This window comes from Bacillota bacterium, assembly GCA_036504675.1.
GTDB lineage: Bacteria > Bacillota > Sulfobacillia > JAJYWN01 > JAJZPE01 > DASXUT01.
Genome location: DASXUT010000067.1, coordinates 1 through 57,671, shown reverse-complemented (window position 1 = coordinate 57,671; position 57,671 = coordinate 1). Strand labels below are relative to the sequence as shown.

Here is a 57,671-nt window from a genome sequence, read left to right as displayed (position 1 = left end):
GGGTCCGCCCGCCGTAACCGCTGAAGACCCAGAGCGAGTCATAGGTCTCCGGCCCGGCCGTACCGGTCACCGGGACCCCGGGGTTCAGCCCCTGGATGGCCTCCTGATAGGCCAGCAGGGCCTGGGTGGTGCGGAGATCGAACTCCCCGTCCGGGGAACGCCCGAGGATACGGGCGAAGCTTGACCCGCTGGCCACCAGCCGGTTCTGGAGGATCCGGACGTCGTTGCCGGTGTCCCCCTCGGCCAGCGGGCGGCTCCCGAATTCCGGCCCGTTGACGAGGTATCCCCCGGTCAGGTGACCCAGGGCGTAGTAGGTCTTCGGTCCGGCAAACCCATCGCCGTCCACCTCGAACAGGGCCTGCAGGCGCTGGACCGCCCTGGCCGTCTCCGACCCATAGAGGCCGTCGGTGGGGACCTCCCCATGGACCGTTGGGCTGGCGTTGCACAGGTGCTGCAGGATCTTCACGTCGGTCCCATGAAGGCGGGGGACGGTCAACCGAAGGATGCGGCTGCCGAACGGGAAATAGGTGAGGGCGTCGTCGAGGGCTGCCACCGGACTCCTCCCCCTGGCGCGATACCTGTCCATCGGCCCGTGGGTGGCCCGCGGGGCGCGGCCGGCCGCGGACGCCTGGTCTGCCCCATCCTATTCCCGCTGCGTGACAAGGGTGAGGTTGCATAACAAGGTGGCGAGCGGTTACGAGAAGGCCCGCCGGCAATCCGGCGGGCCTTTGTGTCTGGGTCGCGGAGCAGGAACGCGTTCCGCGGCGTCACCCGATCCTAGGTCCTCAGGAGCCCCCTCGACAGCCACGGCCGATGGACCTCGACAGCTTTCTGTGGGCATAGCTCCTGACAGCAGAAGCAGCGGATGCACCGGCCCAGGTCGACATGGGGGCGGGCGGCGCCCTTCTGATCGCCCCGGCCATCCGCGGCCACCTTCCGCATCTCGATGGCCTTGGGCGGGCAACTCGTGAAGCAGTCGGCACAGCCGGTGCATAGGTCGTGGTGAAAGACGGGTCGGGGGCTGATGGCGGTGCGAATGGCCCGATTCAGGGGCCCCGGCAGGCGGTTCTGGACCGACTGAATACCGCCCGTCCCGGGCAGGACGAAGTCGTGCAGGCGGACCTCATCGAGCGGCGCGCCGAGTATATTGACATCTTCGATGCGGGCCGGGAGCCCCCGCCGGCCGGCCGCGGCGATGGTCGGGATCCTTCCGGGGTCGTGGCCCACGGCGGACACGGCGGCGACATCGAGGGCGAATGGGTCCGGACTGGCGATGATCAAGCCGACCGGTCTGATCCGCCCGGCCGACGGCCCCGGCCCGTCCATGCCGACGACGGCGTCCATCACCGTCAGGGCCGGCCTGACGCAGAGGGCCAGGTCGACCAGCATCCCGGCGAAGTCCTCCAGCCTTGGCAGGCGGACGTGGTATTCAACCTTTCCCATCCCGGGGATGCAGCCGAAGAGGATCTTCACCGCCCCGGTATAGGCGGTCAGGCCGTGGGTCTTCAACTTCGGCATGGCGATGACCACGTCGGCGTCCAGGACGGACCGGGTGAGGCTGAAGCTCTTGAACAAAGCCCCGCCGGCGAAAGACCGGGTGGCTTCGCCGAAGTCATCGTTGAGGGCGGCCCCCGTTCGTCGGGCGACCTCTTCCATCCCCGTGACCCGGTACATCTGGGTCATCCGATGTCCGGTGTACGGCCCGGCCGGGCTGTCGCCGATGACCGGTCTGCCCCCCGCCGCCTGGACCAGCTTGACAACGGCCTCAACGACGGCGGGGTGGGTGGTCACCGCTTCTTCCGGCTTCTTCCGGGACAGCAGGTTGACCTTGATGAGGACCCTCTGCCCCGGTTGGACATAGCGCCCCATCCCGCCGACGAGCCGAATGCTCTCGGCCACGGCGGCGTCGACGGCCGCCTGGTCATAGGTGCCGCACCTGACAATCGATACTGGCGGGTGGGTCATCAGCTTTCATCTCCAGGTGGCGGGTGTCTCGCGGGTGGCCGACGAGGACTATGCCCCGCTCGGCGCGTTTCTACCCTTTGGCCACGGTGTAGCCTTCCCGGACCCGCTCGGCTGCGTCGTCCGAGACCAGCAGGTCAAGGGCGGTCATGGCGATGGCCTTGGCCGCCGCGACGACGACGTCGGCGGCCGCCGCGGAACCCGCCGCTCGGCAGAACGCCTCGGTGTGGTAGGCGACCTCGGGCGGGACGAGAGCGAAGTTGCCTTCCTCCATCGGCACGACGTGGCTGACGTTGCCCAGGTCGCTGGAGGCCGGGGTGACCGTGCCGGTGAGGTCGCGAACAGTCAGGCCCAGCCTCTCCATGTTCGCCCTCATCAGGTCGGAGAGCGGCGGGCAGGGCAGGATGTCGGCGTATTCCAGCCCCTGTTTGACCTCCAGGGTGGCACCGGTGGCCAGGGCCCCGGCCCGGGCGCAGTTGACCACCTTCTCCGCCACCTCGGCCAGGTAGTCGACCTTGGCCGCACGGACGGCGAAGCGGGCCTCGGCCAGTTCGGGGATGATGTTCGGCGCCGTGCCGCCCTTGGTGATGATCCCGTGGATCCGGACGTCCGGCTTGACTTGCTGCCGCAAGGCGTTGACCCCGTTGAAGGTGGCGATGACCGCGTCGAGGGCGTTAATCCCGTCGTGGGGCGAGGCCGCCGCGTGGGCCGGTCGACCACGGAAACGAAAGGTGAAGGGACGGACGGCCAGGCATGAGCCGCCGACCGCGTTCTGCTGGCTCGGGTGCATGGCCAGGGCCGCGGTCAGCCCGTCGAAGAGACCGGCGCCGGCCATGAGCACCTTCCCCCCGCCGCCTTCCTCGGCCGGGGTCCCGAAGACCTTCACCGTCCCGGTCACCTTCCCCGCTTCCAGGGCGCGCCTGACGGCCAAGCCGGCCCCGACCGCCGAGGCGGCGATGAGGTTGTGCCCGCAAGCGTGACCCATCTCCGGCAGGGCGTCGTATTCGGCCAGGATGCCGACCGTCCGGCCGGCACGGTCGGATACCGCGCCGGCGCCATCGCCCCCGCCCCCTTCGGCCGCGGCTTCGGCGACGAAGGCTGTCTCCAGGCCGGCCGCCTCCCGGGAAACCTTGAACCCGTTAGCCTCGAGGATCCGGGTGATCAGTCCGACCGCCCGCCTTTCCTCGAAGCCCAGCTCCGGGTGGGCGTGAATGGCCATGGCTAACTCTGCCAGGGTCGCCCTGGTCTCGTCCACCGCCCGGCAGGCCAATTCTTTCAAGGCCGCCAGATCATCGTTGGCCGTCTTTATCAGGGTAGGCACCTCCCAGTGCAAGGCCGCGGCCCCTCTCGGGACCGCGGCCGTTCGTTCATTCCCAGCCCCAGGCCTCGCCGAGGGCCCACTCAAAGCCCTCGGGGTAGTACGCCCCGTGGAAGGGCTCGAGCCGGTAGCGGCCTCGGTAGGACCGCCCGCTGATGAGTCTGAGGGCATCGACCAGCCGGTCGACGTCGCCCCGGTCGTTGTATATTCCGAAGCTGGCCCGGACCATCCCCGGCAGGTTCGTGCGGTCGTGGCGAAGGATCTCGTCGCGGCGCCGCTTGGCTTCGTCTTCCGGCACCGCCAGCAGCTTCAGCAGGTACGGGTGGGCGCAGAAGCAACCGTTGCGGACGCCGACCCCGGCCTCATAGGCGAGGACCGCGGCGACGAGGGCGTGCGGGGTGTCCCCCAGGTTGAAGGAAATGACCCCGAGCCTGCCGCCGACCTCATCCGGGTCGGCCGAGCCGTAGACCCGCAGCCCGGGGATGTCGGCCATCCTCTCCAGAGCATAGCGGGTCAAGCTCTTCTCGTGCTCGGCCACCTGGTCCATCCCGATGTCCTTGAGGACCAGCATGGCCTTGGCCATGGTGACGGCCCCGGCGACGTTGGGCGAGCCGGCTTCCTCTTTATCCGGCAGGCCGGTCCAAGCGACGCTGTCGACGGTGACGATGTCCACCGTTCCCCCGCCGACCAGGTCCGGGTCGCCGCTGAGGAAGGTCGACTTCGGCCCGATGAGGGCCCCCGTCCCATAGGGGGCGTAAATCTTGTGCCCCGAGAGGACCAGATAGTCCAGGTGGGTCGGGTCGTCGTCGGGCCGCATGTCGACCCGGCGGTGGGGCGCCAATTGAGCCACGTCGACGAGGATCTTGGCCCCGTATCGGTGAGCCAGCGCGGCCAGTTCGTGAATCGGGTTGGTGAAGCCGGTCACGTTCGAGGCCCCGGTGACGGCAACCAGCTTGACCCGCCCTTGGTGGCGCTTCAACTTCTCTTCGAGGTCCTCGGGGATGAGGGCTCCACGCCTGTCGACCTCGACGTAGTCCATCGGCCCGGTCCGCCGCCAGGGGAGGTCGTTCGAATGATGCTCCATCCCGGTGGCGATGACCAGCCCGTCTATCCTCGCCATCCGGTGGGCCAGCTTGTTCACTGCCTCGGTGGCGTTCTTGACAAAGATGACCGTGTTGTAACGGAGGTCGGCGCCGAGGAAGTCGGCGACGATCTCGTGGGCCTCGTCATAGGCCTTGGTGGCCACCCGCGATTTGTAGCCGGCCCCCCGGTGGACGCTGGAGTACCACTCCATGAACTGGTTCAGCTTGTCGAGGACGGGTCGGAGCGGCGGCGTACTGGCGGCGTTATCGAGGTTGACGTAGGGGACGGCCCGCCCGTCCAGGAGCGGCACGGGCCGGCCCACCCCGACCACCAGCGAGCGGGCGTCCTCGATCCGGTAGCGCAGCGTAGTCGCGGCCATTGAGTATCGTATCCCCCCGCTGCATTATTCGGCCCGTGAAGCGGTCAACCCTGCTTCTCCCCGATGGCGAAGAGGCATTGGCCGTCTCCGTCGAGGAGGTTCTTCCGATGGACGCAGGACAGCCCGCCGTAGCTCTCGTACTTGGCCTGATCGACGCCGCAGTAGAGGCGGCCCAGTTCGGCGGAGCCCTTCTCGAGCCAGACGGCGGCCAGGGGGCAGTGGGTCACCCGGGGGCGGGCCACGCCTTTCTCGTCGAAGGCCCATTCCGTCTCCCAACCATACTTGGGGAGGTCGGGGACCTTCTCGAAGTTCTCGGCCGTCAGGGGCAGGCCCATGGCCAGGACCCTCTGGCGGACCATCTCGCCGCACTCGTTTCCGTAGCGCTTGATCGACTCGCGGAGGATCTCCTTGGCCTGGTCCTGGCCCAGTCTCTCGACGAGGACTTGGCCGATGTGGTGGTACATCATGGCCATCCGCCGGGCCATCAACTTGACCTGTTCGGTGGCCTCTTCGACGGTGACCGTCCCTTCCGCGGGGGGACGCTTCTCATCCATCGTTGTCAGTCCCCTTTCGGCAGTTCCTCAGCCAGGTGGCAGGCGACCAAGTGGCCGCCGCCGAGGTCTCTCAAGGCCGGCTCGTCAGTCTTGCACCGCGCCATGGCATAGCGGCAGCGAACGTGGAAGCGGCAGCCCGCTGGGGGATCGGCGGGACTCGGCACGTCGCCTTCGAGGATGATCCGCTTCGACTTGGCTTCCGGGTCCGGCCTGGGGATCGCCGAGATGAGGGCCCGCGAATAGGGGTGGGCGGGACGACGGTAGAGGTCGGCCTTGTCGGCCAGCTCGATCAACTTGCCGAGGTACATCACCCCGACCCGGGTGGAGATGTGCTTGACCACGGAGAGGTCGTGGGAGATGAACAGGTAGGTCAGGCCGAACCGAGCCTGCAGTCGCTCAAGCAGGTTGAGGACCTGCGAGCGGACGGATACGTCGAGGGCCGAGACGGGCTCGTCGCAGACCACGAACTTCGGGTTCAGGGCCAGGGCCCGGGCGATCCCGACCCGCTGGCGCTGCCCGCCGCTGAGTTCGTGGGGGAAGCGCCGCAGGTAGTTCTGGTCCAGGCCGACCACGGCCAGGAGTCCTTCGACCCGCTCGACCCGCTCGTGCCCACGGGCGGCCCGATGGACGAGAAGGGGCTCAGCGACGATCTCGCCGACCGACATCCGCGGGTTGAGCGAGGCGTAAGGGTCCTGGAAGACGACCTGGGTGTCGTGGCGGAACCGGCGCAGGGCGGCCCCGCCGAGCTTGAAGACGGGCTGCCCCTCGAAGAGGACCTCGCCGGAGGTCGGCGGAATGAGCCCGAGGATCATCCGGCCGGTGGTCGTCTTGCCGCAGCCGCTCTCCCCGACCAGTCCGAGGGTCTCCCCGGCGGTGACCGTGAAACTGACCCCGTCGACGGCCTTGATCGCCCCGACGGTCCGGGCGACGACCCCGTCTCTGACCGGGAACCACTTCTTGAGCTCCCTGACCTCGACCAGCGGCACCGCGCTCACGAGGCTGCGCCCCCCTTCGCCTGCAGCCAGCAGCGGACAGACCGCCCCGACTCACCCGCGGCCGCCGGCTGAAGCCCGGTTGAGACGGCCGGCTGAAGCCTGGTGAGGGCCGGCGGCTTGGTCCGGCAGATCTCCATGACCTTCGGGCAGCGGTCGGCGAACCGGCAACCGGGGGGCAGGTCGAGCAGGCTCGGCACGGTACCCTCGATCGCATAGAGCGGCCCGGCGGCCGCTTCGAGCCCGGGGATGCTGGCCAGAAGTCCTTGGGTATAGGGGTGAAGCGGCTCCTTGAAGAGTGACCGGACGTCGGCCTCTTCGACCACCTGACCGGCGTACATGACCGCCACTCGCTGGGCCATCTCGGCGACGACGCCGAGGTCGTGGGTGATGAAAAGGATCGACATCCCGAGGCGTTCCTTGAGCTCCTTCATCAGCTCGAGGATCTGGGCCTGGATGGTCACGTCGAGGGCCGTCGTCGGCTCGTCGGCGATCAGCAGCCGGGGCTCACAAGCCAGGGCCATAGCGATCATCACCCGCTGGCGCATGCCGCCGGACATCTGGTGCGGGTAATCGTCGACCCGCCGCTCGGGCATGGGGATGCCGACCAGGTGGAGCATATCGACGGCCCTCGCCCGGGCCCGGGCCTTGTCCATCCCCTGGTGGAGACGGAGCGATTCGGCGACCTGGAAGCCGACGGTGTAGACCGGATTCAGCGAGGTCATCGGTTCCTGGAAGATCATCGAGATCTGGTTGCCGCGGATCTTGCGCATCTCCTCGGCGCTGGCCGAGAGGAGGTCGCGGCCGTCGAAGAGGATCCGCCCGCCGGTGATCCGTCCGGGCGGGTCGGGGATGAGGCGCAGAACGGACAGCGAGGTGACGCTCTTCCCGCAGCCGCTCTCGCCGACGAGGCCGAGGGTCTCGCCGCGGCCGAGGCGCAGGGAGACGCAGTCGACCGCCTTGACCACACCGTCACCAGTGAAGAAGGACGTCTCGAGGTCCCTGACCTCGAGCAACGGTGCTTCGCTCATGCTCTCACCAACCTTCAAAGGGCATCGGGCCTTTGGGCCCGGTCGGTCGTCAGGTGATTCCCTTCACCGGCCGGAAGTCGACCTCCCGAGCCGGGTCGTAGCGGAGGGTGGAGCGGTCAAGGGGGACACCGCCCTGGATGACCAGGTCGATCCGGCGCGAGTCGCCGATGCGCTCGGCCGGGTCGCCGTCGACGACGATGACGTCGGCGGCCAGCCCGGGGGCCAGGGTTCCCCACTTCGACTCGGCCCGAACGAACCTGGCGGCGTTGCCGGTGGCGCAGGCGATCGCCTCCACCGGCTCGAGTCCCGCCTCGACCAGCAGCTCAAGCTCACGATGGAGCCCCTCCCCCTGGAAGTCGCCGGGGTAGGGGGCGTCGGTCCCGGCCACCAGGAGGACCCCCGCGTCGTGAAGGGCCTTGGCGTTCTTCAGCCCGACCTCGAGGCGGCCGACGGCGGCCGATTGCCCGGCCGAGGGGTCGGCGATGGCCCTGGCCGCGTAGGCCCGGAGCTCCTCGAAGACATACGGTGGCGTCGTGTCGGCGATGATCGGCTCCTTCAGGAAGGCCAGGTCGCGCAGGCGACGCCGGGAGAAGGCCTCGAAGACAGTCAGCGTGGTCAGCTGGCCGATCTTCATGGTGCGCATGTACTCGATCTCCCGCTCGGTCATGGGTTCGAAGGAATCAAGGTGGCCCCAGGCGGCGATGCCGGTGCTCTTCATCAAGTCATAGGAGCCGTTGGAGTACCAGGCGTCGAGGATAACCGGAAGGCCGTGCGACGCGCCCTCACGGACGAGGGCCTGCAGGTGGACCGGGGACAGCTGGGAGTACGCCTTGAGGGCGTCGACGCCGGCCGCCTTGAGCTGGGCGACGACCGACGGGATCTGGGCGACCGAGGTGATCACCCGGGAGAGCGGGAACCAGAAGGGGTCGGGGCCGTCGAGGAGCGGTCCGACGGTGTGGACCCGCGGGCCCGGGATGCGCCCGGCCTCGATCTCCCGGCGGACCTGGATGATGAACGGGAAGACGTTGCCCACGTCGAAGACGGTGGTCACGCCGGCGTAGAGGAAGGCGTTGAGGTAGCGCTGGAAGCCCAGCATCTCGCTGGACTCGCCGTCCCAGCCGCCGCACAGGTGGACGTGCATGTCGGCCAGGCCCGGCAGGACGCCCTTCCGAGCACAGTCGACGACCCGGTAGCCGGCCGGCAGGCCGACCCGGGCCCGCGGGCCGGCGGCCTCGATCAGGCCGTCGCTGATCAAGACGACCCCGTCCGGCACCGGCGGGGCGCCGGTGCCGTCGATGAGCTTTCCGCCGACGAGGGCGATTCGCTCGGGCTTCCGCCCGCTGGCCTCGTTTCCGAGCAGCCCGTTCATGGTCATCCCTCCCACCTCAGATCGACTTGACCCAGAGGTCGCGGATGACCTCTCCGACCTTGACCGGCTCGACCCGGGTGTCCCCGTCGACCACGGTCAGGCAGGCCAGTTGGGGCTTGCCGTTGATCCTCATCGTGCAGCGGCCGCACGTGCCCCGCTTGCAGTTGACGAAGAAGGCCAAAGTCGGGTCAAGGTTCTCACGGATGTATTCGAGGCAGTCGCTGACCCGCATCTCTCCGTCGAGGAGCACCTCGTAGGTCTGGAAACGGGGGGCCTCGTCGCGCTCCGGGTCGAAGCGGAAGCACTCGAGCTTGATCGTCCTGACGGTCCTGGCCTCGGCGTGGTCGGCGGTCGCCGATTGGTTGGTGGTCTTCATCGTCGGCACCTCACTCATCCCTCTTCTGGCCGGGTTCTTCGGCGACGATGGACAGCGAAGCCGTGGCCACTCGCTTGGCTTGTTCGTAGGTCATCCGACCCTTGGGCGGCTCGATGGTGGTCACCACGACCGGGGTCTCCTTGAGGACGGCGCGGTCGCCGGACCGGCTGATGACGATGTTGCAGAGCCAACGATCGTTGTCCATGACCACCGCGTCCCGCCGGTAGTGGGAACCCCGGCTCTCCTCACGGTGTCGCGCACCGGCCGCGCTCAGTTTGAGGACCTCGACCAGGTTTCGCAACTGGAGAGCTTCCGCCCATTCGGTGTTGACCAGCCGCGACTTGGCGCCGGTCAGGGTCAGACGCGGCAAGTCTTCCCGCTCGATCTCGGTCAGCTCGGTCAGCGCCTGGTCCAGTTCATTGCCGTCCTTGACGATCCCGATGCCGCGGGCGGCGATGTCCTGGATCTTCCGCTTGACCTCATAAGGGGCCGGTCCCCCCTCGCTCGCCAGCGGCGCGAGGACCCGGGTCTTGACCGCGGCCACCTGGTCGCGGTCGACGGCGGCCAGGCCGGCGGTCTTGGCGAAGCGCCCGGCCGTCCGGCCGGCGATGCGCCCGTGGATGACCGCCTCGCTGACCGCCGAGGAGACCCGGCTGGCGCCCCACAATCCGCCGGTGCACTCGCCGGCGGCGAAGAGACCGGGGACGTTCGCCCGGCCGTCCTCATCGGTCCGGATGCCGCCCATCATGTAGTGCATCAGGTTGCCGACCTCGAAGGCGCGGCCCTCGAAGGCCTCCCTGGCGACCTTCGGGAAGCCCTCCTTGAACTGGATGCTCCCCTGGGCGTACTGGGCGACGGCCTCGACGGCGGCCTCGTACTCCTCGCGGGTCGTCCCCTCGAGGGTGTAGTAGACCCCGCCGTGGGGGGTCCCGCGGCCGGCCCGGACCTCGAGGGCGGTGGCCACGGAGACGATCTCCTTGGTGCTCCGCTCGAGCATCCGCGGGTCATAGCGCTGCATGAAGCGCTCCCCGTTGGCATTGAGGAGCCTACCCACGCCGCACTCGGCCAGGACGTAGGTGAGGTAGCTGTTCCGCAGCGACGGCGGCCAGATCAGGCACACCGGCATGGCCTGGACCATCTCCATGTCGATCAACTCGGCGCCGGCGCGATAGGCCATCGCCTGGCCGTCCCCGGTCAGGTCAGTCGAGGCCGAGTTGATGGACCAACCGTTCTGCCAACCGCCGGTGGCGATGACCACGGCCCTGCAACTGATCACGGTGATCCCGCCATAGCGCTGGTCGACGGCGACGGCCCCGCAGACCACCCCGTCGTTGGTCAGGAGGTCGACGACCATGTGGTCCTCGAGCCATTCAGGCGGGTTCGCGGCCAGACCACGTCCGAGGGCCTTGAGCAACTCCTTGCCGGAGGTGTTGATTCCCCGTACGTACTTCTGGGAGTGGGCCTCCTCGAAGGAGTAGACCTTCATCCCCCAGTCGATCAGGTCGCGGGTGGCCGGCGGGTTCTCGCGGACGTAGGCCTCGACCATCTTCTGGTTGTTGAGGTAGAGGCCGTCGGCGACGATGTCCCGGAAGAACTGCTCGGGGCTGTCGCGGCGGTCGCCGGGAAGGCCGATCTCGGCCGCGCTCAGCCCGTCGATGGTCAGGTCGGCGGCGTTGGCCGTCGGGGTCGCTCCGCCCTTGGCGAAGCGGCTCTTAGTGACGACCAGCGTCCTGACCCCCTCGGCCATGGCCGAGATGGCCGCCCGGGCCCCGGCCGCGGCGGCCCCGACGATCAGGACGTCGGTCTCGATATAGCGATCAGTGGCGTCGTTGCGCACGGTTGGTGTGACTCCTCTCACTGTTTAGCCACGGATGTCCATCTTCGGGTCGAAGGCGTCCCGGAGAGCGTCGCCGATCAGGTTGAAGGACATCACGCAGAGGAAGACGACGAGCCCCGGCATGAGCGTGACCCAGGGGGCCTCGCGCAGGTACGAGCGACCATCGGCGACCATGTTGCCGAGGCTGGCCGTGGGCGGCTGGACCCCGAGGCCGATGAAGGACAGGCCGGCCTCGGCCAGGATGGCCCAGGCCACCTGGAGGGTGGCGATGACCAGCACCGAGCCCATCACGTTGGGCAGGATGTGGCGGAAGAGGATGCGGGTGCGGCTGGTCCCGGTGGCCCGGGCGGCCAGGACAAACTCGCGCTCCTTCCACGACAGGTACTCGCTACGAACGATGCGGGCCGTCGTCGGCCAGGAGGTCAACCCGATGACCAGGATGAGCACGGGGATGGAGCGCCCGAAGAGGGCGACGATCCCGAGCATCAGGAAGAAGGTCGGAAAGGCCAGGATGACGTCGGTCAAGCGCATCAAAATCGTGTCGACGAGGCCGCCGGCGTAACCGGCCACCGCCCCGACGAAGACACCCAACGAGATGACGATGAGCACGGCCACCGTGGCCACGCTGAGCGAGACCCTCCCGGCGTAAAGGACCCGCGAGAAGACGTCCCGACCAAGCTGATCCGTGCCGAAGAGGTGCTGCGGCGACGGATGGACCAGGCGGGCCTTGAGGTTCGGCTGGTCGGGCTGGTAGGGCGCGATGGCCCCGGCGAAGACCGCCCCGAGGACGAGGGCGAGGATGATGCCAAGGCCGACGACGGCCGCCCGCGACCGTCGGAAGCGCCGCCAGAGCGAGCGCCGCCGGCCTCGGACCTTCTTTGCGTTTTCCTTTGCCATATCCCACTCCTCCAGCGTCGGCGGCTAGTGCAGCTTGACCCGCGGGTCGGCGACGCCGTAAAGGATGTCGGTCAGGAGGTTCGAGCCGATCACCAGGACGGCGGCGATGAGGTTGGTCGTGATGATCAGCGGGTAGTCACGGGCCATGGCGGCGGTGATGGCCAGGCGCCCCATCCCGGGGATGGCGAAGACGCTCTCGAGGACCACCGAACCGCCCAGGACGTATGGGATGTTCAGCCCGAACATCGTAAGGACCGGGAGGAGTCCGTTGCGCAGGGCGTGGACCAGGAAGACCGTCCTTTCGGCGAGCCCCTTGGCCCGAGCCGTCCGCACGTAGTCCTCGCTGAGGACCTCGAACATCGAGGACCGGGTGAAACGGTAGAACTCGGGCAAGAGCCCGAAGGACATGGTCAGGACGGGCATCACCATGTGCGGCAGGATGCCCCCCAGGGACCAGGCCTGGACGCCCGGAGGCAGAATTCCCGAAGCCGGCAAGAGGCGAAGCTTCTCGGTGAGGAAGTAGATCAGGATGAGGGCGCTGACGAAGGTCGGCATCGACAGCCCGCCCAGCGACAGGACGGAGAAGGTCTGGTCGGCCGGGCCGAAGGGCCGTCGGGAGACGAAGGCCCCCAGGGCTACCCCGAGAATCAGCGAGATGATCAACGAGGTCACCCCGAGAAGGGCCGTCACCGGGAGGGTCCGGGCGATCATCGTCATCGCCGGGACGCGCTGGCTGAAGGAGACCAGGCTGCCGGTAAAGATGCCCTTCATCATGAACAGGTACTGCTCGAGGAAGGGCTTGTCCAACCCGTATTGATGGCGGATGGCGGCGAGGTCCACCAGAGACTGCTTCTCCGGAGGGACGATGGCGTTGATGGGGTCGCCCGGAACCAGCTTGACCATCAAGAAGACCAGCAGCGAGATGCCGATCAGGATGGGGATGGCCTGGAGGACTCGTCTGGTGATGAACTTGGCCAACTGGCCTCACTCCCTCAGAAAAGAGACGGCCGGGTCTGTCGGAGGCTGCCCGAGGAGGTCGCCCCGCGGGCGACGTTGCGCGCCGCCCACGGGGCACCTTGGTACCGGGCTACTTGAGGTCGCTCCAACCGGCGCCGCGGCTCAACTTGAGCCACATCATGTCCCAGATCGGCTGGCTGGCGTCGACGTTGAGCTTGGCGTTGTAGACAATGTAGGCATCTTCGCGGAAGGCGTGAATCCGGTAGACGTTGTCATAGATGGTCTTCTGAATGTCGTCCCAGATCGGCTTGGCCTTGGCCTGGTCGGGGGTGCGCATGACCTCGTCGATCTTGGCCGCCAGGGCCTTGTCGTCCCAACCTTCCCGCTTGTGCTGGGTGGTCCCGACGCCGCCGAAGTTGAACTCCACGGCCCGCGAGGAGGGCCAGGCGCCGACAAAGGAGTTGCCCCACTGCATCATGATCAGGTCCCACTTGGTGCCGCCCTTGGTGTAGACGTCGGCGTAGAAGGCGCTGGCCTCATAGTTCTGGACGGTGGCCGAAATGCCGATCTTGGCCAACTGATCCTTGAGGACCAGGGAGATGTCCTCCTGCAACTTCTTGGTCACCGGGAAGACCACCGTCAGCTTCTGGCCGTCCTTGACCCCCTTGACCCCGTGGGCCTCGACGACGCCGTCATTGTTGGTGTCCTTCCAGCCGGCCTCGGCCAGGAGCTGCTTGGCCTTATCCGGGTTGTACTCGTAAGGCTGGAGGTTCTTGTTGTACTCCCAGTTGTCGGGATGGAACAGGCTGGTGGAAAGGGTGCCCTTGCCCTTGTAGAGTCCGTCGAGGACGCCCTTCCAGTCGAAGGCGTAGGTCAGGGCCTGGCGAACCTTGAGGTCCTTCCACTCCGGCTTGTTCTGGTTGATCATCAGGTGGCGCCCATAGGGTCCCTTGGTCTGGACGCCCTTGAAGTTCGCGTCGGCGGTGAGGCCGGCGTAGTCGTCGACGGGGACGTTCATGACCACGTCGACCTTGCCCGCCTTCAACTCGGCGATGGCCGTCGCCGGCTCGGGGATGATCCGGTAGATGATCTTGTCGAAGGCCGGTTTCGGCCCGAAGAAGTCGGCGAACCGCTCAAAGACGATCTCGCTGCCCTTGGTCCAGCTGGTCAGCTTGTAAGGGCCGCAGTAGATGGGCTTGGTGTTGAAGGGGTCGTCGACCATCTTGTTCGACGCGACGTTGCCCAGGAGGTGATACGGGAGGATGGCGTCGGCGGCGAGGATGGCCAGGACCTGGCCGGACTTCTCGGCGAAGGTCAGCTTGATGGTCTGGTCGTTGACGATCTCGACGCCCGAGACCGACTTGGCCTTGCCCGTGGCGAACTCATCGGCACCCTTCAGCAGGAGGCTGGGGCCGCCGCCCGACGGCGTATCGGGCAGGATGGTCTGCTCGATGGTGAAGGCGACGTCCTTGGCCGTGACCGGCTGGCCGTCCTGCCATTTCGCCTTGGGGTTGAGATGGAAGGTGTAGACCATCCCGTCGGTGGACATCTCGTAGCTATCGGCCAGGGCCGGCTGAACCGTGCCATCCGGCTGCACGTAGACGAGAGGCTCACCCATGATCGTCAGGAGCTGGTCGATGAGGAACAGACCGGACTGGGTCCAGAGGGCGGTATCAAGGTCGGTGTCGCCGGCGATGACCAGGACGTTCTCGCGCTTGGCCGTCTTGGCCCCGCTGCATCCGCTGAGAACCAGGGTCAGGAGAAGGATGCAGGCGATCAGGACGGACAGCGTCCTGGCCCAGCCCTTGCCGCGGAGGCGGCTGTGGATAGCGGTCAACTTGTTCTCCCCTTTCTTCTGCCTCAGCCTTTAGGCTCGGCCTTCATTGCGGTTCGAATCAACCTCGGCCGGGGCCGGGGGCGCCCCTAGTCGATGTCTTCTTCCTTCAACCCGCTGATGATCATCGGCTTGACCCGGTCGAGGTGGGTCTTCATCGCCACGGCGGCCCGGTCGGGGTCGCCGGCGACGACGGCCTGAGCGATGTGATTGAAGTCGGACACGGCTTCTTCGATCTGCTCCTCCCCGGTCTCGTGATTGACGACCGACCGGTAGAAGACGTGGCTGATCTTGAGCAAGATGCCCTGCAGGTCGTCGAGCAACTGACAAAGGACCTCGTTGTGGGTCATTCGGGCCACGGCCAGGTGCAAGGACGTGTCGCCATCCTCCGGGACCCGACCGCCCAGATAGGCGGCGGCCAGTCGGTCGTAAATCCGCCCCATCTCGGCCCGGTCCTCGGCCGTGGCGCGCTCGGCCGCGAGGCGGGCCGCCTCGATCTCGAGCACCTGACGGACCTCGTACGATTCGAGGATCCGCCGCCTGGTCCGGTCGAGCGAGAGGGCCATCGGGCTGAGCAAGGAAGCCGGCAGCCGCTTGGCGACGTAGGACCCATCGCCGGCGCGGATCTCGATCACGCCCAACGTCTCGAGGATGCTGAAGGCCTCCCGCATCGACGGCCTCGAGACCCCAAGCCGCTGAGCCAGCTCTCGCTCGGGAGGCAGTTGCTGCCCCGGCTTCAGGTCGCCGGCGGTGATCAGGGCCTCGATCTGCTCGATGATCTCTTCATAGACCTTCTTAGTGCGAATCGCCGCGAACGGAGTCACAGGTTCTCACCCCCCTTCAAACGACCAACGATGGCCGAGATTGTCCGACGGGTGCGTCCAAACGAACTGTGTCCGATCACTCCGGACGCCGCATCGGACTCCGCTGCTGTACCAAAGCCCGCGGCCTCATTGGCTCGGCGGGCTTTGACCAGGCGGTCGGTATTCGGCCTCCGGGTTCTGGTGCTCCCACCAGCGTGCGTTCGGTTTTGGCGTTCGGTTTTGGCGTTCGATCTTGGCACTCACGTGGATGGCTCGGTCGGCCAGGCCCGGTCAGGTGGCCAGGGTATCCAGCTGGTCAGATGTCTTGACCAATTCGACGGTGTCCACGGACATCCCTGCTAACTAGGCAAAAAACTCAATGGAATGGTCTGGGCTGACAAAAAAAGGGACCCAGGGTTTCCCGGGTCCTTGGGTCGACTCAAGTGAATCCGGCGAATCGGTGGCTCAGATCGCTCCAACGTCCTTCCCCGCCTTTTCGATGGCCGCCAGCGTATCGTCAAGGTCCTTCCGGGTGTGGGTGGCCATCAGCGAGAGGCGGATCCGCGAAAGCTTTCGGGCCACGGCCGGGTAGAAGACCGGGTTGACGTAGATGCCCATGGCGTCGAGGCGGCTACCCATCTCCTTGACTTTGCGGTCGTCCCCGATGATCAGCGGGAAGATGGCCGTCTCGGCGTTGCCGAGGTCCCAGCCCAAGGCCCGGAGGTGCTCCCGCATGTAGACGATGTTCCTCCAGAGAGCCGTCCGCAGCTCCGGCTCCTCCTCGATGACGTCGAGGGCGGCGTTGAGGGAGGCCGACACGGCCGGCGGCAGGGCCGTCGAAAACATGTAGGACCGGGCATAGAACCGAAGGTAGTTGACGACTTCCTTGTTCGAAGCGACGAACCCGCCAATCCCGCCGAGGCCCTTGGAGAGGGTCCCGGCGACGATGTCGACCTGCCCGTCGACCCCCCAGTGCTCAGGGGTCCCGTGGCCGTTCTGGCCGATGACTCCGGTGGCGTGGGCCTCGTCGATCATCAGCCTCGCCCCGTGTTTGCGGCACACGTTGATCAGATCGGGCAGCGGGGCGATGTCCCCGTCCATGGAGAAGACGCCGTCGACGATGACCAGGATGCCCCGGGCCTCGCCCGAGCGGCGGAGCCGGCCGAGGAGCTTGTCAAGTACGTCCGTCTTGTTGTGCGGGAAGACCTTGATGGTCGCCCCGGAGAGCCTGGAGCCGTCGACGATGCTGGCGTGGTTGAGGATGTCGTTGACGATGACGTCACCCTGGCGGGCGAGGGCCGCGACGCAGCCGACGTTGGAGGAGTAACCGGCCGGGAAGACGATGGCCTCCTCGCACCCCTTGAACCTGGCCAGTTTTCGCTCGAGCTCGGTGTGCAAGTCGATGGTCCCGGCTAGGAGGGGGACGCTGCCGGCCCCTCCGCCGTATTTTTCGTAGGCCTTGATCCCTGCCTCGATGACCCGTGGGTGGGTGGTCAGCCCGAGGTAGTTGTTGGAGGCCATCATGACCATCTCGCGGACTTGGCCGGTGACCTCGTCACGGACCTTGACCCGATGGGCCGAGGGACCCAGCAGCGTCCGCTGGTACATGTAGTAGCCACTCTGCTTGTTGAGGGAGGTGAAACGCCAGAATGGCTTGCTCTTGGCGAAGATATCTTCGTCGGGCAGGTCGTAGAAGTCGGCCAGGCTATCCTGGAAGAGGTCGACTTCCCCGCGGAGCAGTCGTTCCCGCTTCTCGAGTTGGCGGCCCCCCCCGTTCGAGGGGCGGGCCGGGGCGGTCGCGCCGACGGTTCCCGCCACTTCGCGAACGTCTTCGGTCGAAACCTCAGGATTCATCTCTTGAGACCTCCCGATAGGAGCTGGTCAGTGCTGCATTTCCCAAGCTATAAAGGTGTTTGGATGGTTGTGCTGAGGGTTGGATGGGCAGGCTTCTGGTTCCATCCTAACATTGTGCACAATGTTGTGCAAGTCGATTCGCGGTCGAGGGGTTGTCCGTCTTGAGGGGACGGTTGACCGACAAATGACCCGAGGTCGTTGGCCGACCGCTCGAGGGAAGGCTGGGCGGGGAGGCCAAGACGACGCCGAGGCCAAGTCGGCCTCGGCGGTTTGGCACCTATTGGCGGGCTCATCGCCCGGTGCGACTCAGCGCGCCCGGCGGTCGGCCAACGGGGAGGTTGACCTCATCTGCCTGTGGAATCTTTGAATCCTCTGCTCTTGCGCAATGGCCACCTGTTGGCCCCCGCCGACCTCGGCCGGATGGACCTCCTGGTAATGGTCGGCACGGGGTCCTGGCCTTCGACGACCGGCCCGACCATTACCCGCTCGACCTATGAGGATGCCGAACCTGCCGGCTCGCAGCCGGACGTTGGGGGCCGCGACCCCGCCTCTACGGCTGATACTCCCGCAGGCTTTTCGCCCGCCACCGCGGCGCGGTCGGGTCCCGCGGCAGGTCCTTCGGGTCCAGGTGGGCCAGCCGTTCGGCGGTAACGCTGACCCCCTTCCCCCGCCGTTCGATCTGGCCCCAGACGATCAGCGGCGGACAGGGATCGCAGAAGATGTACTGCCCGTATTTCTGGTAAACGGATTCGAAGACGGTCACGTCGGCCAGCCCGAACTCGTCCTCGAGGGACAGGAAGACCACGGTCCTTCCGCTCTTGGTCGGCGGACGATGAGGCCGGACCAACAATCCAGCGATCTTCACCGGACGGCCGCGGCTCATCGCCGCCAGGGAACGACTGGCGCAAAAGCCGGCGGCCCTTAGTCTTTCCCGGAGCAGGCTCATATAGTGCCGCCTGACCTGGATCTCCAGGAGTTGATGCTCGAAGGCGATCTTCTCGAACTCGGTGAAGTCATCGATGGCCGGGCTTGGCGGGGCCGGCTCGGCCACCTCCAGCAGTCCGCCCACGCTTCCCCGGGCCAGGGCGTCGTCGAGCGACCAGAGAAGCGCCCGGCGGTTCGGCTCCCGCGAGTCGAAGGCGCCGACCTTGATCAGGTTCTCGATGATGTCACGGTCGACCGTGGTCCGGGCGCAGAAGTCAAAGAGATCAGCGAAGGGCCGCTCGCCGCGGCCTTTGATGATCGAGCCCAGGGCTTGGCTGCTCATCCCCTTGACCCTCTTGAGGGCGATGCGGATGCCCTGTTTCGGCGGATCCCCTTCGGCCGTCTCGCGTCCATTGATCGTCTCGACCTGGAAAGCCTCGCCGCTTTTGTTGACGTCGGGCTGAAGGATGGCCACCCCACGTCGCCTGGCCTCGACGCAGATGGTGTTGGGTGGGTAATAGCCCATCGGCTGAAGGGTCAGGATGCCGGCGAAGAACTCAGCCGGGTGGTACCGGAGGAGGTAGGCCGTCTTGTAAGCAGTACTGGCGAAGGCCGCCGCGTGGGCCTCGCAGAACCCATAGCTGGCGTACCCGGCCATGTAGCCGAAGACGGTCTCGGCCACCTCCCCCTCGACCCCTTTGGCCCGCGCCTTCTCCACGAAGAGGCGGCCGATCTCCTCCATGTCCTTGCGCGAGCGGGCATGGCTCATCACCCGGCGAAGACGGTCGGCCTCCCCCGGGGTGAAACCGGCGACGGCCGTGGCTATCTCGATGACCTGCTCCTGGAAAAGGACGACGCCATAGGTCCTTTCGAGGATCGGCTCGAGGGCCGGATGCAGGTAGGTGACCGGCTCCCGCCCGCGCCGGCGGGCGATGAACGGCTCAACCATGTTGCCCTTGATCGGGCCCGGCCGGATGAGGGCCACGCTGGCGACGATGTCCTCGATGTCCTCCGTCCCCAGGCGGGCCTGGAGGGCCCGCTGAGCCGGGCTCTCGAGCTGGAAGACGCCGATCGTCTTCCCCGTCTGAAGGAGCTTGTAGACCTCGGGGTCGTCCATCGGGATTTGGTCGTAGTCGAAGGCGCCTGCCGGCGGCCCTGGCGGGGTGGCGGAGGCCGCGGGCGGGGTGCCCCGGGCCGCGGTTTGGATGGCTCGGACCGACTCTTCGACTGCGCCCATCGTCCTCAGGCAAAGGAGATCCAGCTTGACCAGACCGGCGTCCTCGACCTGCGTCTTGTCCATCTGGCAGACGACGACGCCTTTGGCCGCCTCCTGAAGGGCGGTAACCTCGTTCAACGGGCAGGCCGAGATGACCACCCCGCCAAGGTGGGTTCCGAGGTGCCGGGGGAATCCGGCAACCTCGGCCGCCGCCTCAAAGAGCTTCTGATAGCGCCTGACCGGAAGCAGGCCGCCCTGCCTGAGTTCCGGGAGCCCCTCAAAGGCCAGCTTCAATTCATCGGCGCCGATCCAGGGAAGCCTCTTGGCCAACCGGTCGAGCTCCTCGGGGGGGAAATCCAGGACCTTCCCGAGGTCGCGGATGGCCGAGCGTCCTTGAAAGGTGTTGAAGGTAGCGACCGTCGCCACCCGGTCGGCCCCATAGCGCTCATAGATGTAACGGGTCACACGGTCACGGTGACGGGCGTCGAAATCGATGTCGATGTCCGGTTTCTCGGCCCTTTCCAGGCTCATGAAGCGCTCAAAGAGGAGGCCCCGCCGAATCGCATCGACGTCGGTGATCCCCAGGCAATAGGCCACCGCTGAGTCGGCGGCCGAACCTCGCCCGGCGAACCGAATCCCCTGACCACGGGCGTACTTGGCGACATCCCAGACGAGCAAGAAGTAGTCCTCGTAGCCCAGCTTGGTGATGATGTCGAGCTCGTGGTCGAGACGGCCGCGGATGTCTGGAGTGATCGTCCGGTAACGCCAGACGGCGCCCTGACTGGCTACCTTGCGGAGGAACGAGCCCGCCGTCTCCCCCAGGGGCACGGTGAACTTGGGGAAGAGGTTGGCCCCCAAGTCCAGCGCGGGCTGGCAGCGCTCGGCAATCTCCTCGGTGGTGCGGACGGCCTCGGGGTGGGCCCTGAAGAGGGCGACCATCTCGGTCGGCGACTTGAGGTAGTTCTCGGCGTTGAGTCGGCGTTCGGGGTGCACCTCACCGATGGTCGTCAGGGTCCGGACACAGGTCAGCAGGTCGTGAGTGGGAAAACCTGCTTTGGTCAGGTAATGGACGTTGTTGGTGGCCACGACCCGGAGGCCCAACCGGTCGGCCAACTCCTTCAAGTCCTTGACGAGGGCGGTCGTCCCGGGTAGGAGTTCATCTTGCAACTCGATGAAGAAACGGTCGGGTCCGAAGAGGTCGCGATAGCGGCCGGCGACTTCCAAAGCCTCCTGGTGGCGACCTCGCAGGATCAGCGAAGGGATCTCGCCGCGGCGGCAGCCGGAGAGGGCGATGACCTCTTCACTATTCACCCGGAGCGCCGCCGGCCAAACCCGCGGATCCAGTCGGGGATTCTCCAGGTGGGCTCGGCTGACCAGGCGGCAGATGTTGGCGTAACCACGGGGGTTCTGGGCCAGCAAGGTTAGGTGCCCGCCAGCCACGCCGGCGCTGGCGTCGCCGGCGGACTTTTCCGGCTCGGACGCGAGCGGAGTAGCTACCCATAGCTCGACCCCTTGGATAGCTTTGATCCCGGCGGCCTTGGCGGCCTTGGCCAACGGGACAGCCACGCTGAGATTACTGTGGTCGGTCACGGCGATGGCCGGAGAACCGTCATCGGCGGATTTGCTTACCAGGTCCTCGATGCGGCCGGCCCCATCGAGGAAGGAAAACTGACTGTGGACGTGCAGGTGTGAGAAGGTCATCGTCGGGCCCCGTTTCAATCAGTCATAGATCTTGTAGAGTTTCCACTCTTCTCCGTTTGCGCCTAATCCGGCCGGCTTTGCGTCCTGCGGGCCCGAGGACCTTTTCTCCACCTCCCGCGACAGCTCGAAGACCCCGCCGTCGTCAGTGGCTACCCGAAAGACTTCCTTTGGACCGTCCCCGTCCCACCATTCGCCGGCCTCGACCCACCGGTCGAGGATCTCTTTCACCCGGTGGAAAGCGCGGTGACGGAAGGCCCGTGGGGTATGGTCGGGGTTGAGTTCGACCGAGATGCGGCAGTCGACGATACGGGACATGGTTCGCTCCTCCCTGAGCGGTAGGGATCCCAAAGGGCCAGCATCCTTTCGCGCCGGGGCACCTCGTCATCCTTGCCGAAGGCGATCACCCGGTCGGAGTACTTCTGGCGCAGGGCTTCAATCGTCCCTCCCAGCCCTTCCCGGGCCTTGGCCCGCTCGTGGGACACCGCGACGGGTTCGTAGAACAGGTCTGGCTGCAGGCCCGACAGGGGGGTGAGGTCACCGGCCACGGCCTTGAGCGAAGTCACCGGTTCATTGATTGTCAGCCTGGAGAGAAGGGTCATCAGCGCCCCCTTGAGAGTAGCGGCCGAGGACTCCGGCCGGGGAAAACCGCGGGCTGCGTGGTAGGCCGTCGGCCCGGCCCGCACTTCGAGGAGGACCCGCCGGCAACCCTCAAAGTTCTGGCTCAAGCGACGGCTCAGCTTGACGGCCAACCGGCCGGCGGCGGCGGCGACGACCTTGGCGTCGGACACGCCGGCATCGAAAGGTAACCTCTCTTCGAACTCCCGCCGCGGATAGAGCGGGCGCACTGGAGCTGGGTCCAGGCCGCGGGCGAGGTCGAGGATGAGCCGGCCGCCAAGACCAAAGCGCCGGTTCAACTGGCCCTGGGGCAGGTGGGCCAGCTGCCCGATGGTCGTGATCCCCAGCCCTTCGAGCTTCGAGACGGTGGCTTCATCGAGCCGCCAGAGCCGATCGGGCGGCAGCGGCGCCAGGTAGTCGGCCTCGCCGCCCCTGAGAACCTCGATGATCTCCGCGCCTGGCATGGTCGTCACCTGGGTCAGTCGGGCCGGCGTATAGGCTCCCTGGGAGCCGAGCACGGCGGCCTTGGCCACGAGCTTGGAGGAAGCTATTCCGATCCAAAGCTTGAAGGCCATCCTCGGGACGGCCGAGCCGACCAGGGCGGCTAGGGCCTCGCCTTCCGCCCGGAGACCGGTCAAATCGACGAAAGCCTGGGTTTCCGAAACCGGTTCGATGACCGGCGAGAGGTTTATAAGGAGGTCGAAGAACGAGCTGACCACGGGGCGGTAGGCAGCCTCGTCATAGTCGACCAATTTGGCCCAGTGGCAGGCCTGCTTAGCATGGCGTTCGCGGACGCCGACCAGGACTCCGGCGGCCCCGGCCTCGGCCGAGAAGTCAAGGACCCGGCCGTCTTTGATGACCACCTTCGCCCCGGCCGCCGGCCGGTCATCACCGTCCTGACCCCTCGCTTCAATGAGCCCCTCGGCCAGAGCCCCGCACAAGAGTCCACGAACCTCGATAAAAGCGATTCGACGCATGACCCCCACCCCGAGTATAAATCTGTCCCGAACACCTGTTCGGGTCTAAGCTCATTATACCCACCCCTCGGGTGGCTGTCAATCGACCCGCGGCCCTCGGCTTTAGGGACTTCCTTCCAGCTCAGGTGGGGCCGGGGATCCGCCCATCATCATCGTCACCCTGGTCGCCGTCCTCGCCGTGGTGGCCTACGTCCCCTCGGCCGATCCGGCCCGGGGCCGGCCTGACGGGTATCGGCCGAGAGGATTCCAAGCCGGCCACACAGAAAAGACCATTGACGATTTCCCGTCATCCGGGCCCGACTCCGCGCTTCTCGTTCGCCGAGTTTTGGGCACCTTTCGGCCCATCTTGCCGGATTTCCGTCACTCTTTCCACGCCGGATCGCCGTTCAGCCCCCCCATTTAGCTGCAGTCTGCTTCAGACGGCGAGGGACGGGCCCATCCCGGTGGTGGCACATTTCTTGCTCCAATCAACAACGTAGACAAATTCAGCGTCAGGGCCGGCCCCACCGCCCCCCCGTCGAGGCGCGCGGCCGGCGCGGGGCCTTCGCCGCCCCATTCGGAGCAGAGGAGGAGATGACCAATGGCCCGCCAGAGGATCCTGCCCATTGAGCCAAAGCTACAGGTCAAACTGTTCACCAGGGAAGAACTCGAGGCTTTCCACCAGGCCGCGCTCGAGGTCATGGAAGAGGTCGGCGTCTCGATGCCATCCCACAAGGCCCTGGACATCCTGGCCGGCGCGGGGGCCACCGTGAACCGCGAGAAGATGCACGTCAAGCTGCCCCGCGGCCTGGTCGAGAAAGCCCTTGAGACGGCCCCGAAACGGTACGTCCTGGGCGCCCGCGACCCGGATAACAACCTCGACCTCGACGGCAAGCACTGTTACCTGTCGACCGACGGCTGCGGCATCGAGACCTATGATCTGTGGACCGGCACCCGCCGGCTATCGACCAAGAAAGACATCGAAGACTCGGCGCGATTGGCTGACTCCCTGCCGGCCATCGCCTTCTACTGGGGACCGATGGTCAGCGCTCAGGACGTCCCGGCCAAGACCCGTCCCCTTCACGAGCTGCAGGCGGCCTTCGCCGGCACGGCCAAGCACGTCCAGCCGGAGACGATCATCGACGAGGAGGTCGCCAGGTATTCCGTGGAGATGGCGGCCGTCGTCGCCGGCGGCTACGAGGAGCTCCGCAAGCGCCCCGTCCTGTCGGTCATGCAGTGCGCCATGGACCCGCTCGGCCAAGACGGCGGCAGCCTGGAAGCCTCACTGGTGGCCGCCGAGCACGGACTGCCGACCGGCTTCATGCCGATGCCGATGTCCTGTGCCACCGCCCCGGCGACCCTGGCCGGCAACCTGGTGGTGACGACGGTTGACGCCTTGGCCCCGCTGGTCTTGATGCAGACGGCCCATCCCGGCTCGCCCTTCTTCTTCGCCGCCGCGCCCACCGCCATCGACCTCCGCCTTGGGAGCTACACCGGCGGCGGGCCGGAGGACTACCTCCTGGCCGCCGGCTTCCAGGAGATCTGCGCCCACTACGGCATCCCGCTGTCGATGGGGACCATGGCCACCGGAGCCAAGATGCCCGATTGGCAGGCCGCCGTCGACAACGTCTTCTCCACCGTCGCCTCGGTCTTCACCACCGTGGCCATGATGACCGGCGCGGGCATGCTCAATGGCTCGAAGATCATGTCCTTCCAAGAGATCATCATGGACGCCGAGATCTACGAGATCGCCCGGCGTTTCTCCCAAGGCATCCCGGTCGACCGCGAGACCCTCGCCGTCGACGTCATCAAGGAAGTCGGCATCGGCGGCAACTACCTCTCCCACAAGCACACCCGGGCCCACATGCGGGAGATCTGGCGGCCGACCATCGTCGACCGTAGCCCGCTCCAAGTGTGGGAGACTTCCGGTCGGGCCGGGGCCTTTGAGAAGGCCACCGAGATCGCCCAGAAGACGATCCGTGAATACGAGACCCAGCCGCTCGCCCCCGAGGCCCAGCGGGAACTGGAGGAAATCATCCGCAAGGCCGACGCCGGCCTGAGCGACTAGGCCCCCAGGGCTTACCCGCCCCGAGCGCGCGACATGACGCGCGATCACACCGATAGATAGAAGGAGGCGCCTGCCCAATGACCGACAAGCCAGCTTGCCTCGACCGGATCACCGCCATCGTCATCGAGGGCCTGATCGAGGACGCCGATGCCGCCGTCAAGGAAGCCCTGAAGGAAGGGGCCGAGCCCCTGGAGATCGTGGAGAAGGGACTCGTCCCGGGAATCGAGGAGGCGGGGAGCCGCTTCGCCCGCGGTGACTACTTCCTGCCGGAGCTGGTCGCCTCGGCTGAGGCCATGCAGACGGCGATGGCCGTCATCGACCCGCTGTTGAGGGCAAAGCACGAGGCCCGAAAGACCCTGGGTCATGTCCTCCTCGGAACGGTCGAGGGCGACATCCACACCATCGGCAAGAACATCGTCGGCGCTCTCTTGCAGGCGGCCGGCTTCACCGTCACCGACCTGGGGGCCAATGTCCCGGTGGACGCTTTCGTCGCCAAGAGCAAGGAGCTCAAGCCGGACTTCGTCGGCATGTCGGCCCTCCTCACCACGACCATGCCCAAGCAACAGCAGACCATCGAGGCCCTGGCCGCGGCCGGCGCCCGCGGCGGGCTGAAGGTGATCGTCGGCGGGGCCCCGGTGACCGGCGATTGGGCCAAGAAGATCGGCGCCGACGCCTACGCCGAGGACGCCGTAGCCGCCGTCAACGTGGCCAAGAAGTTGCTCGGCAGCTGATCTGTGAGGAGCTGATCCAAGTGGTCATCGTCGGGGAACTCATCAACACCAGCCGCAAGGCCGTCGGGGAGGCCGTCAAGAGCCGCGACGCGGCGGCTATCCAGGACCTGGCCCGCCGGCAGGCGGCGGCTGGGGCCGACTACATCGACGTCAACGCCGGGACCCTCGTCGGCGAGGAGAAGGAAGCCCTGTCCTGGCTGGTCCGGACGGTCCAATCGGCGGTCGACAAGCCATGTTGCATCGATAGCGCCGACGCCGGGGCGGTCGCCGCCTCCCTCGAAGTCCATCGGGGCAAGGCCATCATCAACTCGGTGACCATGGAGAAGAACCGGTTCGCCGCGATGAGCCTCCTCCCGGCGAAGTATGGGGCGAGGATCATCGGTCTGTGCATGGATGACAAGGGCATCCCCGTCGACGCCGGGTATCGCTTCGAAGTCGCCAATCAACTGGTGGAAGAGCTGACTTCGACCGGGGTGGCCAGGGACGACATCTTCCTCGATCCGCTGGTCCAGCCGATCAGTACGGGCACCGACAACGGTCTGGTCGTCCTGGACACCATTCGGGCCATCCGGGACCAACTCCCCGGGGTCCACGTGATCTGCGGGTTGTCCAACGTGTCTTACGGGTTGCCTAACCGCAAGCTCTTGAACACGGCCTTCCTCGTCCTGGCCATGGCCGCCGGGCTCGATGGGGCCATCCTGAACCCTCTCGACGCTGAACAGATGGCCTACTTGACCGCCACCCGGTCACTGCTCGGGCAGGACCGGTTCTGTCGCGCCTACCTGACCGCCCATCGGCAGGGAAGGCTCGGCGGAGACGCGGCCAAGGGCTCAAAATAGGAGCGAGTCTATGGGAGACACACCCGAAAGGGGCATCGACGGCGTCGTCTTGAAGTCCATCCTGGCCACGGTGGACGAGGCCATCCACATCGTCAACACCGAGGGGTTCACCACTTATTACAGCCCCGCCGCGGCCAGGCTGGACGGCCTCGACCAGTTTGAAGTCATCGGCAAGCATCTCCTGCAGGTCTATCCCTCGCTCAGCCGGGAGACCAGCACGCTGCTCCTGGTCCTGCGGACCCGGAAGCCCATCCTCAATCAGCAGCAGACCTATGTCACCCGAAAGGGCACGGCCATTCACTGCATCAACACCACCGTCCCCATCTGGGACGGGCCGGACCTCGTCGGGGCCCTGGAGATTTCCCGCGACATCACCTCGGTCAAGGAACTGTCGGACACCATCAGCAACCTCCGGGAAGAACTCTACCCGCCGCGCCCGGCCGGGCGGGCGCAGGCGGGCCTCGGCGCCCGCTACACCTTCGACAGCATCATCGGACGCGACCCCAAGCTCACCTCGGTCCAAGAGGCCGCCGCCAAGGCGGCCGCCACCACCCTGCCGGTCTTCGTCTACGGCGAGACCGGGACGGGCAAAGAGCTGCTGGTCGAAGCAATCCACTCGGCCAGCCATCGGCACAACGGCCCCTTCCTCGCCCAGAACTGCAGCGCCCTCCCGGAGACGCTGCTCGAAGGGATCTTCTTCGGGACGACGCGCGGCGGTTTCACCGGGGCCACCGACCGCCCGGGCCTCTTCGAGATGGCCTCGGGTGGGACCCTCTACCTCGACGAGCTCAACACGATGCCCCTCCCCCTACAGAGCAAGCTGCTCCGGGTGGTCGAAACGGGCGAGGTGCGGCGGCTGGGCGACCTCAAGGTGCGCGCGGTCGACATCCGCTTGATCTCCTCGAGCAGCCTGGCTCCCGACCGAGCCATCGCCGACGGCCAGCTCCGCGCGGACCTCTACTACCGTCTGAGCGCCGTTAACCTGGGCCTGCCGCCGCTTCGGGAACGTCGAAGCGACATCCCCCTCCTCGTCGAGCACATGCTCCGGCGGGGCAATGCTCGGCTGGGCTTGGCCGTCCGCGGTTGCACCCCGAAGGCGATGGACGCCTTGCTCAACCACCGTTGGCCCGGGAACGTCCGCGAACTGGCCAACGCCATCGAAGGAGCGATGGCTCTGGCCGGCGAGCCGATCATCGACCTCTGTCACCTGCCGGCAACTGTCCGCGGCGAACCTTTCGAGCAGGCCGGCGGACCCCTCGGGCCGACGGTCATCGCCGGGCCGCCGCCGATGCCCAGCGGCCGGCCGGCCGGCTTTGGCGGGCTCGATCTGGCCATCGCGGCCTACGAGCGCCAGCTGATCGAGGGCGCCCTCAACGAGGCCGGCGGCAATGTCTCGCGCGCGGCGACCAGCCTGGGCGTACCGCGAACGACGCTCCAATACAAGCTGCAGGTCCTCGGCCTCTCCGGCTCAGCAAGGAGGAAGACAGGATGAGGGACTACTACTCGATCCCTCGCTTCACCAACGTCAGCGAAAAGGACTGGCACGATTGGCATTGGCAGATCCGCAACCGGCTGATGACCGTCGAGGACCTCGAAGGCGTGGTCGACCTGACCCCCGAAGAGAAGCACGGGGTCAAACGTTGTCTCGAGACCCTGCGGATGGCCGTCACGCCGCACTATGCCTCGTTGATCGATCCGGATGACCCGCACGACCCCATCCGCCGGCAGGCCATCCCGACCATCAATGAACTGAAGTTCGCCCCGGAGGACCTCGAGGACCCGCTCTTCGAGGACATCGACTCGCCGGCCCCCGGCCTCACCCACCGTTACCCCGACCGGGTCCTGCTCCTCGTCTCCGACCAGTGTTCGATGTACTGTCGCCACTGCACCCGCCGCCGGTGGGCCGGCCAGAACGACCGTCCACGGACCCAGGAAGAGATCGACGCGGCCGTCGACTACGTCCGCCGGACACCGGTCGTCCGCGACGTCGTCCTCTCGGGCGGCGACCCGCTAACCCTCGACGACGACCGGCTCGAGTACGTCATCAGGAGCCTGCGGGACATCCCGCACGTCGAGATCATCAGGATCGGCACCAGGACGCCGGTGGTCATGCCCCAGCGGATCACCCCTGAACTGGTCAGGATCCTCGCCAAGTATCACCCCTTCTTCGTCAACACGCACTTCAACCACCCAAAGGAGCTGACCCCGGCGTCCCTGGAGGCCTGCGCCCGGCTGGCCGACGCGGGCATCCCCCTGGGCAACCAGACCGTCCTCCTCCGCGGGATCAACGACTGTCCGGTGGTCATGCGTCAACTGGTCCATGGGCTCCTCAAGGCCCGCATCCGCCCGTACTACCTCTACCAGTGCGACCTCTCACAAGGGCTGTCGCACTTCCGGGCGCCGGTCGCCCGGGGCATCGAGATCATCGAGATGCTCCGCGGGCACACCTCGGGGCTGGCCGTCCCGACCTTCGCCATCGACGGCCCCGGCGGAGCCGGGAAGATCCCGGTCAGTCCACAGTACCTCATCTCCCAGGCTCCCGGGCAGTATGTTCTGCGCAACTACGAAGGGACCCTGACCGTCTACAACGAGCCGGCCGGCGTGGCCGAAGCCGACGCGGCCGCCCACCGCAAGGGTCCGGACGGGAAGTGCCCCGTCTGCGGGACCGACCATTCGGCCTTGAGCCAGGGGGTCGGGGTCCTCTTCCGCGGCGACGCCCTGAGCGTCGAACCGGTCGGACTGAGTCGGGCCAAGCGCCGGCACGAGTTCGAACATGAGCACCGGCCCGAGGACGAGCACCATTGACCGGACTCGACCCGAAAAAGCCCCTCCTGCCTTCGGACAGGAGGGGCTTCTCATTGGTTTGATCGGCCACGATCCGGCCGGTCTCCACGGCGATCCCCCGTGAAGTGACCGGGGCCGGCGGAAGATGGTCAGACGCTGGACCTTCTGAAGGTGCATCGTTCCCTGGACGGACAGCCTTCGCAGGAGCGGTCGCCCGAAGGAACGGCGCCCGGCTGGGCCGAGAGACCGATCACCCCGGCGATCGATTTCAGCGGGCTGAGGGCCCCGGACGTCAGCAGTCGCAGGCCGATGGCCTCCAGCTGCTCGGCCGGGAGGGCCCGGATGATCAACGGTTGGGCCTCCATGGGGAAGCCGTCATCGCCCGGGAAGGCCAGCAGGATCGGCCCCAGACCGGTCCCGTCCAGCAGACCGGTGGCCAGTCGGTGGACGACGGCGTCGGCCAGTCCCAGGGATGCCGCCGAGCCGGCGGCATCTATAGCCACTGCCCGGAGCAGTCTCCCGGCCGCCGCCTCGGCCGAGGCCGTCGCTTCCAAGTCCGGCCCGATGGTCGCGGCGAAGAAGACCGCCCACGGAACCGTTGACCAGGCCCCGGCCCGGGGACCCGCGGTCGGCCGGCAGGCCGTCGGTGCCCGCACCGCGGCCAACACCGCCCTGGCCCGAACGAGCCTCGCGGCCAGGGCCACGGCCTCGTCCACCGCACCGACCAAAGGCGGGCGGGCCTTGACCCGGTCGACCGGTCCAAGGCAGGCCGCGACTCGCTCGGCGTCAACCGGCACTTCGAGGCTCAGGGTCCGCGGCCCCTCCGCTAGCGGGGCGGGTGGCTCAGGCGTGGGTGAGGGCCGTGGTCGGGGCGCGCCCAAGTGGTGGCCTCCCTTCTTCGGGACCCGGCTGATTTGTGGGGCCCGGCCGTTCCCGACCCTTTCGTCTTTCTCCGAGGCCGGCCGAAACCCTGCCGGGGTCCGTGTCTAGCTGGGAATTTAACGGAAAGTTGGCAACATTAGCCCAATCGGAGAAGGATTCCCCACCCCTCCGTCGAAAAGTCTGAACATGCAACCTGAATCAGCTGTCAGGTTGGGGCGCCCCTCGTGGGCCCTCGATGAGCCGACCTCGGAGGTGAATGGGCGATTACCACCGACTACCGCCGCGCACCCCCCGGACCCGTCTCCGGTCATCAGCCCCCGGTCGGCATCCGCCGGCTGGGCGTCTTCATCCCCGATAGCTTCCTCACCGCCGCCGACGTCGCCGAACGAGCCGGGATCCCAGAGGAGGTCATCAGACAGAAGTTCGGGTTCGTCAGGAAGCCCAAGGCGCCGCCGGAACTCCACGTCTCGGACATGTGCATCGCGGCCGCCCGCCAAGCCCTCGGCGAGCTCGACCCGATGGACCTCGGGGCGGTCATCTACTTCGGGAGTGAGTACAAGGATTATCACGTCTGGCCGATCGGGGCCAAGATCCAGCACGCTCTGGGGGCCAAACGGGCCTTCGCCTTCGAGATCATGGCCCTTTGCGCCACCGGCATTCTCGCCTTCAAGCTGTCCAAGGAGATGCTCCTGGCCGACCCGGGGCTCGGCCACATCCTGATCGTCGCCGGCAGCAAGGAAGGGGATCTGCTCGACTACCGCAACCAGGACAGCCGCTTCCTTTTCAACTTCGCCGACGGAGCGGGGGCCGCGGTCATCAGCCACGGCTGGGAGAAGAACCTGATCCTCGGCTCGTCGGTGATCACCGACGGCCAGTTCGCCGAGGACGTCTACCTGCCGGTCGGGGGCTCCCGCTTCCGCCCGGAGACGCACGACCAGACTGACCCGCGCCTGCACCATTTCGAGATCCCCCGGGTCGAGGAGATGAAGCGCCGGCTTGACCCGGTCTCCCTGCCGAACTTCATCGCCGTCTGCCGCCAGGCCATCGCCGGCAGCGGCCTCACCGTGCCCGACGTGGACTTCTTCGGCGCCACTCACATGAAGCGGTCCTTCCACGACGGCATCTTGAAGGCCCTCGGGCTGACCTGGGACCAGACCTTCTATCTCGAAGAGTACGGACACGTCCAGGCGGCCGATCAGATCATCGTCCTCAAGGAAGCCTCCGAGCGGGGTCTGCTGAAACCGGGCCAGGTGGCCGTGGTGACCGGGGCCGGCACCGGTTACACCTGGGGAGCCAGCTGCATCCGCTGGGGTTAAGGGGGGAAAGGTCATCGAGGGTTTGCCCGTCTTCCTGCAGACTCTGCTCAACGGCATCCTCCGTTCGGGCCTCTATGCCCTGACCTCGATCGGGTTGGCCCTGGCCGTCGGGGTCCTCGGCATCCTCAACTTCGCCCACGGCGAGTTCCTGATGCTCGGGGCTTACCTGGCCGTCTTCGCCTTCACCATCCTCGGGATCGACCCCCTCCTCTCCCTCCCGCTTGCCGCCGTCCTCCTCTTCGCCCTCGGCGCCCTGGTCTACCGGGGGACGATCAGGCGGGTCCTCGGGGCCCCCGAGATCAACCAGTTGCTCCTGACCTTCGGCCTCTCGGTGATCTTCCAGAACCTGGCCCTGATCCTGTGGACCGGGGATCCGCGGGGGACCGCGTCCCCCTACCGTTCGGTGGCCCTGGCCTACGGCGGCGTCTCCGTCGGGCTGGGCCGGATGATCACCTTCGTCGTCGGCTTCGGCCTCGTCCTCTTGCTCTACCTCCTGCTGGCCAGGACCCGCCTGGGCAAGGCGATGCGGGCCGTCAGCCAGAGCCGCGACGGTGCCTCGCTGGTGGGCATCGAGGTCGAGGACGTCTACATGGTCGCCTTCGGCATCTCCGCCGCGCTGGCCGGGATGGCCGGGGTGATGCTGGCGATGATCCTCTACGCCCAACCCCTGATCGGAATGGAGTTTACCCTCAAGGCCTTCTGCATCGTCGTCCTCGCCGGCCTGGGCAACATGAACGGCGTCATCTGGGCCAGCCTGCTCCTGGGAGTGGCCGAATCCCTCGTCGGGACCTATGTCCCGCAGGGGTCGGGGTGGTCCGAAGGGGTCTTCTTCGTCCTGATCTTGCTCGTCCTGACCTTACGGCCGAAGGGGGTGGAACGCTAGGTGGCCTCCCTCAGACCTATCACCAAGCGCTATTGGGGCTGGGCCGCCCTGGCCCTCGTCCTGGTGGCCCTCCCGTTCATCACCGGTCCCTACTACCTCCACCTGGCCCTGGCCACGGTGATGTACGGCGTCCTCGCTTTGTCCTGGGACGTCCTGGCCCGGACCGGCCAGCTCTCCCTGGCCCATTCGGGCTTCTTCGGACTCGGCGCCTATGCCTCGGCGATCATCTTCACCCGGTTTCACGTGCCGGCCGTGACCTCGATCATCCTGGCCGGAGCGGTCGCCGCGGTGGTCGCCTTGGGCTTGGGCCTCCTCACCCTCCGCCTCCACGGGATCTATACGGCCGTGGCCACGCTGGCCTTCGGCGAGGTCCTGCGGACCATCGCCCTCCAGACGCCGGGCCTCACCGGCGGGGCCATGGGCGTCCAGGTGCCGCCGCTCTTCGGTGGCGACCGGGTCAGGGCCTACTTCCTCATCCTCGCCGTCCTGGCCACGGCCGTGCTCTTCTCGGAGTGGGTCGCCCGGTCCCGCCTCCGCCTCGCCTTCGAGGCCACGCGCCAGCGGCCGCTCCTGGCCGAAGTCATGGGTGTTGACACCGTTCGCTACAAGGTCCTGGCCTTCGGGGCGACCTCCGTCTTCCCGGCCGTGGCCGGGGCCTTCTACCTGCACTACATCACGGTGACCATCCCGTACGAAGCCTTTTCCATCAACGTCGCCGTCCATTCGGTGGTCATGTCGGTCTTCGGCGGCCTCCACACGACCGTCGGCCCCCTCCTCGGGACCTTCGTCCTGAAGGTGGCCGAAGAGTTCCTCCGGGTCAACATCCCATACGGCTACAGCATCATCTACGGCTTCATCCTGGTCTCGGCGGTGCTCTTCATGCCCCGGGGCCTCCTGGGGGTGGTGAGGTCATGGCGACCCTCCTGGCCGCGGAAGCGCTCGGCAAGCGCTTCGGCGGACTGACGGCCGTCGACGGGCTGTCCTTCACCGCGGACGAGGGCGAGATCCTCGGGCTGATCGGTCCCAACGGGGCCGGCAAGACGACCACCTTCAACCTGATCTCCGGCGTCTACCCCCTTGACTCCGGCCGCCTGTTCCTGGGGGACCGGGACATCACCCGCCTCGGACCGCACCAGCGCTGTCACTGCGGCATCGGCCGGACCTTCCAGGTGGTTCAGCCCTTCGAGGAGATGACGGTCGAGGAGAACGTGATGATCGGAGCCATCTTTGGGCGTCCCCGTCCCCTGCCCCAGGGGCGGGCCCGCGAAGAGGCCCGCCGTCTCCTCGACCTGGTCGGGCTGGCCTCCAAGGCGGGGCAGGTGACCAGGCAATTGAACGCGGTCGAGCTGAAGCGCCTGGAGATGGCCCGGGCGCTGGCCCCCTCCCCCCGCCTCCTCCTCCTCGATGAAGTGATGGAGGGGTTGACCCAGGCCGAGGCGGCCGAGGCCATCACCCTGGTGAGGAAAATCCGCGACCTCGGGGTCACCGTCTTGGTCATCGAGCATGTGATGAGCACTGTCCGCGACGTCTGCGACCGGGTCATCGTCATGCACTACGGCCGCCAGCTGGCCGCCGGGACCTACACCGAGGTGGCCCGCGACCCGGCGGTGATCGAGGCCTATCTCGGAGAGAAGGATGAGGGCCATGACTGAGGCGCTTCTCGAAGTCGCCGGCCTGTCGGCCAGCCACGGCAGCGTCCAGGTCCTCCGGGAGATCGACCTGAGAGTCTCCCCCGGCGAGGCGGTGGCCCTGGTGGGGGCCAACTCGGCCGGCAAGACCACCCTCATGCGGGCCATCTCCGGGCTGCACCGGGCGGCCCATGGGCGGGTCTCCTTCGACGGGCGGCCGCTGGCCGGCCTCTCCCCCGCCCGGATCGTCCGCCTGGGGCTGTCCCAGGTGCCGCAGGGACGCTATGTCTTTCCCAGGATGACCGTCCGCGAGAACCTCGAGTTGGGGGCGGCCTACCTGCCCAGGGCCCGCCGTCATCACCGCCAGGTCGAGGATCGCGTCCTGAGCGTCTTCCCCCGGTTGGCGGAACGCCTGGGACAGGCGGCCGGGACGATGAGCGGCGGCGAGCAACAGATGCTCGCCCTGGCCCGGGCGTTGATGGCCGACCCGAAGATGCTCCTCGTCGACGAGCCCTCCCTCGGGCTGGCCCCGGTCCTCGTCGACGCGGTCTTCCAGGCCCTGGCGGAAATCAACCGGCAGGGCGTCACCGTCCTGCTGGTCGAGCAGAACGTCTGGCGTAGCCTGCGTTTCGCCGATCGCGGTTACGTCCTGGAGAACGGCCGGGTCGTCCATCAGGGAACCAGTCAAGAACTCCTGGCTGACGACCGGGTCCGCCAGGCCTACCTTGGATTGTAAAGGCGCGGCCTTGGCCGCGCTCAGCCCCAAACCGCCGAGGCCCGATCACGAGAGGAGGAGGATCCGGTGAGCGACTGGAGATGGACCCTTGACCTCCTGGAGCGAAAGGCCGGGGTCTACCCCGACCGGGAGGTGGTCTGGTACGAACCCGCTGGGCGCTGGTACACCTATGGCGAACTGAACTCGAGAGCACGGAGGCTGGCCAACGCGCTCACCGCCGGGTTGGGCCTGAAGAAGGGCGACCGGGTGGCCGTCCTGGCCCGGAACATCATCGAGTACTTCGATTTCTTCTTCGCCACCCAGAAGACCGGGCTCGTCCTCGTGCCCCTCAACCTGCGCCTGTCCCCGGACGAGTTGACCTTCATGATCAAGCTCACCGGGCCGAAGGTCTTGGCCTACGAGGCGGACTTCGCCGCCCTGGCCGCCCAGTTGGCCATGTCACCGGGGGTCGAAGCGGCCATCCGCATCGGCCGGGGGACCGACACGGTCGACGCGGCCGGGGCCATCGACTACCAGGAGCTGCTGGCCAAGGCCCGCGACGCGGTGCCGGACGCCTCCCCCATCGACCTCGCCGACCCGCACCTGCTCCTGTTCACCGGAGGGACGACCGGACTCCCCAAGGCGGCCATCCTATCCCACCGGGCCTTCTACTTCAACATGGTCAGCGAGGCCGTCTGCTGGGGCCTCGGACCGAACTCGACCGCCCCCAACATGCTGCCGTTCTTCCACACCGGCGGCTGGAACCTCCTGACCCTACCGCTCATCTTCGCCGGCGGACGGTTGCTCCTCGACCGCGGCTTCGACCCGCAAGAGATCCTCGATTGGATCCCCAAGCACAGGATCACGATGCTCTTCGGGGCGGCCACCATGTACCACATGATGGAGCAGCTCCCCAGCTTCGCCAAGACGGACCTCTCCTCGCTCGAGTGCGTGATGTCCGGGGCGGCCGCCTGTCCCCGGCCGGTGATGGAGCCCTTCTGGGACCGGGGGACGGTCTTCGTCCAGGGCATGGGGATCACCGAGGGCGGCCCGAACAACCTCTTCATGCCGTGGAAGCGGCTCTCCTGGGAGACGATGAAGGCCAAGTGGCGGTCGGTCGGCATCCCCTTCATGTATTGCCAGGCCAAGGTGGTCGACGAAGAGGGCCACCAAACCAAGCCCGACGAGCTCGGCGAGCTCCTCCTGTCCGGGCCGGTAGTCTTCTCCGGCTACTGGCAGAACGAGAAAGCCACCGCCGACACGCTCATCGACGGGTGGGTCCACACCGGCGACATCGCCGCGGTCGACGCGGACGGTTTCTTCTACATCATGGACCGCAAGAAAGACATGTTCATCTCGGGCGGTGAGAACGTCTTCCCGGTCGAAGTCGAGGCGGTGTTATCTACTCATCCGAAGGTTTCCGAAGTCGCGGTCATCGGCGTCCCTGATGATAAATGGGGGGAGGTAGGCAAGGCTTTCATCGTGCCCCGGCCGGGCCACAACCCGACGCCCGAAGAACTGGCTCAATTCCTCCAAGGCAAGATCGCCCGCTACAAAATACCCAAGCACTACACACTCACTGACAGTCTGCCAAAGAGCGGGGTCGGTAAGATCCTCAAACGGGTCCTGCGGGAATCCAAGTCGGCCTGACCCAGGAATCCAAGACGGCTCTAATATGGAGGGTCTGGAAGTGTCCAAGAAGCTCGGGATGCTCTTACTGTGCCTGGTCCTGGCGGTCACCAGCGCGCTGACCTTGGCCGGTTGCGCTCCGAAGGGGGCCATCAAGCTCGGGGCCCTGGCTCCCCTGTCCGGTCCTTCGGCGGCCACCGGGCAAGAGATGAAGAATGCCTTCCTCATGGCTCAAGAAGAGGTCAACGCGGCTGGAGGCATCCTTGGACGAAAGGTCGAAATCCTCGTCGAGGACTCCAAGGACGCGACCGCCGCGGTGGCCAGCTTCGAGAAGCTGATCACCAAGGACAACGTGCCGGTGGTCATGGGTGAGGTCTCCAGCACCGTCGTCAAGGCCCTGGCCGAGCCGGCCAAGAAGTATCAGCAGCAATACGCCCCGATCATGGCCCTGACGGGGGCCGCCGCCCGTGCGGTCGAGCAGGCCTTCGGCGACGCCGATTGGTTCTTCCACTACCACCCGTGGGAATACATGAACGTCGACACGCTGAAGAACTTCCTCGTCGCGGCCAAGGTCCCGAACATCGTCGTGGCCCATGAGGACGGCCTCTTCGGGACCAGCAACGTCGATATGCTCAAGGAGGCCCTCAAGGATACCGGGATCAAGATCCTCGGCTTCGAGCCGTTCAAGTCGGGCAGCCCGGACCTCTCGGCCCTCCTCACCAAGATCAAGGGCTACAAGCCTGACACCTTGGTCTGGATCGGCTACCCGGCCGACGCCATCCCGATGGTCACTCAGTCCAAGGAAGCCGGCTTCAACCCGAACTTGATCGTCGCCTACACCCCGGGCTGGCCGAAGGACTTCGGCAAGGTCAAGGAAGCCGAGTACATGGCCGGCCTGGTGGTCTGGAGTCCGGACGCCGCACCGACGCCGGAGGCCAAGAAGTTCAACGACGCCTACAAGGCCAAGTTCGGCTCAGCCCCCAATAGCTACTGGGCTCCATTGGCCTACACCAACGCGATGACCGTGATGGACGCCATCAAGACCGCCGGCAAGCTCGACCAGGCGCAGATCAAGAAAGCCCTGGCGGCCACCAAATACGCCTCGCCCCTGGGGATGGAACTGAGCTTCAAGCCCAGCCGGGTCGCCAAGTATCAGGGCTTCACGAACCTGATCATCGTCCAGTGGCGCGGCGGCAAGCAGGAGATCGTCTTCCCCGACAAGCTGGCCACGACCCAGCTGACCTATCCCGTGCCCAACTGGAAGGACCGGAAATAGCGGGTCGAAGCGGCCCGACCCGACGCGGGCGACCCGACCCGACGCGCCAGCCCGAGCTCACAGAGGAGAGTTGACGATGCCCCACCGACGCTCGCCCGCCGACGACCAGGTCCCCGAGACGGTTCCCGAGACCGACACCTGCCCGGAGGAGACCGAGGTCGATCCGGGGCCGACCGGGGCCCATCTGGTCACCCCGCCCAAGACCAAGCGCGGGGCCATCACCTACGACCGCATCCTGCATGCCGCCGAGGAGGTCTTCGGCGAGAAGGGCTACTACGACGCCTCAGTCTTCGAGATAACCAGCCGGGCCGGCATCGGCCAGGGCACGTTCTACCTCTACTTCAAGTCCAAGAAGGCGGTCTTCCGGCAGCTCATCATCCACCTCCATCAGACGGTCAGGCGGGATCTGCAGATGGTGGCCGGGCGTCATCAGGACCGGCGTGAGGCAGAAAGGGCGGGCGTCCGGGCCTTCCATCGCTTCATCCTCCGGCACGACAAGCTCTACCGGTTGATCCGCGACGCTGAATACGTCGACCACGACCTCTACCGCTGGTACTACAGTTCCTTCGCCCGGGCCTACGCCGACCGGTTGAAGCCGGCCATGGCCGAGGGCTCGGTTCGGGATCTGGACCCGGAAGCTCTGGCCTACTGTCTGATGGGCATCTCCGTCTTTACCGGCGAGCGCTGGCCGGTCTGGGAAGGGCGTGAACCGCCCAAGAAAGCCATGGAGACCATCCTGGAATTCATCCTCCATGGCCTGGACAGCCGGCGCGGACCCAACGAGGGAAGCGGACCCAACGAGGGAAAGGGGGAGTCCTAGATGAAAGTCGTCGGCATCAGCGGCAGCTTGCGGAAGGAAGGCAACACTGAGTACCTGGTCCGTTTCGCTCTTGACCAGTTGAAGGAGCAGGGCTTCGAGACCGAGTTGATCAGTCTACGGGGCAAGACCGTCCAGCCCTGTGACGGCTGCTACGGCTGCGTCAAGGCCAACCGGTGCGTCATCGAGGGCGACGACTTCGAGCCCATCGCCGACAAGATGTATGAGGCCGACGGGATCATCCTGGGCTCGCCGGTCTACTACAGCTCGGTCGTCCCGCAGTTGATGGCCCTTTTGGACCGGGTCGGTTTCTCCTCGCGCTGGTCGGGCAAGTTCATGTCCGGGAAGGTCGGCGGCCCGATCACGGTCGCCCGCCGGACCGGTCATAACCTGGCCTTCGCCCAACTCCTCATGTGGTTTTACATCAACGACATGATCGTCCCCGGCTCAAGCTACTGGAGCATGTCGGTGGCCGGTACCCGCGGGGCCCGGGACGCCGACAAGGACCAGGAAGGGCTGGACACGATCAAGCACTTCTGCGAGAACATGGCCCACGTGATGAAGAAGCTCCACGCCTGAACCACACCTCCCATCTCCCCCCCGCCCCGGTTTTCCCCGCTCACGTCCCGGTTCCGGTTCCCGGGCCCGAACCCGACGGAGAAAGGCCGACCGCGAGGTCGGCCTTTCTTCATCCGGAGACGATTCCGGCAAGGACGGTCAGGCGGGGCCGGCGACCGTCATGTCCTGCGTCCGACGTAGAGCAGATGCTCCGCCCCGCCATGGACCGATGGGTCCTTGCCCAGGCGGTGGTTGAGGTCGACCCAGGCCTCCCAGGCCGCGCCGGTCAACCCGTTGACCTTCTCCTCGATCATGCTGATCACGCCCTCGCAGGCGACCAGGTCAAGGGCCTCGTACCCGCACTCCTTCATGAACGGCAAGACCTCGGTCGGATGGGCGAAGTAGGCGTCGGTGAAGCCGGTCGGGGCGACCAGCACCCCTCTGGCCAACACGGCCTCGGCATCGGCCTGGTGCTCGACGATCCAGTCGGGCTCGAACTTGGCCACGTCCCTGAGGGGGGCGTAGCGGCTGATGAAAGAGGCAAGAAGGAGACCCCCGGGCCTCAGCACGCGCCTGGCCTCGGCGGCCGCCCGCCGCCGGTCCTCCTCCTTCAGAAGGTGGTAGAGGGGTCCCATCAGCAGGACAGCGTCGAATGAGCCAGCTCCCAGACCGGCGAGGTCGGTGGCGGCGGAAGAGGCCCCGCCGCGGTAAAGGGAAATTTATCCGCGAGGTTAACCAATCGTTAATACTTTTGGGTTAACCTGAACCTGAGTGCAAGGGGCCAAACGGTGTATCCTGAATTGTTGCCTAGGGCCAGTTCGTTTCGCCCCGGCACCGCTGGTGTCCGCAAAGCGGCGGCAAATGGAGGGAGTCCCTTGAAGCGTCGGACCCTGGTCATCATTTTGGTCCTGGTCGTGCTCGTCGGCGCGGGCGGTTACGTCTTTGCCCGGTCGCGCGCAAGCCAGAACACGACGGCCCTGTCCAAGTACGCCACGGCGTCAGTCCAGCGGGGTGACGTCACCGTCACCATCTCTGACAACGGCACGATCCTCGGCCAGAAGGAGCAGAGCGTCAAACCCGCGGCCTCGGGAACGGTCGCGTCGGTCAACGTCCAGGTCGGCAGCAAGGTCACCGAAGGGCAGGTCCTGGCCGCCCTCAGCAACGACAGCTTGGGTGACCAGATCGCCACGGCCCGCTCCAATCTGGCCATCGAGCAGTTGCGCTACGCCGACATGAAGGCGCCGCCTTCCAAGGCCAGCCAGAATTCCATTGACCTGGCCACGCAGAAGGTCGATCAGGCCAAGCGGACGCTGGCCCTCAGGCAGCAGGACCTGGCCAACCTGACGGTCGCCGCCCCGATCAGCGGTTTGGCCACCGCGGTCAGTGTCTCGACGGGCGATTCGGTGTCTGCCGGGAGCGCGGCCTTCACCATCATCGACCTGAACAACATGACGATGACCCTGTCCGTCAGCCAGCTGGCGCTCAACCGGGTCTACGTCGGTCAGACCGGTACGGCCGTGTTTGGCAATGGACCGACCAGGACCGGCACGGTCACCTACATCAACCCCCAAGGTGTGCCCAGGGGGCTCTATGACGCGACCTACTCGGTGACGTTCACCCTCGACAATCCGGGTACGGATGACGGACTCCGGCCGGGGATGTCCGGAGGCGTCACCCTACCCCACCCCAAAGGTCAAATCGCCATGTACACTTCAGCCGTGGCCAAGACGGCCAACGTCACCGCCAAGACCTCCGGCACGGCCGCGGCCGTCAACATCCAGGCCGGCGACACCGTCACGGCGGGCCAAATCCTGTTGACGATGACCAACGATTCTCTGGTCGCCTCGGAGAAGCAGGCCGAGATCGACCTGGCCTCGGCGGAAAACAGTCTGGACACCATGAAAAACCCAGAGTCCACCGTGACCACGACCGACCTCCAGGCGGAAGAAGCCAAGCTCAGCCAGATGCAGGCCAGCCTGGATAGCCTCCTGAAGCAGCAGGCCGACCTGGTCGTCACCGCCCCGCTCGGCGGCGTGGTGACCGCGTCAAACCTCAAGGTCGGCGATTCCGCCGGCGCCGGCGGCGCCACGCCGGCCTTCACCATCGTCGACCTATCCAAGATGGTCGTCACCATCAACGTCGACGAGCTCGACATCAACCAGGTCAAGCTCGGGCAGACGGGGACTGTCGCCGTCCAGGCCATCGGGGGAAAGAGCTTCCCGGCCAAGGTCACCAACGTCTCCCTGACCGGCACGGTGGCGCAGGGCGTGACCACCTACCCGGTGGAGTTGACCCTCGGCAAGAACGACGGCATCCTGGCCGGGATGACCGGCGACGTGACGATCATGATCGCCCAGCGGCAGAACGTCCTGACCGTGCCGGTCGAGGCGGTCACCACCTCCAGGGGCCACAGCTTCGTCAGGGTCGTCGAAGGGACCGAGCTGAAGAGCGTTGAGGTCCAGATCGGCCTGGCCGACGACCAGAACATCGAGATCACGGGCGGCTTGCAGGAGGGGCAGACGGTCGTCACCGGCACCAGCAGTTCAGGATCCGGCGGCCTGTTCGGCGGGATGGGCGGCTTCGGCGGCACCCGTTCGGAACCGGCCCGTCAGCAAGGCACTCAGTCGACCACCGGCGGCAGGTGAAGGCCGTGGCCAGGGCCGTCATTGATCTGCGCGACATCTCGAAGGTCTACAACCCCGGCGAGGCGGCCGTTCACGCCCTCGACCACGTCGACCTGACCATCGAAGAGGGCGAGATGGTCGCCATCATGGGGCCGTCCGGCTCGGGCAAGTCAACGTTGATGAACATCATCGGTTGCCTCGACCGGCCGACCTCCGGCGAATACCGGCTCTTGGACGAAGAGGTCAGCCGAAAGAACGACAATCAGCTGGCCGAGGTCCGCAACCGGCGGATCGGGTTCATCTTCCAGACCTTCAACCTGTTGACCCGGCTGACCGCCCAGCAAAACGCGGAGCTGCCGCTCCTCTACCGAGGGGTGTCGGTAGCCGCCCGCCGGGAGGCCTCCATCAAGGCCCTCGAGGCGGTCGGCCTGGGCCACCGCCTGCACCACCGACCGGCGCAGCTCTCCGGCGGTGAGTGCCAACGGGCGGCGATCGCCCGGACCATCGCCACGGACCCGGCCATCGTCCTCGGCGACGAGCCCACCGGCAACCTCGACAGCCGTTCGGGAGCTGAAGTCATGGCCATCTTCCAGGGCCTCAATCGGCGCGGCCGGACGGTGATCGTGGTCACCCACGACGAAGCCATCGCCCACCACTGCCGAAGGATCATCCGGTTGCGCGACGGAAAGCTCGTCCGCGATGAACGGGTGACCGAGCCCTCGGTGGCCGGCGCGGCCGGCCTGGGAGGTGCCCTTTCATGAATGTCTTCGAAAGCATCCGGGTGGCCTGGAACGGTCTGGTAGGAAACAAGCTACGATCCGGGTTGACGATGCTCGGGGTGATCATCGGGGTGACCGCCGTCATCGCCCTCGTCTCCATCGGGCAAGGGGCCAGGCAGCAGGTGACCGCCCAGATCCAGGGGCTCGGCTCGAACATGATCATGATCACCGCCCGTGGCGCGACGGGCCGCCTCTATGTCGAGGACACGGCCGACCTGCTGAAACGGGTCCCGGAGTTGAGCACGGCCATCCCCGACGTCAGCCGGCAGTATGCCGTCAAGTGGGGTTCCAACAACTACACGACGACGATCGAGGGGACGGCCCCCGGTTATGAGGAGATCCGCAACCACCGCGTCGTCGCCGGGCGTTTCCTCATCCAGGCCGACATCGACCAACGCCGGCACGTCGCCGTCATCGGCCAGACGGTTTACACCGACCTGTTCGGCGAACGTAACCCCGTCGGCGAGCAGATCCTCATCAACGGCTCGAGCTTCACCGTCGTCGGGCTGCTCGAGGAGAAGGGGCAGGGGCTCGGGCAGAGCTACGACGACCGGGTGATCATCCCCATCTCCACCGCCCAACGCCTGATGGGCACGAACCGGGTCCAGATGATCTTGGCCCAGACCAAGCAGTCCGGTGACGCCACCCAAGCGGTGGCCCGGATCACCGCCATCTACCAGAAGAAGTTTCCGACCCGCAACCCCGGCACCGATGACGCCATCAATGTGCAGAGCCAGGACCAGCTCCTCACCACGGTCAACACGGCCACCCAAACGATGACCCTCATGCTCGGCGGCATCGCCGGGGTGTCCCTCGTCGTCGGCGGCATCGGGATCATGAACATCATGCTCGTCTCGGTGACCGAGCGGACCCGCGAGATCGGTATCCGCAAGGCCATCGGAGCCAAACGTCGCGATATTCTGACCCAGTTCCTGGTGGAGTCGATGATCCTCAGCCTGACCGGGGGAATGGTCGGGGTCGCCCTGGGAGTCGGGGTCGGCCGCCTGGGTACCTTGGCCGGCATCCCTTCCGCGGTGTCGATGGCTTCGATCATCGTCGCCTTCGTCTTCTCGGCCGCGGTCGGCCTCTTCTTCGGGATCTACCCGGCGATGCAGGCGGCCGCCCTCGACCCCATCGAGGCCCTGCGCTACGAGTAGGGCCCCCACCAAGGCAGGACAGGCGAGGCCAGGCCTTATTGGGAGGTTTCAGCGATGTCGTTCTTTCGGAATCGGCGGAACGTGATCATCGTCTCCGTGGTGGCGGCCGTCGTCATCATCGGCGGGGCCTTCACCGGGCTCGTCTTGGTCCGGCGGAAGCAGGCCGCCTTCATGCGGGGCTTCACCATGACCATGTCCGGACTGGGGGCTCTGGCCAGAGCCACCGATGCCAAGGCCCTGACCACCGACCAGATCAACGGCCTGCTCAGCGTCCTCCGGCCACTCGAGCTGGAGGACAGCATCCCGACCAAGGAAGCCAAGCAAGTCATGGCCGACGTGAAAGGCGTCCTGACTCCCGACCAACAGGCTGCTCTGAACAGCGGGAACGCCCGCGACCTCTTCGGTGCGGGCGGCCCGGGGCAACCCGGGATGGGCAATGGCAACGGCCAGCAACCCGGAGGGTCGAGCGGCCAGCCGTCCGGAGGGACCAACCGGCAGCGGTCCGGCAACTTCGCGGGCGGCTTTGGCGGCATGGGCAGCTACGGCCGCCAGGGTGGCCTGAACGGCGTCCTTCGCTTCATCCTGCCCGGCGGGACCCGGGCCGGCATGTCCATCTCCGGGCGGATGTTCACCCGGATCATCGACGCCCTTGAGGCCCGGCTCTCTGGGACCACCCCCGGCCAGACCCAGTAAGTTCGGCCCGGACCGATGGCGACCCAGCCCGGTCATCGTCTTGACATAATGTTCCCACTGTCAACTCCCGTCCCCCATCCCCAGAAAGCGCCCCGGCCAAGAAGGTCGGGGCGTTTTTCTGTGAGCTCCCACGCAGGCAGCCCGGCAACTCCGAAACGCCCAGCCAGGGCGGGCGCTGAACGGAAGGAATTCCCGGTTCTGAGGGTGAAGCCTCCAGGCGGGACGAGGAACGTGGGCGGTCTAGGCCGGTCGACCGCAACGGGGACCGCTGGGCAGCATATGGATACTAGAGCGGCGCTCCTCTGCCCGGCACGAAGAAGGAGGACTCGGAATGACTGAACGTGATATCCCGGCCGATGTCGGGGCAGTCTTGAAGCAATCGTGGGAGATGTTCCGGAAAGGGTGGGCCCGGTATATTGCGACCATGCTGGTCATTTTCATCCCAGCCTACGTGGTCACGGCTCTTCTGGCCCTGGGCTTGGGCCTGAGGTACTGGCAGGGACCGGGCCTCGGTTTCATGAGCCTCCCGACCGGCGGAGTGGTGGGAGTGGCCGGTCTGGTCGCCCTGGTCGGGATGATCCTGAGCGGCCTGGAGTCGGGCGCGGTGGTCAGCCTCTTCAAGATGCAGTGGGACGGGGAACCCCTGAGCTGGCAGGAGGCCATCCGTCGGGCTTGGCCCTTGGTCTGGAACGTCGTCGGCGCCTCGATCCTCGTCGCCCTGCTGGTCCTGGTCGGCTTCATCCTACTGATCATCCCTGGCATCATCGTGGCCTTCCTCCTGTCGCTAACCGTTCAGGCCGTGGTCATCGACCGTCTCCCCATCACCAAGGCCCTCGGCACAAGCCTGCAGGCGGCGGCCAAGGCGGTCGTCTCGGTCCTTGTCGTCGTCCTCATCCAGGCGGCCGCCGGGGCCTTCATCGGGTTCCTCTTCCGCGACCTAGGTCCCGCGGGGGATCTCCTGAACGCCGTCGGCGGACTCTTCGTGACCACCTGGGCGGCCATCGCCCTGGGCCTCTGCTACCTGCAGGGGGCGCGGCCGACACCGGCCCTCGGCCCGGTCGGGGCCAGCGGACCCGGTGGACCCGGCGGAACCGCCCAACCCATCGGCCCCGGCGACAGCGGCCCGCAGCCCCCGCCGAACCCCGGAAACACGCCTTGACGCCGCGACTCAATCCCAGCTAAACTGGGGACACAAGGAAGCGGGGGAACCGGTCCATCGGGGTGAATCGCGTCACTGCGTAGGGCTCGCCGCCCGAACCCGTCAGCTAACCTCGCAAGCGTGGGCAGGGCATGGTCGCTCCCGGTGAAGACCAAGAGAGACCAACGAGAGGGGTGTCCACTTGAAACTTGTAGTGGCGATCGTCCAGGACAAGGACGCCGGCCGGCTGCTCGAGGCCTTGATGGCCAAGGGTTTTCGGGCCACCAAGCTGGCCAGCACGGGCGGCTTCCTGAGGGAGGGGAACACGACTCTCTTCATCGGCGTCGAGGACGGCCAGGTCGAGGCGGTCGAAGCCGTCGTCAAGCAGATCTGCAAGACCCGCAGGCAACTGGTGACGCCCCTCACCCCGATGGGCGGAACGATGGACGCCTACACGACCTACCCGATCGAGGTCCAGGTCGGTGGGGCGACCATCTTCGTCCTCGGCGTGGAGCGGTTTGACAAGGCGTGAGGTTCGGTGGAGCGCAGGGCAGTCATAAGGACGAGGCCGGCGCGCAGCGCGCCGGCCTCGTCGGCCTTCGGGCGGTAGGGGATCCGTCTTCGGCTTACAGAAACCGGGCGAGAAAGCCCACGGCTTCAGTCGTGGGGTGAATCGCCCACCCCTTTACCCGAACACGTGTTCGTGTTAGGATGGGCCTGTGGACACCGACTGGAACAAGCATGCCTCCGTTTCGTTGGTCAACTACCACTCCGTGTGGTACCCCCGGTATCGGCGCTCTGACTCGCGAAGTGGACAGGCCGTTCCTGGAGCTATTGGAGGAAGTTGTCAGGGAACTGGACCTGGTGGTCTTGGCTCTGGAAGTCATGCCCGATGTACACCTGTTTGTGAACGCTTCACCGGGCGTGCTCCTGCGGGGATCATCGAACAGTACGTCCAATCCCGAAGAGGAGGTGATATCCGAGTGCAGAGGTTGACCCTGAGACTGAAGCTACACCGCCCAACCCAGGTCAAGCAGCGATTGTACAGGGAACTGACGTCCCGGACCACGGTCCTGGCCAACAACCTTGTCGCAGCCGGGCGCCCTCGCGGGCTGACCAGCAGGACGGCGGCCCCATATGCGCCCGCCCCTATCCCTTCGGTCATCGTGTGCCAGGTTCTGCGGGAGGTGGCCGCCGCCCGGAGGGTTGGGCGATTCCGAGTTCTGCCGCCTTCCTTCAACAACCAGAACCTGAGCCTGGTAAAGACAGGGGACTTCTGGACGGCGAGTTTTCCGACCCATGCAGGCCGGGTCCGCGTACCCCTGGCCACCACCGAGCGGCAGACCTGCATCCTCTCCCAATTGGGCTCCACCATCAAGCAAGGGGCCGCCAAACTGTATGAGCAGCGAGGGCGTTGGTACCTGGCCCTGTCTGTCACCGTCAAGCCGGCGCCGTGCGCCGGAGCGAAGGTGGCGGGGATCGGCCTCGGCCTGCGCAACCTGGCCGTGGTCAACTGCGAAGGCGAAACGCTGTTCTTCAGTGGGGGCCAGGCTGCCTACGTGCGGCGCCGCATATCCGCTCTCCGGCGCAGGATGGGGCGGGCAAAAGCTCTGCGGGCCATCAAGCGCATGAAGGACAAGGAACAGTGGTGGATGCGCAACGTGGATCGGCTGCGACCCAAGCGCGACCGCAGGGACCGCGGCCGCAGCCTGCACTCATGGAGCTTCCATCGCCTGCAGAGCTTCATCACCTACAAGGCTAACCTTGCGGGCCTCAAGGTGGAGTGGGCCGTGCCCACCAACACCAGTCGGGCCTGCCCCGCCTGCGGGTCGACGGCGAAGGAGAACCGCTCGGGGATACACTTCCGGTGCAGGTCCTGCGGGCACTCCGGCCACGCGGACGCCGTCGCTGCGCTGAACATCGCGCGAGCGATTAGCGGTCTGGCAGCGGCGTAAGCCGTGAGAACCGCCGCCCGGTGCGGTAACCGCAATGGAACGTAGCCGGGGCGGGCCACTGACTTGGCCCTGATGGCGGCACCCATGAAGTCCGGACGGAAACGGATCGGGCAAAGGTAGCTGCCGACCAGCCTGGGATCATCTCAGGAATCCCACCCCTTCAAGGGTGGGAGGATGTCATTTCATCCCCAGCCTCCGGGCCACCGCCCGGCGTTTGAGGTGCTGGATCGAGTAGGTCTGATTGATGGACTTCGGGCAGGCCTCGACGCAGTTGAAGATGGTGTGACAGCGCCAGACCCCTTGCTCGTTGTCGAAGAGCTTGGTCCGCTCCTTGTTGCCGCGGTCCCGGGTGTCGACGGTGAAGCGGTTCAGCTTCAACAGGGCCGCCGGGCCGAGGTACTCCTCGTCCGTCCAGACCTGCGGGCATGACGAGTGGCAGGCCCCGCAGAGGATGCAGTCGACCATGTCGTCCATCTTCAGCCGGTCGGCCGCGGACTGGATGAACTCCTTCTCCGGCGGGGCCTCGTCGTTGATCAGGTAGGGCCTGATCCGCTCGTACTTCTCCCAGAAGGGGTCCATGTCGACGACGAGGTCCTTGATCACCTTGAGGTGGGGTAGCGGGCTGATGCTTATCTCCTCGGCCTTGAGGTCCTTGAGCTGGGTCTTGCAGGCCAGTCGGTAGGTCCCGTTGACGTAGAGGGCGCAGCTGCCGCAGATGGCCTCGCGGCAGGCATAGCGGAAGGCCAGCGAGCCGTCTTCGTGCTCGAGAAGGTAGAAGAGCAGGTCGAGGACGGTCATGCTGCCGGTCATCGGCACCTTGTAGCTGTCGTAGTGCGGCTCGTCGGTGGTCGCCGGGTCGAACCGGAAGACGTTGACGATGACCGACCTGAGGTCCTCGGGGCGCGGCTTGGTGTCGGTGATGCTCATCGCTAATACCTCCTGGCTTCAGGCTGCCACTTGGTGACTTCGACGGCCTTGAAGTCAAAGCGGGGCCCATCCGGAGTGTGGTGCGCCATGGTGTGCTTGAGCCAGTTGGCATCGTCGCGTTCCTTGTAGTCGGTGCGGGCGTGGGAGCCGCGACTCTCCTGGCGGTTGAGGGCCCCCTTGGCGATGATCTCGGCCAGGTCGAGCTTCATCCCGAGCTCGTAGGTGCGCAGCAGGTCGAGGTTGAAGCGGCGGCCGCGGTAGCCGACGTGGATCCTCCTGTACCGCTCCTGCAGTTTCTTGATGGCCTCGACGGCTTCGGACATCTGGGCCTCGTCGCGGAAGATGCCGACCTTTTCGATCATCGTCTCCTTCATCAGGTCGCGGATGGCCGCCGGATCCTCGGGACCGTCGGCCGCCCGGAGGTCCTCCCAGCGCTCACGCATGCGATGGAGATGCTCGCGGAGCAGCCGCTCGTCTGGGCCGCCCTTCCCGCCGCCCCTGACGTAGCCGGCCGCGTGGGCCCCGGACCGCTGCCCGAAGACGATCGTCTCGAGCAGGGAGTTGCCGCCGAGCCGGTTGGCCCCATGGACGCTGACGCAAGCGCACTCGCCCGCGGCATAGAAGCCCTTGATCACCGTCGCCCCGTCGGCGTCGGTGTCGATGCCCCCCATCGAGTAGTGCTGGCCGGGCTGGATCGGGATCGGCTTCTCGATGGGGTCGACACCGACGAAGTTGATGCTGATGTCGCGGATGGCCGGCAGTCGCTCGAGGATCTTCTTCGCGCCCAGGTGGGTCAGGTCGAGGTGGACGTAGCCCCCGGGGAAGCCCCGGCCCTCATTGATCTCGGTCTGGATCGATCGCGCGACGATGTCCCGCGGGCCGAGTTCCATGGCCTTCGGGGCGTACTTCTCCATGAACCGCTCGCCGTTGGCGTTCCTCAGGTACCCGCCTTCGCCGCGGGCACCCTCGGTGATCAGGACGTTGTTGCCGAAGAGCGAGGTCGGGTGGAACTGGATGAACTCCATGTCCTTCAAGGGAACGCCGGCGTAGTAGGCCACGGCCATGCCCGATCCGGTGACGATGATCGAGTTGGTCGACCGTCCATAGACGCGGCCGGTCCCGCCGGTCCCGAAGATCACCGCGTCGGCGCCGACCGGGACGAGGTCGCCGTCCCGGAGGTTCAGGGCGATTACGCCGCGGCACACCCCGCCGTCAATGACCAGCGAGAGGACCGTCCACTCTTCGTAGATCTTGATGTTCCGCTTGACGGCCTGCTCGTACATGGTGTGGAGAAGGGCGTGCCCGGTCTTGTCCGCGGCGTAGCAGGTCCGCGGATAGCCGGCGCCGCCGAATGGGCGCTGGGCGATCTTGCCCTCGTCCGTCCTCGAAAACGGGCAGCCCCAGTGTTCCATCTCGTAGATGCGGAGCGGGGCGTCGGCGGTCATGGTGATGGCCGCCGGCTGGTCGGCCAGGAAGTCCGACCCCTTGACGGTGTCGAAGGCGTGCTTCTCGATGGTGTCGTCTCGGCCCTTCTCGGCGTTGGCCAGGGCCGCGTTGACCCCGCCCTGGGCGGCCACCGAGTGCGACCGCACCGGGTGGACCCGGGTCATGACGGCCACGTCAAGGCCGGCCTCCTTGGCTTCGATCGCCGCGCGCAGAGCGGCGAGCCCGCCACCGACGATCAGAACCTGATGGTACATGCTTGGCATAGGCTCACCCCCCGAAGACGCCCCGACCGCTCCAGAAGGAGACGAGGGCGGTGGCGCCATAGATGGTCATCATGATGCCGACGGTCCAGAGGACACCGGTCAGGATGGACGCGGCCCGGCGGCTGATGTTCCAGTCCAGGACGACGTTGCGGAGGCCGTTCAGCCCGTGGTAGAGGCCGAGGGCCAAGAGCCCGGAGTCGATGAGGATGAAGAGGAAGGCCTTCAGTCGGACGGTGACCGCCGCGAAAACCAGCTGCCCCTCACCGCCGTAGTGCAAGAGGAGCAGGTGGGTCCCGAGGAGGACCACCAGCAGGAAACCGGACAGCCGTTGGATCAGCCAGGCCGTTGACCCACCTGGGCCGACGAGCCAGGCCGGTCGATCGCGATCGTTGGCGCTCACTCGCGCGTGCCTCCTTTTGTCAGGCCCGGAAGAGTAGTTTGGAGCTGGCGTAGGCGAAGAAAGCGAAGACCGCCGTGCCGATGGCCATCATCGTCCAGAAGATGCCGCGCTGGTTCTTGATCCCGTAGCCGAGGTCGAAGAAGATGATCCGGATGCCGTTGAGCCCGTGATACAGGACGACCGCCACCAGGACAAGATCGATGAGCACGAAGGGCTTCGTGGTCAAAAGCCCCATCACGGCGTCGAAGGAACCTCCGCCGAAGTTGACTGAAGCGATTACGAAGATGTGCAGGAGGATGTAGAACACAAGAGCCAGACCCGTGATGCGGTGGAAGAGCCAGGCGTACATCCCGGCCCTCACGTTGCGCGGCCACAGGTCTGAGTTGCCGTGGAGCTCGCTCATGTGCCGACGGCTTGCCAAATCTGCTTCACCCCCTATTCCGGAGCATGGTTGTATGGCTTTCCAACTTGCAAGATTCCTGCCACAGCGGGCCTTGAAAGCTCCAACCAAATTAGTTCCACAGTTCGGTTGGCTTTCCTCCTCGCCTATTCTTGCCAGCATCGCCCCCGGAGAACAGCGGCGGTTAACCGTTCTTGGCTTGCCGCTCCCTGCTCCACGGTGTTAGAATTAAACAACCGCGCATCACCAGGCGCGGTCAGGGGTGAGAGATCACATCGAAGCCTTCATCGGCACGATCACCAACGATATCGCCAAGTATGGCTACCTGGCCATCGTCTTCGGGATGTTCATCGAGAACGCCGGGATGCCCGTGCCCAGTGAGCCCATGCTGCTCTTCGCGGGCTACCTCGTCCACCTGGGTAAGCTCAACCTGGCCGGGGCCCTGGGGTCGGCCATCCTCGGCAGCCTCTTGGGCGGCCTGGTCATGTACTGGATCGGCGCCGCCGGAGGGCGCGCCCTCATTCTTCGTTATGGCCGGTTCGTCCACCTGACTCCGAAGGCCTTGGAGCGGACAGAGGCCTGGTTCAACCGTTTCGGCCGCGGGGCGGTCAGCCTGGCCAGGATCATCCCGATCATCCGAACCTGGATTTCGATGCCTGCCGGCATCGCCAGGATGCCTCTCCCCTATTTCGTCGCCTTCACCACCCTCGGCGTCCTTCCCTGGTGTCTGGCCCTGCTGACCATCGGCTACGGTCTGGGCGCCCGCTGGGAGGTCTTCGAGTCCAGGATCTGGTCCTTCGATGTCCTGGCGGTGGCTTTACCCCTCGTGGCCGTCGCCGCCCTGGCCCTTATCCTGCGGGCCCGGAGCCGGGCCAACCAGGAGAAGTCACGGCCCGAACGCTAGCCCGCGGCCCCCGGGCCCGGACGATAGTCTCAGGCCGAAAAAGAACCAGGCGGACCTGCGACTGGTCCGCCTGGGTTGCGCCCGCTACCGCCGTATGGGATGACCATTGCTGCGATAGTGTAGGTGAGTTGGAGTCACTGAGCCCCGGAGTGGGTAAAGTCTGAAGGAATCGGATGCGACGGTGTGGTGAACGTTGAGAAAATGGCGTTGGCTACGATGTTGAGAGTGAATGAAGAGGTAGTCTGCTCCGGATGAGGGGCGTCAGTTGCGTGCTGCATAGAAGGATGGGTAGATTGGTGTGGATAAGGCTTTGAATAGCGGGCTGGTGAAGCCTTGTGGTAGAAGCGGTCGATCGGCCGCTTCTATTTAGTTTAGTTGTTTCCCTTGCCGCGGTGGCCTGGGCTACGGATAAGTACCACTTTCATCTAGGCCGTCCGCTTGAATAAGAGGCACTTAACTAAACCCAAGCGCGTCACTTCCGCTGCTTTAGTGCCCGGCTTCACAATTAATTATAGCCCGTTAAGTGCCCCCTGTCAACACCTTAAGTGCCAGCTTGTTCACCTTTTTGTGGCCGCTGCCAGGGCTTGACGGCGGCCCCGCCGCCATGCCCGTCAGACGACCTCGGCCGGGACGCTCGCGGAAGGTTGACCCTTTACGGGCCCGCCTCGTGATATGCGTTGATATTTATCTTTGCTCACGGCCCGGTCTCCCCGTCCGGGTTGGACCCTCGGCGGGGGTGCCCCTGCCAGCCGGGCCCTTCCGGGTCACGCGGCCGCCGGCAAGGACCAGACCTGCGGCAAGGAGCCCGAAAACCGGAGAGTCGTCCTGCTGGGCCTGACGCTTCGTCACGGGGGGCGGCTGCGGGCCGACTTCATCGGTACGGGGATGCACGGCGGGGCCATCTACCTACGCGGCGGGGTTGATCCCGAGCAACTGGGCCGGGAGGTCGGGGTGACCGAGCCCGACGACGGCGACCTGGTCTTCCTGGCCGACGCGGTCGGGTCGTACGCCGCCCACTTCCAGGTCGACCCCGAGCGGATCCTCAAGGATCAGTTCGTCAAGCTCTACCCGAAGTACTTGAGACCCTATGGGCGATTGTACGCGAGCTGAGGACCGGCGTTTTCAATTCCTTTGGGCCTGCGCCAACAACCTGATCGCCCGTTCGACCACGGGCCGGTCGACCATCTTCCCCTCGACCACGATGACCCCCTTGTTCTCGGCCGCCGGATGCCCGGCCGCCTCCACCACCCGCCGGGCGAAATCGAGCTCGGCCCCGGTCGGCGAGAAGGCTCGGTGGATCGTTTCTATCTGCTTGGGGTGGATCGCCAGCTTGCCGGAAAAGCCCAGTTGACGGACGTGGGCGCACTCCCCGGCCAGGCCCTCGTCGTCGTCCAGGTCGGTGTAGACGGTGTCGATGGCCGGCACGCCGGCCGCCGCCGCGGCCACGACCATGACCCCCCGGGCATAGGCCAACTCGTGGCCGGCCTTGGTGCGGGTGGCCCCGAGGTCGCGGGTGAAGTCCTCGCCGCCGAAGGAGATGGCCTCGACCCGGTCGGACGCGGCCGCCAGGTCATGGGCCCGGACCAGCCCGAGGGCCGATTCGATGAGGGGAATGATGGTCAAACCCCCCAGGGGAAGGCCGCGTTCCCCTTCCAGTCGGCGGAGGGTCCGGCCGACCAGGCGGAGATCGTCGGCCCGCTCGGCCTTGGCCACGACCACGCCCTTCAGCCCCGGCCGGACGGTGGCCGCCAGGTCAGTCTCGCAAAGGCCGCTGGACACGGCATTGACCCGGACGTAGATCGACATCGGGTAGCCCCCGGGCTTCAGGGAGGCGGCGATCAGCCCTCGGGCGGCGTCCTTGTTAGGCGGGGCAACCGCATCCTCGAGGTCCCAGATCACCGCGTCGGCCGCCACGGTGGCCGTCTTGGCCAGGACCTTCTCCCGGTCACCCGGCATGAACAAGAAGCTGCGAAGGAAACCCACGGGCCCTTCCTCCTCTTCACTCGTCATGTCGCGGATGTCCGACGATCCGCCCTCTGGGATGGGCAGGATGGACAACTCCAGAAGACCCGGACGGGTCTCGCCGGGCCTCGCTACCAATACGGCGGTGGGCTCACCGGCGTACTGGGCGACGACCATCAGGTGACCGCTGAAGCCACCTCGGCCGTCGATGACGGCCGCCTGAAACCCCGGAAGGCGCTCGATCAGGTACCCCAGGACTTCGGCGATCGAGTCCCCGGGGACTTCCATCACCCCTCGATCACCGAGGTGGAGGAGGGATGGAATCTTCAGGCGGACGGCGGTCATCGCTTCAGAACGCCCCCAGATCGGCGATCCCCAACTCAACGAGCTTGGATTCCTTTGGCTCACCCGTCTTGGCGTCCCAGCCCATCATCTCGTAGTAGAGCTGAACCGCCCGGACGAAGGCCGCCCGATCGATCTTCCTGCCGGTCAGAAGGCCGCTCTCCGACGGCTGATAGAAGACCTCCGGGAGGACGTCGTCGGCCACCGTGAAGCCTTCGCGGACGGCGAAGAGCCGCCCGAGGGTGACCGTCCGCTCACCGGCCTTCATCAACTCGAAGAGGCTGCCGTTCCAACCGGTGGCGGCGTTGACGATGGACACCAGGTCGCCCATCTTCAGGAGCTTGCCGGGCCCGATGACGAAGCAGCACATCGACAGGGTGTTGAAGAGGTTCCAGGTCTGCTGGCCGTAGTAGAAGAAGCGGACCTTGTCCGGGCCGATGTCCCGGCCCGGCGTGCCCCGGTAGATGCCCAGCTCCTTGAGGTCGTCGACGCCGAACTTGCCCTCCTCGAAGAGCAGGTCGTGAGGGGCCTGGACGTGGTCGGCGCCCCAGGGTGAGAGGGCGAAGGCCAGGCCGATGCCGGCCTTGCCGCGTGGTTCGTGCATCGCGATCTCCTGGCCCTTGACCGCTCGGACGAAGCGCTCGGCGCCGCGGCCGATCTCCTTGGCCGCCCGGACGCTTCCTTCCGCCAGGAGGGCTCCCAGGCCACGCTTGAAGGCGATGGCCTCGATCAGCTCGAGGACCGCCCGGCCGTTGCCGAAGCGGAGGTCGAGACCGCCGGTCTGCTCCTTGGTCAGCAGCCCGGCCTCGTAGCAGTCCATGGCGAAGGCGATGGTCACGCCGGTGCTGATCGTGTCGAGAGTGTAGCGGTTGCAGAGTTCGTGGGCCTTGGCGTAGACCTCGGGGTCGCCGACGAGGAGGTTGGGGGCAAAGGCCCCGGCAGTCTCGTACTCGGGGCCGCCGTATTCCGGGTCGATGTCGAACTTGCCCCCGCCGCACACGAGTTTACAGCGGTTGGGGCAACCCGAACAGGCCCCCCGGCCCTGGAGGATGGTGTCCTTCATGGCGTTCAGGGTGATCTTCTCGTATTCATCGAAGTGGCCGCCCCGGAAGTTCTTGGTCGGCAGGATCCCGCCGGCGTCGAGGGACTCGATGTCCCAACCGATGGTCCCCCCATCGTAGAGGAGACCCTGGATCGGGTGGCTCCGGAAGACCTCGACGAAGCTGCGGTTGATCCGATTCAGGGCCTCCCGGTCGTGAAAGGCCGGCATCTTCGACCCCCGGACGGCCACCGCCTTGAGGTTCTTGGCCCCCATGACGGCGCCCATCCCCGTCCGCCCATTGGTGTGTTTCAACTCGTTGACCACGCAGGCGTAGCGGACCTGATTCTCCCCGGCCTGCCCGATGCAGGCCACCCGGACCTTCTCATCACCGAGTTCCCCGCGGATCCTCCCCTGGGCGTAGCCGGTGTCGTGGCCCCACAGGCCGGCGGCGTCCCTGAACTCGACCCCGCCGTCGTGGATCCAGAGCCAGGTCGGCCGGTCAGCCCGGCCCTTGACGACGATCGCCTCGAAGCCAGCCTTCTTCAGTTCGGGGCCGAAGTAGCCGCCGGCCTCGGCCTGCCCCATCGCCCCAGTCAGGGGCGACTTGGCGGCGACGGTGAACCGGCTGGCCCCCGGCACGGGCGCCCCGACCACGACCGAGGTCGCGAAGACCAGGACGTTATCGGGCCCCAAGGGATCGACCCGGGGTCTCATCTCGGTCAACAGGTAGTAGGCGGCCAGGGCGCTTCCGCCGAGGAAGGTCCGGAAGAAACGCTCGTCCTTTTCTTCCACGGCGTAGGAGGACGTCGACAGATCCACCTTCAGGATCTTCCCGTTGTAGCCGAACGGCATCGGGGCCCCCCCTTTCGTCAACCTACTGCGAAGCCGCCTCCTTGTAAACCTTGATGGCCACCTCCGGACACATCACGGCACAGAGGGCGCAGCCGTTGCACTGTTCCGGCTTGACCAGGGCGGCCACCGGGTAGCCGGCGGCGTTGATCCGCTCCGACAGGCCCAGGGCCTTCTTGGCGCAGAAGTGGACGCACAGGCCGCAGCCCTTGCACATCCTCTCGTCAAAGGTCACGTAAGCCGCCATCTCGCCTCAAACCCCCGCTTTCGAAGCGGCCGCCAAATCCTTTGACCGCCGCATGACATAGTAGCCTTGGTGGATTGCCTTGAGGTTCGTCTCGAGCAGGGTCTCCTTGCTCCCCGAGGTGATCTTGCGAACCCCCGCCTCGACCCGGGCCAAGTCGAGGGTCGGATGGACGGCGGCGAGGGCGCCCAGCATCACCATGTTCAGGGACTTGGGGGCCCCGATCTCTTCGGCCAGCCGCCGGGCGGGCACCCGGAAGACCGTCACGTCGCTCCGCTTCAGCTCGGTGTCGATCAGTTCGGCCACCAAGAGGACCAGTCCGCCCGGCTTGACGTCGGGACCGAACCGCTCCAGCGACGGCTTGTTGAAGATGAGGGCCACGTCCGGCTGGTAGACCAGCGGCGACCGGACCGTCTGGTCGGCGATGACGACCGCGCAGTTGGCCGTCCCGCCCCGCATCTCCGGACCATAGGAGGCGGTCCAGACGGTCTCCTTGCCGGCCAGCATGGCCGCGTAGGCCATGGTCTGGCCGAGGAAGAGGATCCCCTGGCCGCCGAAGCCGGCGATCCTATACTCGGTCTTCATTCAGCTCACCCCCTTGGAAGTCTTGATCTCCCCGAGGGGGTAGTAAGGGATCAGGTTCTCATCGACCCAGCGCATCGCGGCCACCGGATCGAGCTTGAGGTTGACCGGGCAGGGCGAGAGGATCTCGACGAGGCCGAAACCGCCCCCGTTCAGTTGAGTCTCGAAGGCCCGGCGAACGTACTTCTTGGCGGTGAGGACGTTCTTCGGCGAGGACACCGCCCCCCTGGCGATGTAGGCCGTCGCCGGGAGCTGAGCCAGGATCTCCGAGAGGCGGATCGGCGGGCCGGTCCACTTCGGGTCTCGGCCCTTCGGATAGGTCGTCGTCTTCTGCCCGACCAGGGTGGTTGGGGCCATCTGGCCGCCGGTCGCTCCAAAGACGGCGTTGTTGATGAAGACGACGCTGATCGCTTCCCCTCGGGACGCGGCATGCATGGTCTCGGCCATGCCGATCGAGGTCAGGTCGCCGTCGCCCTGGTAGGTGAAGACAAACTGGTCCGGCTGGGCCCGCTTCACCCCGGTGGCGATGGCCAGGGCCCGGCCATGGGGTCCCTGGATGACGTCAACGTCGAAGTTGCGCCAGCACCTGACGGAGCAGCCGATGCTGGTGATGATGATCGATTTGCTTTGGAGACCCAACTCGTCGATGGTCTCGGCGACCAGCCGGTGGGCCAGGCCGTGCCCGCAGCCCGGGCAGTACAGGAACGGATTGTCGGTCAGGCACTTCGGCTTGCCGAAGACCTCTCGGTAGACCTTCCCGTCGCTCACGCCCCGTCCCCCCCATCGACCATCTTCAGGATCTGCTCCTCGATGGCCGCCGGGGTGGGGACCCAACCGCCGCCGTGCCCATAGAAGCGGACCTTGGCGGCGCAATCGGCGTTCAGGCGGACGTCCTGGACCATCTGGCCCTCGTTCATCTCCACCGACAGGTAGCCCTTGACCTTCGGGTAGCGCTGGAAGGTCTTGGCGGGGAACGGCCAGAGGGTGATCGGCCGGATCATCCCGACCCGGTGGCCCTTCTCCCGGAGGTTATCGACGGCCATCGAGGCCAGCCGGGCGACGATGCCGAAAGCGACGATGGCGTAATCGGCGTCATCCATCCGCAGGCACTCGGCCCGCTGCTCCTCGGCCTCGATGATCCGGTACTTCTCTTGCAGCCTCTCGTTGAGCTGGATCAGCT

At 66.4% G+C, this 57,671-nt stretch carries 53 protein-coding genes and 1 riboswitch (1 of these 54 running past the window's edge); of the genes, 23 read left to right on the top strand and 30 right to left on the bottom strand.

Annotation, left to right across the window (positions count from 1 at the left end):
* From VGL40_05250 to VGL40_05165, 18 genes are all read right to left on the bottom strand, one after another.
* Positions 1-553: the 5' portion of a peptidoglycan-binding protein gene (locus tag VGL40_05250; protein ID HEY3314674.1), read on the bottom strand. 200 nt of this gene lie to the left of the window's left edge; the window shows 553 of its 753 coding nt (coding positions 1-553); it begins with the start codon at positions 551-553; the stop codon falls past the left edge of the window.
* Between the two features lie 224 nt (positions 554-777).
* A complete protein-coding gene (locus VGL40_05245) occupies positions 778-1,965 on the bottom strand; it encodes a DUF362 domain-containing protein (GenBank protein HEY3314673.1) in 1,188 nt (395 codons plus the stop codon).
* A gap of 70 nt (positions 1,966-2,035) precedes the next feature.
* Positions 2,036-3,283: a M20 family metallopeptidase gene (locus VGL40_05240; GenBank protein ID HEY3314672.1), complete on the bottom strand. Its 1,248-nt coding sequence runs from the start codon at positions 3,281-3,283 to the stop codon at positions 2,036-2,038.
* A 46-nt stretch (positions 3,284-3,329) separates the two neighbouring features.
* Entirely contained in the window at positions 3,330-4,742 is a 1,413-nt protein-coding gene (locus VGL40_05235) for an aminotransferase class V-fold PLP-dependent enzyme (protein ID HEY3314671.1), read from the bottom strand.
* 44 nt (positions 4,743-4,786) lie between these two features.
* The gene (locus VGL40_05230; GenBank protein HEY3314670.1) at positions 4,787-5,296 is read right to left on the bottom strand and encodes an L-2-amino-thiazoline-4-carboxylic acid hydrolase; all 510 of its coding nucleotides are present in this window, start codon (positions 5,294-5,296) and stop codon (positions 4,787-4,789) included.
* 5 nt (positions 5,297-5,301) lie between these two features.
* Positions 5,302-6,291: an oligopeptide/dipeptide ABC transporter ATP-binding protein gene (locus VGL40_05225; protein HEY3314669.1), complete on the bottom strand. Its 990-nt coding sequence runs from the start codon at positions 6,289-6,291 to the stop codon at positions 5,302-5,304.
* On the bottom strand, positions 6,288-7,319 hold the full coding sequence (locus VGL40_05220; GenBank protein ID HEY3314668.1) for an ABC transporter ATP-binding protein: 1,032 nt from the start codon (positions 7,317-7,319) through the stop codon (positions 6,288-6,290). Before VGL40_05220 ends, VGL40_05225 begins: the two co-directional genes overlap by 4 nt.
* 49 nt (positions 7,320-7,368) lie before the next feature.
* Positions 7,369-8,688, bottom strand: coding sequence for an amidohydrolase family protein (locus tag VGL40_05215; protein HEY3314667.1), 1,320 nt, complete (start codon positions 8,686-8,688; stop codon positions 7,369-7,371).
* A 16-nt stretch (positions 8,689-8,704) separates the two neighbouring features.
* Positions 8,705-9,064 (bottom strand): 2Fe-2S iron-sulfur cluster-binding protein, encoded by a 360-nt coding sequence (locus tag VGL40_05210; GenBank protein ID HEY3314666.1) that lies wholly within the window; start codon positions 9,062-9,064, stop codon positions 8,705-8,707.
* A 10-nt stretch (positions 9,065-9,074) separates the two neighbouring features.
* Positions 9,075-10,901: an FAD-binding protein gene (locus VGL40_05205; protein HEY3314665.1), complete on the bottom strand. Its 1,827-nt coding sequence runs from the start codon at positions 10,899-10,901 to the stop codon at positions 9,075-9,077.
* 24 nt (positions 10,902-10,925) lie between these two features.
* Positions 10,926-11,798, bottom strand: a complete 873-nt coding sequence (locus tag VGL40_05200; protein HEY3314664.1) for an ABC transporter permease — start codon at positions 11,796-11,798, stop codon at positions 10,926-10,928.
* A 24-nt stretch (positions 11,799-11,822) separates the two neighbouring features.
* Complete coding sequence (locus VGL40_05195; GenBank protein HEY3314663.1) at positions 11,823-12,776, bottom strand: ABC transporter permease; 954 nt, start codon at positions 12,774-12,776, stop codon at positions 11,823-11,825.
* Between the two features lie 109 nt (positions 12,777-12,885).
* Entirely contained in the window at positions 12,886-14,592 is a 1,707-nt protein-coding gene (locus VGL40_05190; protein ID HEY3314662.1) for an ABC transporter substrate-binding protein, read from the bottom strand.
* Between the two features lie 86 nt (positions 14,593-14,678).
* Complete coding sequence (locus VGL40_05185) at positions 14,679-15,413, bottom strand: FadR/GntR family transcriptional regulator (protein ID HEY3314661.1); 735 nt, start codon at positions 15,411-15,413, stop codon at positions 14,679-14,681.
* Positions 15,414-15,857: 444 nt separating this feature from the next.
* On the bottom strand, positions 15,858-17,246 hold the full coding sequence (locus VGL40_05180; GenBank protein HEY3314660.1) for an aminotransferase class I/II-fold pyridoxal phosphate-dependent enzyme: 1,389 nt from the start codon (positions 17,244-17,246) through the stop codon (positions 15,858-15,860).
* 550 nt (positions 17,247-17,796) lie between these two features.
* Positions 17,797-21,087 carry a DNA polymerase III subunit alpha gene (locus VGL40_05175; protein HEY3314659.1) on the bottom strand — a complete coding sequence of 1,097 codons (3,291 nt, stop codon included), beginning with the start codon at positions 21,085-21,087 and terminating at the stop codon, positions 17,797-17,799.
* Positions 21,088-21,105: 18 nt separating this feature from the next.
* Positions 21,106-21,315: a DUF6504 family protein gene (locus VGL40_05170; GenBank protein HEY3314658.1), complete on the bottom strand. Its 210-nt coding sequence runs from the start codon at positions 21,313-21,315 to the stop codon at positions 21,106-21,108.
* Positions 21,312-22,679, bottom strand: coding sequence for a DNA polymerase Y family protein (locus VGL40_05165; GenBank protein HEY3314657.1), 1,368 nt, complete (start codon positions 22,677-22,679; stop codon positions 21,312-21,314). Before VGL40_05165 ends, VGL40_05170 begins: the two co-directional genes overlap by 4 nt.
* 580 nt (positions 22,680-23,259) lie before the next feature.
* On the opposite strand from VGL40_05165, the gene VGL40_05160 reads away from it, so the two are divergent.
* The 5 genes from VGL40_05160 to ablA all read left to right on the top strand — a co-directional run bounded on the left by VGL40_05160 (position 23,260) and on the right by ablA (position 29,101).
* Positions 23,260-24,726, top strand: a complete 1,467-nt coding sequence (locus VGL40_05160; GenBank protein HEY3314656.1) for a trimethylamine methyltransferase family protein — start codon at positions 23,260-23,262, stop codon at positions 24,724-24,726.
* A 77-nt stretch (positions 24,727-24,803) separates the two neighbouring features.
* Positions 24,804-25,457, top strand: coding sequence for a cobalamin-dependent protein (locus VGL40_05155; protein HEY3314655.1), 654 nt, complete (start codon positions 24,804-24,806; stop codon positions 25,455-25,457).
* A 20-nt stretch (positions 25,458-25,477) separates the two neighbouring features.
* Positions 25,478-26,296 (top strand): methyltetrahydrofolate cobalamin methyltransferase, encoded by an 819-nt coding sequence (locus tag VGL40_05150; GenBank protein ID HEY3314654.1) that lies wholly within the window; start codon positions 25,478-25,480, stop codon positions 26,294-26,296.
* Positions 26,297-26,306: 10 nt separating this feature from the next.
* Positions 26,307-27,788 carry a sigma 54-interacting transcriptional regulator gene (locus tag VGL40_05145; GenBank protein ID HEY3314653.1) on the top strand — a complete coding sequence of 494 codons (1,482 nt, stop codon included), beginning with the start codon at positions 26,307-26,309 and terminating at the stop codon, positions 27,786-27,788.
* Complete coding sequence (ablA, locus tag VGL40_05140; protein HEY3314652.1) at positions 27,785-29,101, top strand: lysine 2,3-aminomutase; 1,317 nt, start codon at positions 27,785-27,787, stop codon at positions 29,099-29,101. Before VGL40_05145 ends, ablA begins: the two co-directional genes overlap by 4 nt.
* A 128-nt stretch (positions 29,102-29,229) precedes the next feature.
* Here the strand turns inward: ablA and VGL40_05135 are convergent, their stop codons facing one another.
* Positions 29,230-29,877 (bottom strand): hypothetical protein, encoded by a 648-nt coding sequence (locus VGL40_05135; protein ID HEY3314651.1) that lies wholly within the window; start codon positions 29,875-29,877, stop codon positions 29,230-29,232.
* Positions 29,878-30,225: 348 nt separating this feature from the next.
* On the opposite strand from VGL40_05135, the gene VGL40_05130 reads away from it, so the two are divergent.
* From VGL40_05130 to VGL40_05090, 9 genes are all read left to right on the top strand, one after another.
* Positions 30,226-31,278, top strand: coding sequence for a 3-oxoacyl-ACP synthase (locus VGL40_05130; GenBank protein ID HEY3314650.1), 1,053 nt, complete (start codon positions 30,226-30,228; stop codon positions 31,276-31,278).
* Positions 31,279-31,300: 22 nt separating this feature from the next.
* On the top strand, positions 31,301-32,161 hold the full coding sequence (locus VGL40_05125) for a branched-chain amino acid ABC transporter permease (GenBank protein ID HEY3314649.1): 861 nt from the start codon (positions 31,301-31,303) through the stop codon (positions 32,159-32,161).
* Positions 32,162-33,124: a branched-chain amino acid ABC transporter permease gene (locus tag VGL40_05120; GenBank protein ID HEY3314648.1), complete on the top strand. Its 963-nt coding sequence runs from the start codon at positions 32,162-32,164 to the stop codon at positions 33,122-33,124.
* Positions 33,073-33,813, top strand: a complete 741-nt coding sequence (locus tag VGL40_05115; GenBank protein HEY3314647.1) for an ABC transporter ATP-binding protein — start codon at positions 33,073-33,075, stop codon at positions 33,811-33,813. The genes VGL40_05120 and VGL40_05115 overlap by 52 nt, the downstream gene beginning before the upstream one ends.
* Positions 33,806-34,525, top strand: coding sequence for an ABC transporter ATP-binding protein (locus VGL40_05110; protein HEY3314646.1), 720 nt, complete (start codon positions 33,806-33,808; stop codon positions 34,523-34,525). Before VGL40_05115 ends, VGL40_05110 begins: the two co-directional genes overlap by 8 nt.
* Before the next feature lie 66 nt (positions 34,526-34,591).
* Positions 34,592-36,154, top strand: a complete 1,563-nt coding sequence (locus VGL40_05105) for an AMP-binding protein (GenBank protein ID HEY3314645.1) — start codon at positions 34,592-34,594, stop codon at positions 36,152-36,154.
* Positions 36,155-36,194: 40 nt separating this feature from the next.
* Positions 36,195-37,409 carry an ABC transporter substrate-binding protein gene (locus VGL40_05100; protein HEY3314644.1) on the top strand — a complete coding sequence of 405 codons (1,215 nt, stop codon included), beginning with the start codon at positions 36,195-36,197 and terminating at the stop codon, positions 37,407-37,409.
* A 76-nt stretch (positions 37,410-37,485) separates the two neighbouring features.
* The gene (locus VGL40_05095; protein ID HEY3314643.1) at positions 37,486-38,229 is read left to right on the top strand and encodes a TetR/AcrR family transcriptional regulator; all 744 of its coding nucleotides are present in this window, start codon (positions 37,486-37,488) and stop codon (positions 38,227-38,229) included.
* Entirely contained in the window at positions 38,230-38,805 is a 576-nt protein-coding gene (locus VGL40_05090; GenBank protein HEY3314642.1) for a flavodoxin family protein, read from the top strand.
* A 158-nt stretch (positions 38,806-38,963) separates the two neighbouring features.
* Here VGL40_05090 and VGL40_05085 read toward each other — a convergent pair whose 3' ends face one another.
* On the bottom strand, positions 38,964-39,503 hold the full coding sequence (locus VGL40_05085; protein ID HEY3314641.1) for a methyltransferase domain-containing protein: 540 nt from the start codon (positions 39,501-39,503) through the stop codon (positions 38,964-38,966).
* A gap of 156 nt (positions 39,504-39,659) precedes the next feature.
* Here VGL40_05085 and VGL40_05080 point away from each other — a divergent pair, with 156 nt between their 5' ends.
* The 7 genes from VGL40_05080 to VGL40_05050 all read left to right on the top strand — a co-directional run bounded on the left by VGL40_05080 (position 39,660) and on the right by VGL40_05050 (position 47,130).
* Positions 39,660-41,429, top strand: coding sequence for an efflux RND transporter periplasmic adaptor subunit (locus VGL40_05080; protein HEY3314640.1), 1,770 nt, complete (start codon positions 39,660-39,662; stop codon positions 41,427-41,429).
* 5 nt (positions 41,430-41,434) lie between these two features.
* A complete protein-coding gene (locus VGL40_05075; protein HEY3314639.1) occupies positions 41,435-42,169 on the top strand; it encodes an ABC transporter ATP-binding protein in 735 nt (244 codons plus the stop codon).
* Positions 42,166-43,344 carry an ABC transporter permease gene (locus VGL40_05070; protein ID HEY3314638.1) on the top strand — a complete coding sequence of 393 codons (1,179 nt, stop codon included), beginning with the start codon at positions 42,166-42,168 and terminating at the stop codon, positions 43,342-43,344. Before VGL40_05075 ends, VGL40_05070 begins: the two co-directional genes overlap by 4 nt.
* Before the next feature lie 54 nt (positions 43,345-43,398).
* Entirely contained in the window at positions 43,399-44,037 is a 639-nt protein-coding gene (locus tag VGL40_05065) for a hypothetical protein (protein ID HEY3314637.1), read from the top strand.
* 331 nt (positions 44,038-44,368) lie between these two features.
* Positions 44,369-45,196: a YciC family protein gene (locus tag VGL40_05060; GenBank protein ID HEY3314636.1), complete on the top strand. Its 828-nt coding sequence runs from the start codon at positions 44,369-44,371 to the stop codon at positions 45,194-45,196.
* Between the two features lie 7 nt (positions 45,197-45,203).
* A riboswitch (cyclic di-AMP (ydaO/yuaA leader) is annotated at positions 45,204-45,331 on the top strand.
* A gap of 46 nt (positions 45,332-45,377) precedes the next feature.
* Entirely contained in the window at positions 45,378-45,707 is a 330-nt protein-coding gene (locus tag VGL40_05055; GenBank protein ID HEY3314635.1) for a cyclic-di-AMP receptor, read from the top strand.
* Between the two features lie 451 nt (positions 45,708-46,158).
* A complete protein-coding gene (locus VGL40_05050) occupies positions 46,159-47,130 on the top strand; it encodes a transposase (GenBank protein HEY3314634.1) in 972 nt (323 codons plus the stop codon).
* 177 nt (positions 47,131-47,307) lie between these two features.
* Here VGL40_05050 and VGL40_05045 read toward each other — a convergent pair whose 3' ends face one another.
* Genes VGL40_05045 through sdhC form a run of 4 tightly spaced genes read right to left on the bottom strand, consistent with a single transcriptional unit; the run spans position 47,308 to position 50,587 of the window.
* Entirely contained in the window at positions 47,308-48,057 is a 750-nt protein-coding gene (locus VGL40_05045; GenBank protein HEY3314633.1) for a succinate dehydrogenase iron-sulfur subunit, read from the bottom strand.
* A 2-nt stretch (positions 48,058-48,059) separates the two neighbouring features.
* The gene (locus VGL40_05040) at positions 48,060-49,766 is read right to left on the bottom strand and encodes an FAD-binding protein (protein ID HEY3314632.1); all 1,707 of its coding nucleotides are present in this window, start codon (positions 49,764-49,766) and stop codon (positions 48,060-48,062) included.
* Positions 49,767-49,770: 4 nt separating this feature from the next.
* Positions 49,771-50,166 (bottom strand): hypothetical protein, encoded by a 396-nt coding sequence (locus VGL40_05035; GenBank protein HEY3314631.1) that lies wholly within the window; start codon positions 50,164-50,166, stop codon positions 49,771-49,773.
* A gap of 19 nt (positions 50,167-50,185) precedes the next feature.
* A complete protein-coding gene (sdhC, locus tag VGL40_05030; GenBank protein ID HEY3314630.1) occupies positions 50,186-50,587 on the bottom strand; it encodes a succinate dehydrogenase, cytochrome b556 subunit in 402 nt (133 codons plus the stop codon).
* Positions 50,588-50,828: 241 nt separating this feature from the next.
* Between sdhC and VGL40_05025 the strand changes: the two genes are divergently transcribed.
* Together VGL40_05025 and VGL40_05020 are read left to right on the top strand one after the other, a co-directional pair.
* The gene (locus tag VGL40_05025) at positions 50,829-51,470 is read left to right on the top strand and encodes a DedA family protein (GenBank protein HEY3314629.1); all 642 of its coding nucleotides are present in this window, start codon (positions 50,829-50,831) and stop codon (positions 51,468-51,470) included.
* 690 nt (positions 51,471-52,160) lie between these two features.
* On the top strand, positions 52,161-52,580 hold the full coding sequence (locus VGL40_05020) for a hypothetical protein (protein HEY3314628.1): 420 nt from the start codon (positions 52,161-52,163) through the stop codon (positions 52,578-52,580).
* Positions 52,581-52,592: 12 nt separating this feature from the next.
* Here the strand turns inward: VGL40_05020 and VGL40_05015 are convergent, their stop codons facing one another.
* The 6 genes from VGL40_05015 to VGL40_04990 all read right to left on the bottom strand — a co-directional run.
* Entirely contained in the window at positions 52,593-53,777 is a 1,185-nt protein-coding gene (locus tag VGL40_05015; GenBank protein HEY3314627.1) for a CoA ester lyase, read from the bottom strand.
* Positions 53,778-53,781: 4 nt separating this feature from the next.
* Positions 53,782-55,668, bottom strand: a complete 1,887-nt coding sequence (locus VGL40_05010; protein HEY3314626.1) for an aldehyde ferredoxin oxidoreductase family protein — start codon at positions 55,666-55,668, stop codon at positions 53,782-53,784.
* A gap of 22 nt (positions 55,669-55,690) precedes the next feature.
* A complete protein-coding gene (locus VGL40_05005) occupies positions 55,691-55,912 on the bottom strand; it encodes a 4Fe-4S dicluster domain-containing protein (GenBank protein ID HEY3314625.1) in 222 nt (73 codons plus the stop codon).
* A gap of 6 nt (positions 55,913-55,918) precedes the next feature.
* Positions 55,919-56,494, bottom strand: a complete 576-nt coding sequence (locus VGL40_05000; protein HEY3314624.1) for a 2-oxoacid:acceptor oxidoreductase family protein — start codon at positions 56,492-56,494, stop codon at positions 55,919-55,921.
* Positions 56,495-57,259 (bottom strand): thiamine pyrophosphate-dependent enzyme, encoded by a 765-nt coding sequence (locus VGL40_04995; protein ID HEY3314623.1) that lies wholly within the window; start codon positions 57,257-57,259, stop codon positions 56,495-56,497.
* A partial coding sequence (locus VGL40_04990; protein HEY3314622.1) for a 3-methyl-2-oxobutanoate dehydrogenase subunit beta occupies positions 57,256-57,671 on the bottom strand: 416 nt, incomplete at its 5' end. The genes VGL40_04995 and VGL40_04990, both read right to left, overlap by 4 nt.

Coding starts and splice junctions, on each gene's coding strand:
- VGL40_05200 (HEY3314664.1), bottom strand. CDS start 11,798: ATGGCAAAGGAAAACGCAAAGAAGGTCCGAGGCCGGCGGCGCTCGCTC.
- ablA (HEY3314652.1), top strand. CDS start 27,785: ATGAGGGACTACTACTCGATCCCTCGCTTCACCAACGTCAGCGAAAAG.
- VGL40_05040 (HEY3314632.1), bottom strand. CDS start 49,766: ATGCCAAGCATGTACCATCAGGTTCTGATCGTCGGTGGCGGGCTCGCC.
- VGL40_05095 (HEY3314643.1), top strand. CDS start 37,486: ATGCCCCACCGACGCTCGCCCGCCGACGACCAGGTCCCCGAGACGGTT.
- VGL40_05010 (HEY3314626.1), bottom strand. CDS start 55,668: ATGCCGTTCGGCTACAACGGGAAGATCCTGAAGGTGGATCTGTCGACG.
- VGL40_05180 (HEY3314660.1), bottom strand. CDS start 17,246: ATGAATCCTGAGGTTTCGACCGAAGACGTTCGCGAAGTGGCGGGAACC.
- VGL40_05000 (HEY3314624.1), bottom strand. CDS start 56,494: ATGAAGACCGAGTATAGGATCGCCGGCTTCGGCGGCCAGGGGATCCTC.
- VGL40_05160 (HEY3314656.1), top strand. CDS start 23,260: ATGGCCCGCCAGAGGATCCTGCCCATTGAGCCAAAGCTACAGGTCAAA.
- VGL40_05115 (HEY3314647.1), top strand. CDS start 33,073: ATGGCGACCCTCCTGGCCGCGGAAGCGCTCGGCAAGCGCTTCGGCGGA.
- VGL40_05090 (HEY3314642.1), top strand. CDS start 38,230: ATGAAAGTCGTCGGCATCAGCGGCAGCTTGCGGAAGGAAGGCAACACT.
- VGL40_05220 (HEY3314668.1), bottom strand. CDS start 7,319: ATGAGCGAAGCACCGTTGCTCGAGGTCAGGGACCTCGAGACGTCCTTC.
- VGL40_05015 (HEY3314627.1), bottom strand. CDS start 53,777: ATGACCGCCGTCCGCCTGAAGATTCCATCCCTCCTCCACCTCGGTGAT.
- VGL40_05230 (HEY3314670.1), bottom strand. CDS start 5,296: ATGGATGAGAAGCGTCCCCCCGCGGAAGGGACGGTCACCGTCGAAGAG.
- VGL40_05005 (HEY3314625.1), bottom strand. CDS start 55,912: ATGGCGGCTTACGTGACCTTTGACGAGAGGATGTGCAAGGGCTGCGGC.
- VGL40_05210 (HEY3314666.1), bottom strand. CDS start 9,064: ATGAAGACCACCAACCAATCGGCGACCGCCGACCACGCCGAGGCCAGG.
- VGL40_05070 (HEY3314638.1), top strand. CDS start 42,166: ATGAATGTCTTCGAAAGCATCCGGGTGGCCTGGAACGGTCTGGTAGGA.
- VGL40_05155 (HEY3314655.1), top strand. CDS start 24,804: ATGACCGACAAGCCAGCTTGCCTCGACCGGATCACCGCCATCGTCATC.
- VGL40_05110 (HEY3314646.1), top strand. CDS start 33,806: ATGACTGAGGCGCTTCTCGAAGTCGCCGGCCTGTCGGCCAGCCACGGC.
- VGL40_05165 (HEY3314657.1), bottom strand. CDS start 22,679: ATGCGTCGAATCGCTTTTATCGAGGTTCGTGGACTCTTGTGCGGGGCT.
- VGL40_05235 (HEY3314671.1), bottom strand. CDS start 4,742: ATGGCCGCGACTACGCTGCGCTACCGGATCGAGGACGCCCGCTCGCTG.
- VGL40_05045 (HEY3314633.1), bottom strand. CDS start 48,057: ATGAGCATCACCGACACCAAGCCGCGCCCCGAGGACCTCAGGTCGGTC.
- VGL40_05065 (HEY3314637.1), top strand. CDS start 43,399: ATGTCGTTCTTTCGGAATCGGCGGAACGTGATCATCGTCTCCGTGGTG.
- VGL40_05060 (HEY3314636.1), top strand. CDS start 44,369: ATGACTGAACGTGATATCCCGGCCGATGTCGGGGCAGTCTTGAAGCAA.
- VGL40_05145 (HEY3314653.1), top strand. CDS start 26,307: ATGGGAGACACACCCGAAAGGGGCATCGACGGCGTCGTCTTGAAGTCC.
- VGL40_05215 (HEY3314667.1), bottom strand. CDS start 8,688: ATGAACGGGCTGCTCGGAAACGAGGCCAGCGGGCGGAAGCCCGAGCGA.
- VGL40_05245 (HEY3314673.1), bottom strand. CDS start 1,965: ATGACCCACCCGCCAGTATCGATTGTCAGGTGCGGCACCTATGACCAG.
- VGL40_05175 (HEY3314659.1), bottom strand. CDS start 21,087: ATGACCTTCTCACACCTGCACGTCCACAGTCAGTTTTCCTTCCTCGAT.